The organism is Streptomyces sp. NPDC022910, from assembly GCF_055561075.1.
Window position 1 is genome coordinate 1 of the sequence record NZ_JBVHHL010000011.1, and the last position, 56,340, is coordinate 56,340.

The 56,340-nt window shown below is 70.5% G+C and carries 49 protein-coding genes and 2 tRNA genes (1 of these 51 only partly in view); 28 read left to right on the forward strand and 23 right to left on the reverse strand.

The annotated features are described in order from the left end of the window. Positions 1-42: 42 nt before the first annotated feature. Positions 43-855, reverse strand: a complete 813-nt coding sequence (locus ACZ3TS_RS13280; RefSeq protein WP_467616951.1) for a hypothetical protein — start codon at positions 853-855, stop codon at positions 43-45. Between the two features lie 366 nt (positions 856-1,221). On the opposite strand from ACZ3TS_RS13280, the gene ACZ3TS_RS13285 reads away from it, so the two are divergent. After that, on the forward strand, positions 1,222-1,440 hold the full coding sequence (locus ACZ3TS_RS13285) for a hypothetical protein (protein ID WP_467616953.1): 219 nt from the start codon (positions 1,222-1,224) through the stop codon (positions 1,438-1,440). Positions 1,441-1,544: 104 nt separating this feature from the next. On the opposite strand, the gene ACZ3TS_RS13290 is transcribed toward ACZ3TS_RS13285, so the two are convergent. The 3 genes from ACZ3TS_RS13290 to ACZ3TS_RS13300 form a co-directional block, all read right to left on the reverse strand. Further along, positions 1,545-3,197 (reverse strand): tyrosine-type recombinase/integrase, encoded by a 1,653-nt coding sequence (locus tag ACZ3TS_RS13290; RefSeq protein ID WP_467616955.1) that lies wholly within the window; start codon positions 3,195-3,197, stop codon positions 1,545-1,547. 87 nt (positions 3,198-3,284) lie between these two features. Beyond that, a tRNA-Arg gene (locus tag ACZ3TS_RS13295) sits at positions 3,285-3,357 on the reverse strand. A 367-nt stretch (positions 3,358-3,724) separates the two neighbouring features. Further along, positions 3,725-5,581 carry an acyl-CoA dehydrogenase family protein gene (locus ACZ3TS_RS13300; protein ID WP_467616958.1) on the reverse strand — a complete coding sequence of 619 codons (1,857 nt, stop codon included), beginning with the start codon at positions 5,579-5,581 and terminating at the stop codon, positions 3,725-3,727. A gap of 271 nt (positions 5,582-5,852) precedes the next feature. On the opposite strand from ACZ3TS_RS13300, the gene ACZ3TS_RS13305 reads away from it, so the two are divergent. From ACZ3TS_RS13305 to ACZ3TS_RS13315, 3 genes are all read left to right on the forward strand, one after another. After that, complete coding sequence (locus tag ACZ3TS_RS13305) at positions 5,853-6,644, forward strand: ScbR family autoregulator-binding transcription factor (RefSeq protein WP_467616959.1); 792 nt, start codon at positions 5,853-5,855, stop codon at positions 6,642-6,644. A gap of 146 nt (positions 6,645-6,790) precedes the next feature. Then, positions 6,791-8,053, forward strand: a complete 1,263-nt coding sequence (locus ACZ3TS_RS13310; RefSeq protein WP_467616962.1) for a cytochrome P450 family protein — start codon at positions 6,791-6,793, stop codon at positions 8,051-8,053. Positions 8,054-8,154: 101 nt separating this feature from the next. After that, positions 8,155-8,787: a ScbR family autoregulator-binding transcription factor gene (locus ACZ3TS_RS13315; protein ID WP_467616963.1), complete on the forward strand. Its 633-nt coding sequence runs from the start codon at positions 8,155-8,157 to the stop codon at positions 8,785-8,787. A gap of 159 nt (positions 8,788-8,946) precedes the next feature. Here the strand turns inward: ACZ3TS_RS13315 and ACZ3TS_RS13320 are convergent, their stop codons facing one another. Both ACZ3TS_RS13320 and ACZ3TS_RS13325 read right to left on the reverse strand, forming a co-directional pair. Continuing rightward, entirely contained in the window at positions 8,947-10,614 is a 1,668-nt protein-coding gene (locus ACZ3TS_RS13320; RefSeq protein WP_467616964.1) for an IclR family transcriptional regulator domain-containing protein, read from the reverse strand. A 185-nt stretch (positions 10,615-10,799) separates the two neighbouring features. Beyond that, positions 10,800-12,074: a M6 family metalloprotease domain-containing protein gene (locus tag ACZ3TS_RS13325; protein ID WP_467616966.1), complete on the reverse strand. Its 1,275-nt coding sequence runs from the start codon at positions 12,072-12,074 to the stop codon at positions 10,800-10,802. 344 nt (positions 12,075-12,418) lie between these two features. Between ACZ3TS_RS13325 and ACZ3TS_RS13330 the strand changes: the two genes are divergently transcribed. Next, positions 12,419-13,063: a TetR/AcrR family transcriptional regulator gene (locus ACZ3TS_RS13330; protein ID WP_467616967.1), complete on the forward strand. Its 645-nt coding sequence runs from the start codon at positions 12,419-12,421 to the stop codon at positions 13,061-13,063. Between the two features lie 143 nt (positions 13,064-13,206). Then, positions 13,207-14,754 carry an MFS transporter gene (locus ACZ3TS_RS13335; protein WP_467616969.1) on the forward strand — a complete coding sequence of 516 codons (1,548 nt, stop codon included), beginning with the start codon at positions 13,207-13,209 and terminating at the stop codon, positions 14,752-14,754. A 147-nt stretch (positions 14,755-14,901) separates the two neighbouring features. On the opposite strand, the gene ACZ3TS_RS13340 is transcribed toward ACZ3TS_RS13335, so the two are convergent. After that, the gene (locus ACZ3TS_RS13340) at positions 14,902-15,405 is read right to left on the reverse strand and encodes a MarR family winged helix-turn-helix transcriptional regulator (protein WP_467616971.1); all 504 of its coding nucleotides are present in this window, start codon (positions 15,403-15,405) and stop codon (positions 14,902-14,904) included. Positions 15,406-15,544: 139 nt separating this feature from the next. Here ACZ3TS_RS13340 and ACZ3TS_RS13345 point away from each other — a divergent pair, with 139 nt between their 5' ends. Beyond that, entirely contained in the window at positions 15,545-16,312 is a 768-nt protein-coding gene (locus ACZ3TS_RS13345) for a dioxygenase family protein (protein ID WP_467617280.1), read from the forward strand. A 12-nt stretch (positions 16,313-16,324) separates the two neighbouring features. On the opposite strand, the gene ACZ3TS_RS13350 is transcribed toward ACZ3TS_RS13345, so the two are convergent. Beyond that, positions 16,325-16,843, reverse strand: coding sequence for a GNAT family N-acetyltransferase (locus ACZ3TS_RS13350; protein ID WP_467616973.1), 519 nt, complete (start codon positions 16,841-16,843; stop codon positions 16,325-16,327). Between the two features lie 173 nt (positions 16,844-17,016). Between ACZ3TS_RS13350 and ACZ3TS_RS13355 the strand changes: the two genes are divergently transcribed. Together ACZ3TS_RS13355 and ACZ3TS_RS13360 are read left to right on the forward strand one after the other, a co-directional pair. Further along, positions 17,017-18,015 (forward strand): sigma-70 family RNA polymerase sigma factor, encoded by a 999-nt coding sequence (locus ACZ3TS_RS13355; protein WP_467616975.1) that lies wholly within the window; start codon positions 17,017-17,019, stop codon positions 18,013-18,015. Between the two features lie 452 nt (positions 18,016-18,467). After that, positions 18,468-19,058 carry a TetR family transcriptional regulator gene (locus ACZ3TS_RS13360; RefSeq protein ID WP_467617282.1) on the forward strand — a complete coding sequence of 197 codons (591 nt, stop codon included), beginning with the start codon at positions 18,468-18,470 and terminating at the stop codon, positions 19,056-19,058. Between the two features lie 493 nt (positions 19,059-19,551). Here the strand turns inward: ACZ3TS_RS13360 and ACZ3TS_RS13365 are convergent, their stop codons facing one another. Further along, positions 19,552-20,526: a helix-turn-helix transcriptional regulator gene (locus ACZ3TS_RS13365; RefSeq protein ID WP_467616977.1), complete on the reverse strand. Its 975-nt coding sequence runs from the start codon at positions 20,524-20,526 to the stop codon at positions 19,552-19,554. 62 nt (positions 20,527-20,588) lie between these two features. On the opposite strand from ACZ3TS_RS13365, the gene ACZ3TS_RS13370 reads away from it, so the two are divergent. The 5 genes from ACZ3TS_RS13370 (at position 20,589) to ACZ3TS_RS13390 (ending at position 26,830) form a co-directional block, all read left to right on the forward strand. Then, entirely contained in the window at positions 20,589-22,109 is a 1,521-nt protein-coding gene (locus ACZ3TS_RS13370; protein WP_467616978.1) for an MFS transporter, read from the forward strand. 253 nt (positions 22,110-22,362) lie between these two features. Further along, a complete protein-coding gene (locus ACZ3TS_RS13375) occupies positions 22,363-23,124 on the forward strand; it encodes a DeoR/GlpR family DNA-binding transcription regulator (RefSeq protein WP_467617284.1) in 762 nt (253 codons plus the stop codon). Then, complete coding sequence (pfkB, locus tag ACZ3TS_RS13380) at positions 23,121-24,074, forward strand: 1-phosphofructokinase (protein WP_467616981.1); 954 nt, start codon at positions 23,121-23,123, stop codon at positions 24,072-24,074. Before ACZ3TS_RS13375 ends, pfkB begins: the two co-directional genes overlap by 4 nt. Before the next feature lie 190 nt (positions 24,075-24,264). Next, positions 24,265-26,364, forward strand: a complete 2,100-nt coding sequence (locus ACZ3TS_RS13385) for a PTS fructose transporter subunit IIABC (protein ID WP_467616983.1) — start codon at positions 24,265-24,267, stop codon at positions 26,362-26,364. A 211-nt stretch (positions 26,365-26,575) separates the two neighbouring features. Continuing rightward, positions 26,576-26,830: a hypothetical protein gene (locus ACZ3TS_RS13390; protein WP_467616985.1), complete on the forward strand. Its 255-nt coding sequence runs from the start codon at positions 26,576-26,578 to the stop codon at positions 26,828-26,830. Between the two features lie 27 nt (positions 26,831-26,857). On the opposite strand, the gene ACZ3TS_RS13395 is transcribed toward ACZ3TS_RS13390, so the two are convergent. The 3 genes from ACZ3TS_RS13395 to ACZ3TS_RS13405 all read right to left on the reverse strand — a co-directional run bounded on the left by ACZ3TS_RS13395 (position 26,858) and on the right by ACZ3TS_RS13405 (position 30,156). Beyond that, complete coding sequence (locus ACZ3TS_RS13395; RefSeq protein WP_467616988.1) at positions 26,858-27,607, reverse strand: DUF6227 family protein; 750 nt, start codon at positions 27,605-27,607, stop codon at positions 26,858-26,860. A 157-nt stretch (positions 27,608-27,764) separates the two neighbouring features. Then, a complete protein-coding gene (locus tag ACZ3TS_RS13400; RefSeq protein ID WP_467616990.1) occupies positions 27,765-28,988 on the reverse strand; it encodes a L,D-transpeptidase in 1,224 nt (407 codons plus the stop codon). Between the two features lie 100 nt (positions 28,989-29,088). Continuing rightward, entirely contained in the window at positions 29,089-30,156 is a 1,068-nt protein-coding gene (locus ACZ3TS_RS13405; RefSeq protein WP_467616993.1) for a P1 family peptidase, read from the reverse strand. Positions 30,157-30,270: 114 nt separating this feature from the next. On the opposite strand from ACZ3TS_RS13405, the gene ACZ3TS_RS13410 reads away from it, so the two are divergent. Continuing rightward, positions 30,271-30,465 carry a hypothetical protein gene (locus ACZ3TS_RS13410; protein ID WP_467616994.1) on the forward strand — a complete coding sequence of 65 codons (195 nt, stop codon included), beginning with the start codon at positions 30,271-30,273 and terminating at the stop codon, positions 30,463-30,465. Positions 30,466-30,573: 108 nt separating this feature from the next. Here ACZ3TS_RS13410 and mscL read toward each other — a convergent pair whose 3' ends face one another. From mscL to ACZ3TS_RS13445, 7 genes are all read right to left on the reverse strand, one after another. Next, positions 30,574-31,044, reverse strand: a complete 471-nt coding sequence (gene mscL / locus ACZ3TS_RS13415) for a large conductance mechanosensitive channel protein MscL (protein ID WP_467616997.1) — start codon at positions 31,042-31,044, stop codon at positions 30,574-30,576. A gap of 135 nt (positions 31,045-31,179) precedes the next feature. After that, entirely contained in the window at positions 31,180-31,695 is a 516-nt protein-coding gene (locus ACZ3TS_RS13420; RefSeq protein ID WP_467616999.1) for a hypothetical protein, read from the reverse strand. Between the two features lie 384 nt (positions 31,696-32,079). Further along, a complete protein-coding gene (locus tag ACZ3TS_RS13425) occupies positions 32,080-32,220 on the reverse strand; it encodes a hypothetical protein (protein WP_467617001.1) in 141 nt (46 codons plus the stop codon). A 2-nt stretch (positions 32,221-32,222) separates the two neighbouring features. Next, on the reverse strand, positions 32,223-33,056 hold the full coding sequence (locus tag ACZ3TS_RS13430; protein ID WP_467617004.1) for an S-methyl-5'-thioadenosine phosphorylase: 834 nt from the start codon (positions 33,054-33,056) through the stop codon (positions 32,223-32,225). A gap of 76 nt (positions 33,057-33,132) precedes the next feature. Further along, entirely contained in the window at positions 33,133-33,444 is a 312-nt protein-coding gene (locus ACZ3TS_RS13435) for an FmdB family zinc ribbon protein (RefSeq protein WP_467617006.1), read from the reverse strand. A 68-nt stretch (positions 33,445-33,512) separates the two neighbouring features. Next, on the reverse strand, positions 33,513-34,784 hold the full coding sequence (locus ACZ3TS_RS13440; protein ID WP_467617008.1) for an MFS transporter: 1,272 nt from the start codon (positions 34,782-34,784) through the stop codon (positions 33,513-33,515). A gap of 258 nt (positions 34,785-35,042) precedes the next feature. After that, complete coding sequence (locus ACZ3TS_RS13445) at positions 35,043-36,578, reverse strand: potassium/proton antiporter (RefSeq protein ID WP_467617011.1); 1,536 nt, start codon at positions 36,576-36,578, stop codon at positions 35,043-35,045. Between the two features lie 257 nt (positions 36,579-36,835). Between ACZ3TS_RS13445 and ACZ3TS_RS13450 the strand changes: the two genes are divergently transcribed. Then, entirely contained in the window at positions 36,836-39,580 is a 2,745-nt protein-coding gene (locus ACZ3TS_RS13450) for a penicillin acylase family protein (protein WP_467617013.1), read from the forward strand. A gap of 66 nt (positions 39,581-39,646) precedes the next feature. Here ACZ3TS_RS13450 and ACZ3TS_RS13455 read toward each other — a convergent pair whose 3' ends face one another. Beyond that, positions 39,647-40,240, reverse strand: coding sequence for a 5-formyltetrahydrofolate cyclo-ligase (locus ACZ3TS_RS13455; protein ID WP_467617287.1), 594 nt, complete (start codon positions 40,238-40,240; stop codon positions 39,647-39,649). Between the two features lie 133 nt (positions 40,241-40,373). Between ACZ3TS_RS13455 and galU the strand changes: the two genes are divergently transcribed. The 7 genes from galU (at position 40,374) to ACZ3TS_RS13490 (ending at position 46,471) form a co-directional block, all read left to right on the forward strand. Further along, the gene (gene galU, locus ACZ3TS_RS13460; protein ID WP_467617015.1) at positions 40,374-41,276 is read left to right on the forward strand and encodes a UTP--glucose-1-phosphate uridylyltransferase GalU; all 903 of its coding nucleotides are present in this window, start codon (positions 40,374-40,376) and stop codon (positions 41,274-41,276) included. Between the two features lie 5 nt (positions 41,277-41,281). Then, complete coding sequence (glp, locus tag ACZ3TS_RS13465) at positions 41,282-42,604, forward strand: molybdotransferase-like divisome protein Glp (RefSeq protein ID WP_467617017.1); 1,323 nt, start codon at positions 41,282-41,284, stop codon at positions 42,602-42,604. Positions 42,605-43,030: 426 nt separating this feature from the next. Next, entirely contained in the window at positions 43,031-43,510 is a 480-nt protein-coding gene (gene moaC, locus ACZ3TS_RS13470) for a cyclic pyranopterin monophosphate synthase MoaC (protein ID WP_467617020.1), read from the forward strand. Then, the gene (locus ACZ3TS_RS13475) at positions 43,507-44,088 is read left to right on the forward strand and encodes a MogA/MoaB family molybdenum cofactor biosynthesis protein (protein WP_467617021.1); all 582 of its coding nucleotides are present in this window, start codon (positions 43,507-43,509) and stop codon (positions 44,086-44,088) included. Before moaC ends, ACZ3TS_RS13475 begins: the two co-directional genes overlap by 4 nt. 26 nt (positions 44,089-44,114) lie before the next feature. Then, entirely contained in the window at positions 44,115-44,777 is a 663-nt protein-coding gene (locus ACZ3TS_RS13480; protein ID WP_467617024.1) for a GNAT family N-acetyltransferase, read from the forward strand. A gap of 173 nt (positions 44,778-44,950) precedes the next feature. Further along, entirely contained in the window at positions 44,951-46,297 is a 1,347-nt protein-coding gene (gene sepX / locus ACZ3TS_RS13485; RefSeq protein ID WP_467617026.1) for a divisome protein SepX/GlpR, read from the forward strand. Positions 46,298-46,397: 100 nt separating this feature from the next. Continuing rightward, a tRNA-Ala gene (locus tag ACZ3TS_RS13490) sits at positions 46,398-46,471 on the forward strand. 751 nt (positions 46,472-47,222) lie between these two features. On the opposite strand, the gene ACZ3TS_RS13495 is transcribed toward ACZ3TS_RS13490, so the two are convergent. Next, positions 47,223-47,699, reverse strand: coding sequence for a GNAT family N-acetyltransferase (locus ACZ3TS_RS13495; RefSeq protein ID WP_467617029.1), 477 nt, complete (start codon positions 47,697-47,699; stop codon positions 47,223-47,225). Between the two features lie 68 nt (positions 47,700-47,767). On the opposite strand from ACZ3TS_RS13495, the gene ACZ3TS_RS13500 reads away from it, so the two are divergent. Next, the gene (locus tag ACZ3TS_RS13500; protein WP_467617031.1) at positions 47,768-48,571 is read left to right on the forward strand and encodes an exodeoxyribonuclease III; all 804 of its coding nucleotides are present in this window, start codon (positions 47,768-47,770) and stop codon (positions 48,569-48,571) included. Between the two features lie 5 nt (positions 48,572-48,576). Here ACZ3TS_RS13500 and ACZ3TS_RS13505 read toward each other — a convergent pair whose 3' ends face one another. Further along, positions 48,577-49,200 (reverse strand): MerR family transcriptional regulator, encoded by a 624-nt coding sequence (locus tag ACZ3TS_RS13505; protein WP_467617290.1) that lies wholly within the window; start codon positions 49,198-49,200, stop codon positions 48,577-48,579. Positions 49,201-49,364: 164 nt separating this feature from the next. On the opposite strand from ACZ3TS_RS13505, the gene ACZ3TS_RS13510 reads away from it, so the two are divergent. The 4 genes from ACZ3TS_RS13510 (at position 49,365) to ACZ3TS_RS13525 (ending at position 52,994) form a co-directional block, all read left to right on the forward strand. Next, complete coding sequence (locus tag ACZ3TS_RS13510; RefSeq protein WP_467617034.1) at positions 49,365-50,900, forward strand: flavin-containing monooxygenase; 1,536 nt, start codon at positions 49,365-49,367, stop codon at positions 50,898-50,900. Beyond that, positions 50,897-51,823: an alpha/beta fold hydrolase gene (locus ACZ3TS_RS13515; protein ID WP_467617036.1), complete on the forward strand. Its 927-nt coding sequence runs from the start codon at positions 50,897-50,899 to the stop codon at positions 51,821-51,823. Before ACZ3TS_RS13510 ends, ACZ3TS_RS13515 begins: the two co-directional genes overlap by 4 nt. Continuing rightward, positions 51,820-52,704, forward strand: coding sequence for an SDR family oxidoreductase (locus tag ACZ3TS_RS13520; protein WP_467617039.1), 885 nt, complete (start codon positions 51,820-51,822; stop codon positions 52,702-52,704). The genes ACZ3TS_RS13515 and ACZ3TS_RS13520 overlap by 4 nt, the downstream gene beginning before the upstream one ends. 77 nt (positions 52,705-52,781) lie before the next feature. Further along, a complete protein-coding gene (locus ACZ3TS_RS13525) occupies positions 52,782-52,994 on the forward strand; it encodes a hypothetical protein (RefSeq protein WP_467617041.1) in 213 nt (70 codons plus the stop codon). A 126-nt stretch (positions 52,995-53,120) separates the two neighbouring features. On the opposite strand, the gene ACZ3TS_RS13530 is transcribed toward ACZ3TS_RS13525, so the two are convergent. Beyond that, a protein-coding gene (locus tag ACZ3TS_RS13530; protein WP_467617043.1) for a S41 family peptidase crosses the window boundary here: on the reverse strand, positions 53,121-56,340 show its 3' portion. Its footprint extends 143 nt past the window's final position; only the last 3,220 of its 3,363 coding nucleotides appear in the window; the start codon falls outside the window, past its right edge; the stop codon is at positions 53,121-53,123.

Below are 56,340 nucleotides of genomic sequence, written 5' to 3' on the forward strand. Positions count from 1 at the left end.
TTCACTACTGCTCATGGGTGTGCAATCTCCTGTCGTGCCCTCTCAGGTTAAACGTTCACAGAAGGGCGTCTCACCACAGGCTGACAGAGAGGGGGCGTCTCCAGGGGCCGGGTGATAGCCGAAGGCGTTGTCGTACCCGCTGGCCAGCTCTAGCGGGTCCGTCCAGCCTCGGGGACAGAACAAACAATTGTTCGCGTCTCCATCGACGATCAAGGCCAACTGCTGGCAGTCGGGACAGCGAACTGTCCGAGCCTCGTGCCCTTTGAGGTCGTTCTCCTTGAGCCGCTCCATGCGGCTGGTGACGTAGCTCTCTATGCGCACCAGTCCGCTCCGAATCTCTTCCAGATCGTCCGCAACGGTCTCCTCGTCGTCTGCGTCGAGGAGAGGCAGGAGGTACTGGTCCAAGAAGCGGATCAGGAAGTCGAGCACGTCGGCAGCACGTGTGAGTACGGCGTTGGCCTCTTCGGTGATGCCCCAGTGCTGCAGTTGGTTCCGGGTCTTCGCTAGGTCGTCCAGAGTCTTCTTGTCGTCGGCACTGATGTCGAGACCGACGACGTCGACGAGACGGCGAACGGTCTCGGCGGTGGTGGCGCTTTCGAACTCGCCCTTCTCGAACTTCTTGAGGTTCGTCTTCTCGGCCTTGGAGATGACAAGAGTCCAGTGCTCTCGTCGTAGACGGGCCTTGAGGAGCACTTCGGCGGCCGCCTGGAGGTGGAGGACGGCGTACTTGAGGTCGCGCTCGCTCGGCTCACCGTTCTCACGGGCGAGTCGGTCGATGACATCGCGGAGGTAGTCGATCCCGTTGGGAACCGGGGGGTAGTGGATCTGCCGCTTCCGCGCTTCGCCTTCAGCCACAGTCGCCTCATTCTGCTTCTCGTTGGTGGAGTGCCGAGCCCAACGTACGCGGCATCCGTGAGCCATCAGCCAGGAGTGGTGCCCGGGCAAGGTTGTGGCATCACCCCAGGCGCATCGCTCGCCGTGACGTGCGGATCGGACTTACGGATGTTCGTGATTTTTCAGCCCATAGGTGGAGGAAGCGCCGAACAGGCTTCGGGAACTGCGCTTGCCCGGCAAAATATCGACCGCACCGCCGCCACGGTGTGCTCGACCTGTCCACACGCACCCGCAGGCCCGGGGGTGCAACCGCAAGACCAGTCGACTCAAGGCACGCAGTGAAGGAGTCGGCGCGCGGCCGGGCGTCTCGCGCGCGCCGGTCCGTCCGTGTACGAGTCCTTCCTACAGCTGCTGCACGATTCCCTGCCCGAGTTCGTCGGCAGCCTCATGACCACGACCGTGCTGGCCGTCGGTGGGTGGAGCCTGAAGAAGACCCGCGATCGGCTGCGGGCCCGGCGGACCGCGCCCGAGATGCAGAGCGCCCTCAGCGACGAGGACACCGACGTGGAGGAGGCAGGTGACACCGATCGCGCGCAGGCTGTCTGATGGCCCTGGCCCCACGGGTCAATCAGTCGCCCCAGGGCGTCGGTGTGGCGGGCTAAGCGCCCCAGGCGTTCGACTCCCTGGGCCATGCTCCGGACAGCACGGGTCTACGCGGCATCGGCGGTCTCCTCCTGGAGTCGGCGGACGACGGCTCGGCGGCCCCGGCTGACCTCAATCAAGCCGTTCTTCTTCAGCTGAGTGAAGGCCCGGTGTGCGGTACCGACCGAGACACCGTGGGCCTGCGCGATGTCGCCGACTGTGGGTACGTCCTCGCCGGGCAGCATCGTGCCGTCCTTGATGGCGTCCGCGAGTTCCTTTGCGATCACTTCCCAGGGAGCGAGCTCGCGGGGCGGGGCGGCTTCGGTCTTGATGGTCTTGCCGATGGGACCCACCGCCGCGTCCGGGCGGGCCTGGACGGCCGTCTCGCACTGGCCGCACAGAGCCTCAGCGCCTTCCACGGTGACCACGAGCATCGCCCACAGCGATTCGTTGCCACACTCGCAGAGCAGGCGGAGCCCGTTGATGACGGTGGTGACCGGCTGTTCGGCGAGTAGCCCTGCCGGCACCGGCAGCTGCTTGGCGAAGGCGGTGACGGCCTGGCGGTCGGAGGTGGCCAGGAAGGCTGCGTAGTACTTGAGCGTGGTCGCTCCTCCGCCGCCGTGCCCAACGCGGCCGGCGACCGTTCGTACGTCGGCACCGGCGCCCAGGAGCTCGGTCACGTTGTACGCGCGCAGGTCTTTCAGACGGTGGGTGTGGATCTTCAACTTCTGCGCGAGGCGGCGGTACCTCTGGCTGACGCTTGAGGGCACGAGTGGGGCGGAGCTGTCGGCTTCGCCGGAGAACACGAAGGCGTCGCGGGCGAGTTCACCGCCGAGCACCTTGCAGCGTTCCTCGGCTCGGGCTCGGTGGGCGGCCAGGACGGAACGCGTGATCACGTCGATTGCCTGCTTACGGCGCTGGTGGGTTTTGGTGTCCTTGATCCTGCGGCCGTTGTTGGAGTGCTTCACGAAGAGTTCGAGGCGGTCGAGGTTGATGTCCGACCAGCGCAGGGCGCACATCTCGCCGCGGCGTGAGCCGGTGACCATCGTCATGAACAGGAACGTTCCCCAGTCCAGGTCCCGCTGCCAGGCAGTGTTCAGAACCAGGGCCGCCTCTTCCGGAGTGGGCGGGTCGGGGTTCGGCTTGGGTTGGGATGGCGGCTCGGCGAGGGCCGCCACGTTCGTCGTCACGTAACCCCAGCGCAGGCCGCGGTTGAGGGCTGGGCGCAGGATGAAGTGAATCTTGCGGATGGAATTCGCGGCGAGTGGCTCGCAGACGTGCTTCTGCTTCGTCTTGGGGTCGGTCTTGCCGTTGCGTCGGCCCTCGCACTGTTCCTGGCACTGCCGGAGACGGGCGTAGAACAGCTCCAGCATCTCGGCGGTCAGCTTGCCCGCCTTGAGGTCGCCGAAGGTGGGCTTGAGGTAGTTGCGGATGATGCCCTCGGCCCGTTCGTACGACGTCTCGTCGAGTTCGGCGACGCCCAGCCACCGGTCGAGCAGAAACGACATGGTCACCTGCGTCTTGGGGTGGCGCTTCTCGTCGACCTGGTGCAGGAGCTTCGTGCGGGCCTTCTCGGCCTCAGTCTCCGTCTCAGCCTGCTCGTGGAGGTAGATGTCCTTCTTCGTGAGCGGGTCACGCCCGGCGTAGACCCGGACCTGGAAACCAGCCCCGTTGGGGCGGATGCTGCCGCGCTGACGTCGCTTGCTCTTGGTGTTCGCCATGGTTCTGGAACCTATTCATGGTTAATGCCATGGCTACGACGAACAGCGCGCCTACCTCAGAGAGGTAAACGCGCTGGTCAGACACTGTGCCCCCGGCAGGATTCGAACCTGCGACACCCGCTTTAGGAGAGCGGTGCTCTATCCCCTGAGCTACGAAGGCGGGGTTTTCACTCATTGGTCGGCCGGGTCGGTGGAGTCTGCAAGGCGTCCCTCCGACGGCAGCCAACCGATGACAGCCTAGCGGATGCTCTCCGTGGTGGTCGCCTCTGTTCTGCCGGAGCCGTGTCTCCCATCGGTCCGGCAACCGGTCCCACCCCCGCATCGCCCCATGGAACCCGTACATCCGTGTCAGACCCGCTCCAGAGCGTGTCGGCATCCCCTCATGCGTCCTGCTGGTGCGCACCGCCGTCGGCCGGGGACTTTTGGTGAGCGCTTACTGCATGCCGTTTTTCACTTACTCAGCGCTCTGTCAAGTCCCTCAGCCCCCGAGGCCCCCGGGCAGGCCCCCCGCCTCAGCGCCGCCCACCTCATTTCCCTGTCGTCCGCACAATCGACCCCCCGCTCGCGATCGGTATCGCCGACAGCATCTCCGCAGGGAAGTCGAACGCGTCCACCAAGGTCATCATGTGCGGTGCGAGGTCGGCTGTGAGAGTGTCCAGGGTTTTCGGGAGTGCCCGTACCTGGTCCGGTGTCAGATGGCCCTCGGCCAGCAGGTCGCCGGTGTGTTCCCGGAGGGTGCGGAGCAGGAACAGGCGGCACAGGGAGTGGAGGAGACGGCGGGTCCTCGGGTCCGTCGCCCGGTCGGCCGCCGCGGCGAACGCGTTCGCGGCCTGGAGGCGGGCGTGCGCGGAGACCATCTCCAGGGCGGCTTCCGAGGTGACGTTCCAGCGGCCGACGGGGTCGCCGGACGGGCCGTCGCGCAGGGCCGTGCGGGCCCTGGTCTGCCAGATCGCCTCGGCCCGGGCGAGCAGGGCCCGGAGGAAGGAGAGGTCCGTCAGGTCCCCGGCCCGCACGGCGTCCGGCGTCGCCGACTCGTAGCCGAAGACCATCTCGGAGGCGGCCTTCACCCAGATCACCAGGTTGTCGCCCTCCGCGGTGATGCCGCCCTCTATGTTCGCCGGCAGATCCGCGATGCCGTTGACGGGGAACAGGCCCTGCGCGCCGCAGCGTTCGCGGCACTCGATGGTGATGTCCCGCGCCTGCCAGGTGATCCAGCCCTTGGCGATCGCCGCGAGCCGCTCGACCGCCTCCCGGTCCTCCTCGGTGTGCGCGGCGAACCGGTCGACGACCGTGCGGTGCAGGAACGTCATCGCGTACGCCGTCGCCAGCGCGTCCAGCAAACGGCTGTGGTGGCTGCGGTGCGCGGCGACAGGAACGCGCTCGCCGGCCCTGGGCCCTGCGATGAGGCGGCTGTGGGCGTAGCGGACCGCTATGGCGAGTGCGGCGCGGGCCATGCCCAGGGTGCCGGCGCTCATGCAGAGCTTGCCCATGGTGACGCGGTTGATGGAGCGCAGGAGCCGCTTGCGCTTGTTGCCGAGGTTGCTGGTCAGCGTGCCGTCGTGGCCGAGGCGGCCGTGGTCGGCCTGGAGGAGCGCCTCGCGCGGCAGCCACATGTGGTCGAAGGAGGTGAGGGCGTGATCGACCGGAGTGCCCGTGCGGTCGGGCAGTCGGCGGACCGTCACTCCCGGCAGGTGGCCCGCGTGGTCGCTGAGCGGGGTCAGGAAGAGGAAGACGCCCTGGTCCTCGTCGTCCACGATGAGCCGGGCCGCGACGACCGCCGTCTTGGGGCCGCCGGTCAGGCTCGTGTTGGGCATGAACTTCTGCGCCCCGGGCGTCGGCGTGTGCAGGTGGAAGCCGCCGTTCGCCCGGTCGAGGACCGCGACGGTCTCCATCGCGGCGACATCGTTGCCGTGCTCGAGTTCCGTGCACAGAAACGTTCCTGTGTGCTGGAGCGAGGTGAAGGCGGACAGGTCGCGGCCTTCGTTGTCGTGGTCGACGAGGCTGCCGAGGAACAGGTTGTAGTGGATGCTCGCAAGAGTGGTGAGCCCGCCGTCCACCGGTCCGATCCACTCGTGCAGTGCGGCCAGTCGGTGCGGGTCCGCGGTGAACCGGGCCGGATCGTCGAGGGCGTCGTTCAGGAGGTGCAGGCGGTCGTACGAGAGGGTGGCCCGCTCGGCCGGGGTGAGGCCGGGTCGGTATGAGAACGTGCGGGCGGAGATCATCCTGCGCCATGTGCCGTGCCTTCGGTCGCGGTCGGCGCCCTCAAAGAGGAGGTGCGCCAGTTCGCCGGCGACCGGGTGTCCTGTGGCACACGGGCGCCGGTCCGACGAATCGCTCCGGCCCTCTGCTTCCGTCGCCAACGCCTCGGACGTGATGACAGTCATCGAGCTTCCCCCTGGTGTGGGTTAGGTCAGGCGTGAAGCACGGGACTGAAGATACGTACCATCCGGTTTTGTTTTCAAGACCTTCCGGCTCGGGTGGGATGGATGGGCGTTCCATATATTCCCTTTGGGGAGGAAGGCGGGCTGCTCTGAGTACTTTCCGAGCACCGTCCGGGCGTCTTTCGGGCGGTCTTCGTGGTCGATGTCTGAGGGTTGAAAAACCGTTCGGCTGGTTTTATTGTCCGAGGCATCGACGGTGGTACGGAGGATGCGGGTGGCACGGCAAGAGCGGGCCATTCGGACGCGGCAGGCGATCCTGGTCGCCGCGGCCGAGGTGTTCGACGAGGTCGGATACGAGGCGGCGACCATCTCCGACGTGCTGCAGAGGTCGGGTGTCACCAAAGGCGCCCTCTACTTCCACTTCGCCTCGAAGGAGGAGTTGGCCCAGGCGGTCCTGGCCGCGCAGGTCAGCTCTCTACCGCGCGTCCCCGAACAGGAGCTGAAGCTGCAGGAATCGCTGGACGAGGCGCTGCTGCTCGCCCATCTGCTCAGGAGGGGCACCGGTGACCCGATCGTCCAGGGCAGTGTGCGCCTGACCGTGGACCAGGGCTCGCCCAAGGACCACCTCAACCGACGGGTGCCGATGCAGGCGTGGACCGAGCACACCCACGCCGTCTTCGAGGAGGCCAAGCGGAGAGGGGAAATCCTTCCGCACGCCGATGTCGACGCCCTCGCCAAGCTGTTCGTCGGCGGGTTCACCGGAGTCCAGGTGCTGTCGAGGATCATGACCGAGCGGGAGGATCTGGCCGAGCGGGTGGCCGACCTCTACCGGCACCTGATGCCGTCCGTCGCCGTGCCGGGGGTCCTGGTCCGTCTGGACTTCTCTCCGGAACGGGCGCTGAAGGTGTACGAGGCCGCCGTGCGACAGCGCGAGTCCGCCTCGGGGCAGGGTGAAAGGGACCCAGGGGAGGGCGAATCGGGCTCGGGGCAGAGCGAATCGGGCTCGGGGCAGCGCGCTTCCGATTCGGAGCAGCGCGATCCGGAAGGGGCGATCGCGGCGGAGTGATTCGCCTGGGCGGGGTTCCGGCGAGGGGAATGGGGCCCATCGGTGCCTCCGACTCCCCGTATGTGCACATGAGTTCCACCGTGGCGCGCCGAACGGCGTGCCACGCCGAATGCCGAACGGGCCGACCGACCGAACGGAGTGCACGGATGGACATCAGCGCGATGGACATGACCGCGACGGACATGAACGCATGCCCTTACGCCCTCGACGTGACCGGGCGTGACCTGCCGGGCGAGACCGCGATGTTGCGGGCACAGGGCCCGGCCGTGGAGGTGGAGCTGCCGGGAGGGGTGCGCGCCTGGGCCGTCGTACGGCAGAAGTACGTCAAGCAACTCCTCATGGATCCCCGGGTGTCGAAGGACGCTCGGCAGCACTGGCCCGACTTCGTGGCGGGCCGCATCGGCGAGGACTGGCCGCTGTACCCGTGGGTGGCGAACGAGAACATGCTCTTCGCCTACGGGGAGGGCCACGCGCGGCTGCGCCGGCTGGTCGCCGCCGCCTTCACCGCCCGGCGCACGGAGGCGCTGCGGCCGCGCGTCGAGGAGATCACCGCGGCGCTGCTCGACGAGCTGGCCGCGCTGCCTGACGGCGAACCGGTCGATCTGCGGGCGCGGTTCGCCAAGGTGCTGCCCATGCGGGTGATCTGCGAACTGTTCGGGGTCGCCGAGGAGGCACGCGAACCCTTGTGTGCCGACCTGGAGTTGGTGTTCGGCACGGCGATCCCCGGGGACGAGATGGCCGCGGCGCAGGTGCGGGTCTTCGGCATGCTGGCGCAGCTGGCCGCCGAGAAGCGGGCAAGGCCCGGCGACGATCTGACGACGGCGCTGATCGAGGCGCGTGACAGCGACGAGGGCCGGCTGACCGAGCAGGAACTCCTCGGCACCCTCTACCTGATGATCGCCGCCGGTCAGGAGACCACCTGCACGCTCATCACCAACGCGGTCGGTGCCCTGTGCGCCCATCCGCAGCAGCGCGCGCATGTGCTCGAGGGCCGGGCCGACTGGGCCGACGTGGTGGCCGAGACGCTGCGCACGCACAGCCCCGCCGCGTACTCGCCGATGCGGTTCGCCGTCGAGGACATCGAACTGGACGGTGTACGCATCAACAAGGGCGACCCGATCCTGGTCTCTTTCGCCGGTGCCGCTGCGGACCCCGCGGCGTACGGAGAGGACGTGGGCGTCTTCGACGTGCTGCGGTCCGGCCGACGCGACGACCTGGGGTTCGGATACGGCGTCCACCGGTGCTTGGGGGCGCCGCTGGCGCGGCTCGAGGCGACCTCCGCACTGGGGGCACTCTTCGGTCGGTTCCCCGACCTCGAGCCCGCGCTTCCTGTGGATGCGCTGGAGCCGGTGCCGTCCTTCATCGTCAACGGTTACGCGGCACTGCCCGTCGTGCTCCGGCCCAACTGATCCCGATTTTCCACACGTTGAGGGGAGTCGTTGCTCGTCCACTAGAAAACCGCACGTACGGTTTGTTAAGCTCCTGGGTCCCAGTAGCGATGGAGCGACCGATGGCCAAGCAGGAACGTGCGGTGCGGACGCGCAATGCCCTGATCGGGTCCGCCGCCGAGCTCTTCAGCCGGGACGGCTTCGAGGTGGTCTCGCTGTCGGCGATCAGTGCAAGGGCCGGGGTCAGCAACGGAGCCCTGCATTTCCACTTCCCCAGCAAGGCGGCCCTGGCCACGGGTGTGCGCGAGGCGGCGGCCCAGCGCTTACGGCGGATCATCTCCGCCGAGCGCCCGCCGCCGCAGCTCGGCGGTTCGCTGCAGGCGCTCGTCGACACGAGCCATGCCCTTCTGCAGGGGCTGGGGCACGACGTCATCCTGCGCGCCGGATTCGACCTCGGGGACAGCGTGGAGGCGACCGGCCGCGGCGAGGACCTGTACGAGCACTGGCACGCCTGGGTGGAGGGGGCCGTGATCCGTTCCTCGCGCGAGGGACTGCTTTCCGACGTCGCTCCCCGGGACCTGGTGGCCACGGTGGTCGGCGCGACGGTCGGCTTCGCCGCGCTCGGCGGGCACGATGTGCGCTGGCTGTCCCGCATCACGCTCACGCGCTTCTGGTCGCTGCTCCTGCCGCGCATCGCCTCGGCGCCGGCGCTGCGGGTGGTGGCGGCCGCGGGGAGGAGGGCGGAGGCGAGCTGATCAGTGTTCGGTGCCCGGCAGCGGAAGTTCAGTGGCTGGAAGCGTGCCAAAAGAACCGCGTATCCGGTTTGCATCCGGCCTTGTATTTCGTCCGCGGGCCACGTCTGTCAGGCAGTCGCTCGGACCCTGGTCAGACGCTCGGCACCTCCCAGGACCGCCTCAGATACCCGGCACCCGCCTGAACCGCCCCGCCACATGCAGATCCGCCTCGATCCGTGTCGCCGTCGCGTGCAGTTCCGGCAGCACCTCGGTCACGCACTGCTCGACCGTGCGGCGGCTGCTGTGCATGGCGACGTTCACCGCCGCGACCACCCGGCCGCCGCGATCCCGCACCGGGACCGCGATCGACCGCAGCCCCTCCTCCAACTCCTCGTCGACCAAGGCGTATCCCTCGCTCCGTACCCGGTCCAGCACGGCCCTCAGCTCGCCCGGATCCGTGACCGTCCGCGGCGTCAGCGAGGCCGGTTGGGGCAGCTTCGGCTCCACCAGATCCGCCAGCATCACCCGGCCCGGCGATGTCGCGTACGCCGGCTGCCGGCTCCCGACCGTGACATTGACGCTCATGATGCGGCTCGGGGACACCCGGGCCGTGTACTGGATGTCGTCACCCGTCAGCACCGACAACGCCGTCGACTCGTGCAGGAGTTGGGAGAGGGCGGTGAGGTGCGGGGTGGCGATGTCCGGCAGCGTCGTCCGGGACAGCGGGGGGAAGCCGAGGCCCAGGACACGCGGGGTGAGCCGGAAGACACGGCCGTGCGCGGTGACGTACCCGAGGTGCTCCAGCGTGATCAGCGCCCGCCGCGCCGTGGCCCGTGCCAGCCCCGTCGCCTCGGCCACCTCGGTCAGCGTCAGTTCGCTGCGCCCCTCCCCGAAGGACGTGATCACCGTCAGTCCGCGGGCCAGCGACTCCACGAACTCCCGCCCCAGCTCCTGCTTCGAGGCCCCGGTCCAGGACGCGAGCCCGGACGGAGGGGCGGGGACGGCGGGCGGTGCCTCGCGCAGCTCCCGCTCCATCGCCCCCACCGCCGTGCGCAGCCGCGGCAGCTGGGTCAGGCGCAGATCGTCCGCCGAGTGCCGGCTGGTGTGACTGACCACGCTGACCACGCACGCGATCCGGCCGCCGTCGCCCCGTACGGGCAGGGAGAGCGCCACCAGACCCGGCTCGATCAGCTGGTCGTCCAGCGACCATCCCTGCAACCGTGCCTGTGCGGTGCGCTCCTCGAAGTCGTCGCCTAGGGCGGCGCCGTCGGGTCCGCCGAGCGGGCGGCTGCGGGCCGGTACCGCCGGGAAGCCGCGGTCCTCGGGGTCGGCGGCCCGCCGCTCGCGCCACCGCTTCCAGTCGGCGTCGTCCCACTCCGTCGCGAACAGAGGCCCTGGAGCGGTCCGTTCGGCGGGCAGCAGATCGCCGATGCGGAAGCTCAGTGACATCGCACGGCGGCGGGTCGCCTGATGGATGAAGCGGATGCCGTCCCGGTCGGCGACCGCGAGCGACACCGACTCGTCCAGCTCGTCGGCGAGCGCGTCCGCGTGGGGATCCAGCAGCTTCGGCAGCCGCAGCGCCGCGAGGTAGGCGTTGCCCAGTTCCGTCAGCCGCGGCGCGAGCAGAGCGTCCCGGCCGTCGAGCCGTACGTACCCCATGCGGGCGAGTGTCGCCGTGATCCGGTCGACCGTGGACCGGGCCAGCCCGCTGGCCCGCTCCAGCGCGCTGAGGCTGCAGCTGCCGTCGGCGTCGGTGAGCCGCCGCAGCACGGTGAGGCCCCGCATGAGCGGGGTGACGGCTTCGGCGGGGGCGGCCGTGTCCTGGGTCGGGGTGACGTTCGGGACCATGGGGTCACGGTAATGCCGGGCCGGTCGCATCCGCCGCGTTCGCCCGCGTCGTGCGTCGCCCAGGCCCCGTATGCCCCGGTGGGCGCCTCAGTCCGGTGTGCCTCGGCGGGCGCCTCAGCCCGGTGGGGGTCTCGGTCCGGTGTGCCTCGGCGGGCGCCTCAGCCGCGTATGCCTCGGCGGGCGCCTCACCGTCGCGTCACGCGCACGCGGAAGTGCCCGGCGTGATCGGTGTTCACGACGGTGATGGCGACCCCCGCCTTCGGATCCTTGAAGGTCTCTCCGGGGAGGAAGGTGGCGTCGGACAGCTCGGCGTGGACGTTCGGGCTGCGGGTGCAGCCGCCGCTGTTGCGCTGCGAGTCGTAGACCGTGACGGGGCCGCTGCCGGTGTCGACGTCCGCGTCGACCCGGTAGATGAGGATGCCGGGCCGGCACACCGCCGCGTCGTTGCCCTCGCGGGTGCGTAGTTCGACGGCGTAGCCGGCCTTGGAGCTGATCGGTACGAAGACCAGTTTGCGGCCGCCGGTGCGGGCGAGCGGGGTCAGTGTGTAGTCGGTGGTGCCACGCGTGACCGCACAGCTGACCTGGGAGTCGTAGAGCCAGCCGAGCTTCCACTTGTGCCAGGCGAGCAGGTCGTTGTCCGCGCCCCAGTCCTCGCTCATGATGTCCCAGTGCCCGACGGCGGCCCCGCCCTCCTGGGTGTAGAGGTCGGGCAGGCCGAAGGTATGGCTGTTCTCGTGCGGCAGGACCCGGTAGCCGGTCAGGGCGTAGGAGCCGGAGCCGTCGTCCTGGCGGCTGTAGATGAAGGACGCGTTGGCGATCGGCACGCCGTCGGCGACCGGAGCCTCGGCGTTGCCCGCGAAGGTCACCGACAGGACGGTGTCCAGAGCGGCGGGGCCCGCGTTGGGGGTGACCAGCACGTTCACCAGGTCGTAGCGGCGGAAGTCCACCTCGGGGTCGGCGGCGGCCACCATGTCCTGGACCAGTTGGCGGTAGCCGGGGTCGAAGGGCGCGCCGCGCTCTATCCCGTATGCCGTGAACGGCTTGGGCATCCGCAGCCAGTGGCGTATCGGGGCCTCGGCGCGATAGTCGAGACGGCCGTAGGAGCTGGTGGTGAACCACTTCCGGGTCTGTGGGAAGAACTCCGCGAGCCGGTCGAGCGCGCTGCCCGGGCCGGGTGCGTCGGAGAAGTCGATCATCAGGTTGAGGGCGTGGACGGTGCCGGTGGAGCGGGCGTACCCGGCGGGGGTCGGGATCGTCTCCGGCATCTGGATGCCTACGCGGCCGTGGATCATGCAGGGGCGGAGCGCCGAGGCACGAGCCGGTGCGACGGGGCCCGCCGTCGCGGAGCCCGACATCAGGTGTCCGGTCCCGGCGGAGGTGGAGACCGCCAGCGTCAGCACGGTGACCGAGGCGAGCGAGGCTGCGCGGCGCGAGCGTATCCGGCGGCGGGAAGGCAGCATGCGATGGCCCCTTCGCTCCACGGCAGCCGCAGGTCACCGGCTGCACCCTTGCGCTCACCCTGTGGCGCCGAAGGTGCGAACGCGCGCTGGAGCGGACCGAACGAGGGTTCTGGTGTGCGGAAGGGTGATGGGCAGGTGAGGGCAGGTGTGAGCGGTGGTGCCGGCGGCTGATGGGAGACGGGGCGGGTGTGGTCGGCCGTTCAGGCGACGAGTGTGACCCAGGTCACGGAGAATTGGTTCGAGGCCGGGAAATAACCGGGGACCGATTCCCCGTTTAACCCTCTGTCCGAGCGAAACGGGGATTGAATCCCCGCATCGCACTCCACCAGCCCGAGGAGTACGCCGTGCAGACCGCGACCCCCGTGCAGCGCCGAGCGGCACGCACGCGTGCCGATGCCCTGCGCAACCGGGAGCGGATCACCGCCGCCGCCCGGGAGATGTTCGTCGAGTTCGGCCCCGAGGTGCCGTTCGACGAGATCGCCCGTCGGGCCGGCGTCGGCAACGCCACGGTGTACCGCAACTTCCCCGACCGCGACGCGCTCGTCCGCGAGGTCGTCTGCTCGGTCATGGACCGCACGTCCGAGGAGGCCGAACGGGCGCTCGCCGAGACCGGTGACGCCTTCGAGGCCCTGTCCCGTTTCGTGCACGCCGCCGCCGACGAGCGGGTCAGCGCTCTGTGCCCGATGGTCTCCAGCACGTTCGACAAGAACCACCCCGACCTGGAGGCGGCGCGCGAACGGATCGAGCAGCTCGTCGGGGAGCTCATGGAGCGCGCCCGCGCGGCCGGGCAGCTCCGTCCCGACGTCGGCGTCGGGGACCTGATGATCGCAGTCGCCCAGCTCAGCAGGCCGCCGGCCGGTACCGGCTGCCTGAGCCTCGACCGCTTCGTCCACCGTCATCTGCAGCTGTTCCTGGACGGTCTGCGGGCCCCGGCCCGCTCCGAACTGCCCGGCACGGCCACGACCGTAGAGGATCTCCGCCAGTCCTGAGCGATTAGTTCTGCGGGCTCCGCCCGTCTCTGTACCGACGACAGTCCTCCGGCCGTCACCGTCGACGAGCCGTGTCTTCCGACGTCCTTTTTCGCTTCCGAGTCTCGAAGCTTCCGTCACGAAGTCCCGAAGTGGGTACCTCCATGTCTGAAACAGCCCGAAGCGCCCCCGGCGCTTCCGCTCCCGACGCCAATCGCTGGCGGGCGCTGCTCTTCATCGCGCTCGCCCAGCTGATGGTCGTCCTCGACGCCACCATCGTGAACATCGCACTTCCGTCCGCCCAGCAGGATCTGGGGATATCGGACGGCAACCGCCAGTGGGTGGTGACCGCCTACGCCCTGGCCTTCGGTGGTCTTCTGCTCTTCGGCGGCCGGGTCGCCGACCTGTGGGGCCGCAAGCGCGCCTTCGTCATCGGTCTGGCCGGTTTCGCCGCCGCCTCCGCGATCGGCGGCGCGGCGCAGAGCGGGGCGATGATGTTCGGCGCCCGCGCCCTCCAGGGCGTCTTCGGTGCCCTCCTGGCCCCTGCCGCCCTCTCGCTGCTCGCCGTGATGTTCACGGACGCCAAGGAGCGCGCCAAGGCCTTCGGTATCTACGGTGCGATCGCCGGTGGCGGCGGCGCCGTCGGGTTCATCCTCGGCGGCTTCCTCACCGAGTACCTGGACTGGCGCTGGACCTTCTTCGTCAACATCCCGTTCGCGCTCGTCGCGGCGGCCGGCGCCTACTTCGTCATCCGTGAGCCGGAGGGCGGTCGCAACCGCTCGCCGCTCGACATCCCCGGCGTCATCCTGTCCACCCTCGGCCTGGTCTCGCTCGTCTACGGCTTCACGCGCGCCGAGTCCGACGGCTGGGGCGACTCCCTGACGGTCGGCCTGTTCATCGCGTCGGCGGTCCTGCTCGTGGCCTTCGTGCTGACCGAGACCAAGGTCAAGGCCCCGCTGCTGCCGCTGCGCGTGGTCACCGACCGCAACCGCGGCGGCGTCTACCTCTCCCTCGGCCTCGCGATCATCGCGATGTTCGGCACGTTCCTCTTCCTGACCTACTACCTGCAGATCGTGAAGGGCTACTCGCCGGTCAAGACCGGCTTCGCCTTCCTGCCGATGATCGCGGGCATGATCACGGGCTCCACCCAGATCGGCACCCGGCTGATGACCCGCGTCCCGGCGCGACTGCTGATGGGCCCCGGCTTCCTGGTCGCCGCCGCCGGCATGTTCCTGCTGGCCCAGCTGGAGATCGGGTCCTCGTACGCTGCCCTGGTGCTGCCGGCCATGCTGCTGCTGGGCCTCGGCATGGGTACGGCGTTCATGCCGGCCATGTCCCTGGCCACGCACGGTGTGCAGCCGCGGGACGCCGGTGTCGCCTCCGCGATGGTCAACACCTCGCAGCAGGTGGGCGGTGCGATCGGTACGGCCCTGCTGAACACGATCGCGGCCTCGGCGACGACGTCGTACATCAGGGACCACATCGCGGCCGCCGCCTCCAAGCCTCAGCAGCAGCTGGTCCAGCTGCAGGGGCAGGTGCACGGCTACGCCAACGCGATCTGGTTCGCCGTCGGCATCCTGGTGGTGGCCGCGGTGGCCGCCCTGACCCTCATCAACGCCGGCCGGCCGGGTGCCGCGTCGGTCTCCGGCGAGGGCGAGGGCGAGGGCGCGGGCGTCGAGGACGAGGTGCAGGTTCCGGTGGTCGCCCACTGACCGGGCCTCACAGGTACCTCCTTCGGCGGCACATCGCGTACGGCGAGAGGTAGGGACGCCTCGCCCGTACGCCTCCGGGGTCCGCCCCGGCTCCGCGACCCCGCGGGGCCGGGGCGGACCCGTGTCCGGGGCGTTCCGCCCGGCGGCTCAGCGCAGCCAGGGCAGGTCCGCCCCCGCCTCCTTGGGCTGCAGTCCCTCCGCGATGATCGACATGATCTCGCCGAGGGACTGCTGCTGTTCGGGGGTGAGCCGGTCGAAGAGGGCCTGGCGCACGGCCGCCACGTGTCCGGGCGCGGTGCGCGAGAGCACCTCGTACCCGTCGTCGGTGAGGACGGCGAGCTGCCCGCGCTTGTCGGAGGGACAGTCCTCGCGTCGGACCCAGCCGTTCTTCTCCAGGCGGGCGACGGCGTGCGAGAGCCGGGAACGCGTGATCTTCGCCTGCATGGCCAGCTCGGTCATCCGCAGCTGCCGGCCCGGCGCCTCGGCGAGCTGGACCAGCAGTCCGTAGTACACGTGCGGCATGCCCGCGTCGCGCTGCAGCTGGCGGTCGAGGTGGTCCTCGAGAAGAGTGATGGCGTGCATGTACGCACGCCAGGTGCGCTGCTCCTCGTCGGTGAGCCAGCGAGTGTCATCAGCGGGTGCCGTCTTCATGTACTCCACTGTACGAGGCGCCTTCTTGAAAGTTAAACAAGTGGGCGGTACGGTCTATTGGAACTTGAGTTTTCAAGTAGGTCGGAAGGGAGCCGCGACCGTGTCCACCGTCGCCGAGGAGCGCACTACGCCCGAGCGCATGCCCGCCCTCTACCTGAGCCATGGTGCGCCGCCGCTGGCCGACGACCCGGTCTGGCCCGGCCAGCTCGCCGCGTGGTCCGCCGGTCTGCCGCGCCCCAGGGCCGTCCTGATGGTCTCCGCCCATTGGGAGGAGGCTCCGCTTGCCCTCGGTGCGCTCGAGACGGTCCCGCTGGTCTACGACTTCTGGGGCTTCCCCGAGCGCTACTACCGGGTGACGTACGCGGCTCCGGGCGCCCCGGCGCTCGCCGACTCCGTGCGCAAGCTGCTGCGCGCCCCCGGCACCTCCGTGCAGGACTTCCCGGACCGCGGCCTCGATCACGGTGCCTACGTTCCGCTGGTCGAGATGTTCCCCCGGGCCGACATCCCGGTCCTGCAGATCTCCCTGCCGACCCTCGACCCGGTCGGGCTCATGGAGATCGGCCGCAAGCTGGCACCGCTGCGCGACGAGGGCGTCCTGATCATCGGCTCCGGCTTCTTCACCCACAACCTGGCCGCCCTGCGCCACGCGGGCGGGGGAGTGCCGGGCTGGTCGGCGGAGTTCGACGACTGGGGTCACCGGGCGCTGGAGACCGGCGACGTCGACGCCCTCCTCGACTTCACCCGTAAGTCCCCGGCGGGCCGCCTCGCCCACCCCCGCACGGAACACTTCGCCCCGCTCTTCGTGACGATGGGCGCCGCGGACGCGACGGGGGAACTGGACGCGAAGAAGTCGGTGATCGACGGGTTCTGGATGGGGCTGGCGAAGAGGTCGGTGCAGTTCGGCTGACCCCCGCCGGGGCTACAGCTCCTTCTCGTACCAGGCCACGTCCCAGTACCGCCCGAACTTGCGCCCCACCTCCCGGTACGTGCCGATATGCCGGAAGCCGAAGCGTTCGTGCAGCCGCACGGACGCTTCGTTGGGCTGAGCGATGCCCGCGTAGGCGCGGTGGAGGTCCTCGTCGGCGAGGGCTTCGAAGAGGGCCTTGTAGAGATGCGGGCCGACACCCCGGCCCGTCGCATGCGGGGCGAGGTAGATCGTGACCTCCACCGAGGTCGCGTACGCCGGCTTCGGGCGGAAAGCGCTGGATGTGGCGTATCCCAGAATCTCCTGTGAGTCCCCGGCCACGGCAACCATCAGCCGGTACGGGCCGTCTTCAGGGTGGGAGAGCAGCCAGGGACGTCGCTCCTCCGGCGTGAAGACCGCGGTGTCGAATGTGATGGGTGTCTCACGTACATAGTGGTTGTAGATGTCGGTGAGGGCTTCGAGGTCACTCTCGACTCCCGGTCTGACCTGCACCTCTGTACGTTCCGACAGCATCCGACCTCCCTGCGTAGCGGGAGACAGGGTACTGCATGATCAGAAAAATCGAGGGGCGTGTTGGGAATTCTGTCCTGATTCCAGTCGTTGTTTCCTTCGGATGCCGGGCACCCGGAAGGGTGTCCGAAGCGTCCCTGGACCATCCGCTAGCCCACCATCGCAAGGGAGCACGCATGGCAACCCGTGCCGTCGCCCGTCGCAAGTCCGCCGAAGGCGAGACCGCCGACGCGGCAAACAGTGTTCGCGCCCATGGCGGCGAGATCGCCGATCGCGACCTGGTCGGCATGTACCTCGATGAGATCGCGCGTACGCCGCTGCTCGACGCCGCCAAGGAGGTCGAGCTGTCCCAGGTCATCGAGGCGGGTGTGTTCGCACAGCAGATCCTCGACGGGGAGGAGGAGGCCAAGGCCGATGCCACCCGTGAGGAGCTGGAGGCCCTGGTCGCCCAGGGCGAGCGGGCCAAGGACATCTTCATCCGCTCGAACCTCCGGCTCGTCGTCGCCGTGGCGCGCCGCTATCCGCGCAGTGGTCTCCCGCTGCTCGACCTGATCCAGGAAGGCAACGCCGGTCTGGTGCGCGCGGTCGAGAAGTTCGACTACCGCAAGGGCTTCAAGTTCTCGACCTACGCGACCTGGTGGATCCGTCAGGCGATCACCCGGTCGATCGCGGACCAGTCCCGGACCATCCGGCTGCCCGTGCATCTGGTCGAGGAGCTGGGTCGGATCCGCCGCGTCCAGCGGGAGTTCAACCGTGAGCACGGACGGGACCCCGAGCCCGCCGAGATCGCGGCCGAGCTGGACTCCACGGCGGAGCGCATCAGCGACGTGCTCGACTGGGCCCGCGACCCGGTTTCGCTCAACATGTCGGTGGACGACGAGGGCGAGACCCAGTTCGGTGACCTGCTGGAGGACACGTCCGCGGTGTCGCCGGAGCAGTCCGTCCTCACGCTGCTGCGCAGCGAGGAGCTGGACGACCTGATCGGACGGCTTGACGACCGAACTGCCTCGATCATCAAGATGCGGTACGGCATCGAGGACGGCCGGGAGCGGACGCTGACGGAGGTCGGCAAGGAGCACGGGCTGACCCGCGAGCGCATCCGGCAGATCGAGAAGCACGCGCTGCTGGAGCTGAAGAAGCTGGCGCGGCAGACGGGCTTCGACGCGGCGGCGTGACGGTCTCCGCGCGGCCGGTGTGCGACACCGGCCGCGCGGAGCTGCCCTTGCCGCACGACTTGGCGTGTTCCGTCGCTTCAACCCGCCGGGTCCGGGGCACAAGACCTCCGGGCCCCTCCACAGCATGGGCCGGACCGCAGGGTCCGCGCCCTCCAGAGCCGAGTCCCGACGCACTCCCCCCCCTGGCGCCGGGACTCTTCCGGAGCCGGGCTTCGGCGCCACTCCCCCCTTGGCGCCGGGGCCCGGCTCTTCTCCTGCCTCTTCCAGGCAGGGCAGGTCGACGGGCCGCCCCGTACCTGAACCCCGGGGCGGCCCGGATGGCAGATTGTGCCATAGCGACATAACCTGCCGACGTGACCGGTACCAAACGTACGACCCGGGCATCGTCCGGCCGTACGACGCAAGAACCCGACGGCATGTCCCTCAACGAGCGGCGCAAGGCGGCGACCCGGATGGAGATCGCCCGGGCCGCCGCCGGACTCTTCATGGCGAACGGCCTGCGCGCCACCCGGGCCGAGGACATCGCCCGCGCCGCGGGGGTCGCGCCGCGCACGTTCTACCGCTACTTCGCGACCAAGGAAGAGGCACTGGTCCCGCTCTTCTCGGCGGGCGCCCACAGGTGGTCGGAAGCCGTCCGCGACGCCACCGCCGACCTGCCTGTCGCCGAGGCCCTGCACCACGCGGCCGTCCACACCCTGACCCCCGGCGTCGGCGTGTCGGCGAGGTCCCTGGAGTGGGTCCGTGCGCTGCTGCGCCTCACCGACACCAACCCCGCACTCACGAAGGTCTGGGCCGAGATCTGTCAGGCCGCGGAGCGGGAGCTGGCGACGGTACTGGCGGTGCGGACGCAGGGTGGTGACGAAGTGTCAGCGGCCGTCACCCCGTCCCTCCGCTTCGCCGCCGCCGTCGCCGGGGCCGCCGTGCGCGTGGCGGTGGAGAGCTGGGCCGCGGGCGACGAACCGGCCGGCGGTCCGAACGGGCCCGCGGATCTCGCCGTGCGCAACCTGGAGGCGCTGCGGGACTTCGTGTGGGAGATCGGCTGAGCCGGGCCTTCGGGTGTCGGCGGTGGTGGGCCTTGGGGGGTCTGTCGTGGGGGCTTTCGGCTGTCGGTTGAGCCGGGCCTTCGGATGCCGGCGGTGGCGGGCCTTCGGGTGCCTGTCGTGCCGGGCCTTCGGTGTCGGTTGAGGCCGACCCTCGGGTGGCGATCGGGTCCGGCTTTCGGGTCCGGCTTTTCGGGTGCCTGTCGTGCCGGGCCCACGGGCGGCGGCGGTGCCCGACCCACGGGTGGCGGTCGAGTCCGGCTTTCGCGTCGGGCTTTCGGCTGTCGGTTGAGCCGGGCCATCGGATGCCGGCGGTGGCGGGCCTTCGGGTGTCGGCGGTGCCCGGCCTTTGCGTGTCGGTCGCGACTGGGCTTCCGGTGTCGGTCGCGACGGGCCCTCGGGTGCCGGCGGTACCCGACCTTCGGGTGTCCGTTGAACCCCGCCCTCGGATGTCGGTCGAGCCGGGAGCGCTTGAAAGTCGGATCAGCCGGGCCCCTCAGCCCGCCGCGGGTTCCGCCGCCCGGTTCAGGCGCTCCCCCAACTCCCGTACGCGCGTGACCAGTTCTGCGGGCCGGTGCACGGTGAACTCACAGCCGAGCAGCGCGAGCCGTACGGCGAGCCACTCCACGGAATCGCTCGCCGTGCCGCGCAGCCGGCAGTGGTGCTCGTCGAGCGGCTCGGGTGCGGCGAACCAGTGGGGCAGACGCGCCGCGACGACGTCCGCGGGCGCGGCCAAGGTCGCCTCGAACTCGTAGTTCTCCTGCCGGCGGTACATCGACTGCCGCAGATACTCCGCCGCGTTTCCCGTCGGCAGCTCCCGCGGCGCGAACCGCGCGCCCGTCGCGAACGGTTCGGAGACCCGGTCGACCCGGAACGTACGCCAGTCGTCGCGCTCCAGGTCGTAGGCGACCAGGTACCAGCGGCGTCCCGTCGACACCAGCCGGTACGGCTCGGTCAGGCGCCGTGACGGTGTTCCGTCCCCGGAGCGGTAGGCGAACCGCAGCCGCTCACGGCCCGCGATCGTCGAGGCCATGACGGTAAGCGTCTCGGGAGCGATGCTCGCGCCGTCGCCGCTGGTCAGCGGAGTGGTGGCGGCCTGGAGCGTGGCGACTCGGTGGCGCAGTCGGCCCGGCAGCACCTGTTCCAGCTTGGCCAGGGCCCGCACCGACGCCTCGTCCACGCCCTCGACCGCGTGACCGGCGCCGGCCCGCAGCCCGACCGCGATCGCCACGGCCTCCTCGTCGTCGAGTACCAGCGGTGGCATGGCCTTGCCGGCGACCAGCCGGTATCCGCCGTCCGCTCCTTTGGTGGCCTGGACCGGGTAGCCCAGCTCGCGCAGCCGGTCGATGTCCCGGCGGACCGTGCGCCGGGAGACCCCGAGCCGTTCGGCGAGCTCGCCGCCGGGCCACTCACGCGGGGTCTGCAGCAGGGAGAGCAGCTGGAGGAGCCGGGCCGGAGTGTCGGTCGTCATGCATACGAGGATGCCGGAGAACTAGGACGTGATCTGACCTAATGGGACCCTAGTTTCGGAACATGACCTCCACCGAGACCACACTCAGCAGCAGCACAGCCGGCACGGGCGACCGTCGTCGCTGGTTCGCGCTCGCCATCGTGATGACCGCGGCCTTCATGGACCTGGTCGACGTCACGATCGTCAACATCGCCATCCCGTCGATCCAGCGGGACGCCGGCGCGTCGTTCAGCCAGATCCAGTGGATCACCGCGGGCTACGCGCTTGCCTTCGCCGCCGGGCTCATCACCGGCGGCAGGCTCGGCGACATCCACGGCCGCAAGCGCCTCTTCCTGATCGGTATAGGGGGCTTCACGCTCGCTTCTGCGCTGTGCGGCTTCGCCGCCGATCCGGAGATGCTCGTCGCCTCGCGGATCCTGCAGGGCGCGATGGCCGCGCTGATGGTGCCGCAGGTGCTGTCGATCGTGCACGCCACCTTCCCGGCGCACGAGCGCGGCAAGGTCTTCGGGCTCTTCGGCGCGGTCGTCGGGCTGGGCGCCGTCTCCGGACCGCTCCTCGGCGCTCTGCTGACCGAGTGGAACCTCTTCGGCCTCGAGTGGCGGCCCATCTTCCTGATCAACCTGCCGGTCGGCATCGGGGCGTTCCTGCTGGGCCGGCGTTTCATCACGGAGTCCAGGGCTCCGCGGGCTCTGCGTCTGGACCTCGTCGGCGTCGCTCTGGTCACGCTCGGCCTGCTGATGCTGCTCTACCCGCTCACGCGCGGCCGGGAACTGGGCTGGCCGCTGTGGGGGTACGCGTCGATGGCCGGCGCGCTCGTCGTCTTCGCGGCGCTGGTGGCGTACGAGAAGCGGAAGACCGCGCGGGACGGGTCCCCGCTCGTCGAACTGTCCCTCTTCCGCGTGAAGAGCTTCGCTGCGGGCATCGCGGTGCAGACGGTCTTCGGGGTCGGCCTCGGCATCTTCTTCCTGGTCTGGACCCTGTACATGCAGGTCGGGCTGGGCTGGAGCGCGCTGCGGGCCGGGCTGACCGGCGTGCCGTTCTCGATCGCCGTCTCCACGGCGGCCGGGATGTCCGTGCAGAAGCTGGTCCCGCGCTTCGGCCGCAAGGTGCTGCAGGCCGGCGCGCTGGTGATGGCAGCGGGTGTGCTCCTCTACATCTGGGAGTCCGATCGGTACGGCCTCGCCATCGCCTCCTGGCAGATGGCGCTGCCGCTGGTGGTGATGGGTGTGGGCATGGGCCTGATCGTCGCCCCGTTGACGGACGCGGTCCTGTCCGAGGTGCCACGGGAGCACTCCGGCTCGGCGTCGGGCCTGATCAACACGGTGCAGCAGATGGGCAACGCGCTGGGTCTCGGACTGGTGTCGGTGGTCTTCTTCGGCGAGATCGGCGACCGGCTGACCCCCGTGCAGGTGGGTCCGGCCTTCGTGCACGCCTTCCAGCACGCGCTTGTCTGGGTCGCGGCGGTGATGGCGGCGATCTTCCTGCTGATGTTCGCCCTGCCGAAGCGGCCGGCGCAGCACATGGAGGGCGCGGAGGCCGAGACGGGGCGGGAGGCGGTCGAGGAGCCCGTACTCGTCTCCTGAGCTCGGTTCTCCGTCTGAGGGGTAGGTCGGTGGCGCCCGGCGGGTCGCGTTCTGCGAGCCTGCCGGGCGCCACCGCGTGGGGGGCCGCCCGGCAGGCGAGGCGTCCGCGCGGGGCCGGCGGTGCGGTCCTCTCACAGGATCAACGCCCGTTTGTGTCCGTTCCGATGCCCGGACCCGTTTACTTTTCGGAAATCCCGCCGTAGCCTCCCCGAGTGAAACCACACGTTCGGGCATGAGTCGGAGGCGAACGGACATGTACGCACCGGAGCGGCAGCAGGAGATTCTCCGGCTCGCCCGTGACGGCGGGCGGGTGGACGTGGTGTCGCTGGCCGAGGAGTTCCAGGTCACGGCCGAAACGATCCGCCGGGACCTGAAGGCCCTTGACCGAGCGGGCCTCGTGCGCCGGGTGCACGGCGGTGCCATACCCGCCGGACGCCTGGACTTCGAGCCGGACCTCGCGGAGCGGGAGTCCACCGCGGCCGACGAGAAGGACCGGATCGCCAAGGCGGCCGTCGCGGAACTGCCGGGCGAGGGCACGATGATCCTCGACGCCGGCTCGACGGTTGCCCGGCTGGCCGGGGCCATTCCCCTGGACACCACGCTCACCGTCGTCACGCACAGCCTGCCCACCGCGGCCCGCCTCGCGGACCACCCCGGCATCCAGCTCCATCTGGTCGGGGGACGCGTACGGCACCGTACGCGCGCCGCCGTGGACGCTTGGGCGCTGCGCGCGTACGGCGAGATCCGCGCCGACGTCGTGTTCATCGCCGCCAACGGCTTCTCCGCCGACCACGGACTGACCACGCCCGACCTCGCCGAGGCCGCCGTCAAGCGCGCCGCGATCCGCGCCGCGCGCCGCGTGGTGCTGCTCGCCGACTCCTCCAAGCACGGCCAGGAGCACTTCGCCCGCTTCGGGGGCCTCGGCGACGTGGACCTGCTGATCACCGACGGCGGGCTGAGCCCCGAGGACGCCACCGCGATCGAGCGCGGCGGCACGGAAGTAGTGCGCGCATGATTCTCACCGTCACCCCGAACCCCTCCCTCGACCGCACCTACGAGGTCCCGTCCCTCGACCGCGGCGAGGTCATCCGGGCCACCGGCGAACGCATGGACCCGGGCGGCAAGGGCGTGAACGTCTCGCGCGCGGTCGCGGCCGCCGGGCAGCGCACGGTGGCCGTCCTGCCCCTGGGCGGTGCGCCGGGTGCGCTCGTCGCCGATCTGCTGCACGCGCAGGGCATCGAGGCCGCGCCGGTCCCGGTCGCCGGAGCCACCCGCTCCAACATCTCGGTCGCCGAGCCCGACGGCACCCTGACGAAGATCAACGCACCTGGCCCCGAACTCTCCCCCGCCGAGGCCGAACTCCTCCTGGAGACGGTCCGCGAGCAGTACCGCGCGGCCGAGACCACCTGGATCACCTGCTGCGGCAGCCTCCCGCGCGGCCTCGCCCCGTCGTGGTACGCGGACCTGGTCGCCCGCGCCCACGCCGCAGGCGCCCGTATCGCGCTCGACACCTCCGGGCCCGCACTGCTGGAGGCGCTGCGCGAGCGTCCGGACGTGGTGAAGCCGAACGCCGAGGAGCTTGCCGAGGCGGTCGGACGCCCCCTCGCCACGGTGGGCGATGCGGTCAAGGCGGCGGAGGAGCTGCGCGAGATGGGCGCGGGCGCCGTGCTCGCGAGCCTCGGCGCGGACGGCCAGCTGCTGGTGTCCGGTGAGGGCGTGTGGTTCGGCAGCGCACGCGTCGACGTGGTACGCAGCAACGTCGGCGCCGGCGACTCCTCCCTCGCCGGTTTCCTGATCGCGGGCGGCGGCGGCCCGGAGGCCCTCGCCTCCGCCGTCGCGCACGGAGCCGCGGCGGTGCAGCTGCCCGGCAGCGTGATGCCGACCCCGGCCGACCTGGACCCCTCCGCCGTGACGGTGACGCCGGAGGTACCCGTGGACCGGGTCCTGACGGAGCCCGTGTCATGAACGCACGCGCCACCCCCCTCGTACCGGCCCCGACGCGGTGGGGTCTCCCCGCCCCCGCCCCCGCCGCCACGGGGAGGCGAGGTCTCCCCGGCCCCGCCGCCCCTTTCGTCCCCGCACCACCTCACTGCCCCCCCGTCCCCACCCCCGCCCACGAAAGCCCCCGGGCGATACGCGTGCGAAGGAGCCCGCGATGAGCGAGATGATCACCGCGGACCTGGTCGATCTCGACCTGTCCGCCGACACCAAGGAAGCGGCGGCACGTGCCCTCGCCGAGCGGATGGTGGCCCAAGGCCGGGTGACCGACCTGGACGGCTTCCTCGCCGACGTCGCGGCACGCGAGGCGCAGATGCCCACCGGCCTCGACGGCGGCATCGGCATCCCGCACTGCCGCAGCGAGCATGTCACCGAGCCCACGCTGGCCTTCGGGCGCAGCGCGCGTGGCATCGACTTCGGCGCCCCGGACGGCCCGGCCGACCTGATCTTCCTGATCGCCGCCCCGGCGGGCGCGGACGACGCGCACCTCACGATCCTGTCGTCCCTCGCCCGCCATCTGATGAACGCCGAGTTCACGTCCGCGCTGCGGGCCGTGGACGACGCGGCGGCCGCGGCGGCGCTCATCCGTGGGGACGAGTCCCCGGCGGCCGCGGCCGCCCCCGAGGGCTCCGCGGCGGAGTCGAACGCGGCGGCCTCCGCCGACTCCACCGCGGACGGCACGGCCCCGGCGTCGGGCGCGCGCGTCGGGGACGCGGCCGCCCCGGCGCCGGGCGCCACCGGCACTCCGGCCGCGCGCCCGTTCCGTATCGTCGCCGTCACCTCCTGCCCCACCGGCATCGCGCACACCTACATGGCCGCCGAGTCGCTGGAGAACGCGGGCCGCGAGGCGGGCGTCGAGGTCGTCGTCGAGACACAGGGCTCGGCCGGCTTCACCCGGCTCGACCCGGCCCTCATCGAGGCGGCGGACGGCGTGATCTTCGCCCACGACGTGCCGGTGCGGGACAAGGACCGCTTCGCCGGCAAGCCGACCGTGGACGTCGGCGTGAAGGCGGGCATCAACCGCCCCGCCGAGCTGATCGCCGAGGTGCGCGGCAAGGCGGAGCGCGGCGAGGTGACCCAGGCCGCCGCTCCCGGTACGCCGGTCGAGCGGGCCGGTGACTCCACCGAGGGGTACGGCACCAAGCTGCGCAAGTGGCTCATGTCCGGCGTGAGCTACATGGTTCCGTTCGTCGCCGCGGGCGGTCTGCTCATCGCCCTCGGGTTCGCGATCGGCGGCTACAAGATCAACAAAGCGCCGTCGGTCATGGACCACTTCGTGTGGACCCAGGCGGACAGCTGGGCCGCGCTGCTCTTCCAGATCGGCGTGGTGTCGTTCGGCTTCCTCGTCCCGGTCCTGGCCGGCTACATCGCCTACGGCATGGCCGACCGTCCCGGCCTCGTGCCCGGCTTCGTCGGCGGCTCGATCGCCCTCACCATCAACGCCGGCTTCCTCGGCGGTCTGGTGGCCGGTCTGCTCGCCGGTGGTGTGGTGATGGCGATCCAGAAGATCAACATCCCGCAGACGCTGCGCGGCATCATGCCGGTGGTGGTGATCCCGCTGATCTCCTCGGCGGTGGTCGGATTCCTGATGTTCGTGGTCGTCGGCAAGCCCATCGCCTCCGCGCAGAAGGGCATGACCGACTGGCTGAACGGCCTCTCCGGCACCAACGCCATCCTGCTCGGCGCGCTGCTCGGCCTGATGATGTGCTTCGACCTCGGCGGCCCGGTCAACAAGGTCGCGTACACCTTCGCCACGGCCGGTATCGCGGTCTCCAGCCCGAGTGAGTCGGCGATGAAGATCATGGCCGCGGTGATGGCGGCCGGCATGGTCCCGCCGCTGGCGATGGCGCTGGCCACCACCGTGCGCGGCAAGCTCTTCACGCACACCGAGCGCGAGAACGGCAAGGCGGCCTGGGTGCTGGGCGCCTCCTTCATCTCCGAGGGCGCGATCCCGTTCGCTGCGGCCGACCCGCTGCGCGTGATCCCCTCGTCGATGATCGGCGGTGCGGTCACCGGCGCCCTGTCGATGGCCTTCGGCGCCACCCTGCGCGCCCCGCACGGCGGCATCTTCGTGGTCCCGTTGATCGGCAACCCGTTCCTCTACGTGATCGCGATCGCCGCCGGCGTGTGCGTGACCACGGCTTTGGTGGTGGTCCTGAAGGGCATGCGCAAGCAGAGCCCCGAGGGCACCGCCAAGGAGGCCGCGGGAGCGGCGATATCGGCCCGCAGCGACTCCAAGCAGCCGGTCGCCGCCTGACGCGGCAGCCGCCACCACAGACGTCGGCCGCAACCCCTCCCGACGGGGTTGCGGGCGACGCGCGTTGGGGCAGTGGTTCGTCGACCGCGGGCCGAGGCCGGTCTCCGGGGCCTGTTGCGACCCCTCTGAACCCCTTCGCCGTACTCGTCGCATCTGCGATATGCGTCACGGTACGGGGCCAAAAGCCCGGATCGTGGTGTCTACTTGGGGCATGCCTGCGCATGTGTCGACCTTCCAGCTGTTGGGTGTGCCCCTCCTCGCCTTGGCGACCGCCGTCTGGATCGTCTGCGTGGGCCGCATTGTGCGCCGCCGCCGCTTCGAGGAGGCGGTCCTGCGCCACCGCAACACGCTCGGAACCCTCCCGCAGCAGCAGGCGAGCCCCGCCCTGGAATCCGTCGAACTCACCCCGGCCGAACGTGACGCCTTCGCCGGCCTGATGCGGCAGTTCGACGAGGGCCGCTCCTAGGCCGGGTGCTGGAGGAGCCGCGCGGACTCAGCCGCGCGTCGCCGCGCGCCGTTCCATCGCCTCCCGCGCCGCGTCCTCGGACGCGTACACCTCGCACATGTGGCGGCCGTCAGGCGTCGCAGTGTGCTCGACCTCCCACAGGGACAGCTCCCGGCCGTCACGCAGCAGGAACGCGTGCTCGTAGAGCGAGAAGCACAGCCCCACCTGCCCGGCCCGGCAGGGGCGTCCGAAGGCCTGGGTGATGTCGTGCGCGAACGCAGACCCCAGCAGTAACGCCGCCAGGTCCGCGCCCGGGCGGTCGGGGTTCTCCGCGCGGCGCAGCAGCCTGCGTGCGTGGTCCGCCGAGTCGTCGGGAACGTACGCGTGGCGGGGCTCGGGGACGGGGGACAGCTGCACCAGCACGGGCAGCTCGAAGTCGGGCGCGTCCGGCGGCAGCGGAAGCCGGGCCGTCGCGGCGCGCAGTTCCTCCTCGTCCACGTACACCTCGTGCTCCAGTTGGCCGCTCGGACCGGTGTTGTGGACCAGCTCCCACAAGGTGACCGCCGAGCCGTCCGCGAGCAGCCAGGTGTGTCGGTACGTCTCCCGGTGCAACCCCGCGCTGTGGTGCGCGGAGTGCAGCGAACTGTCGTGCGCCAGCGCGCAGTCGAGCGGTCCGATCGTGTCGTCGGGCAGCTCGAAGGAGTTCAGGGCACGGCCGAGGAGCCGCTCGAGGTGCTCCTCCGGAGACTCGGGCGACTGGGTCGGCTCGTACGCTGCCGTCTCGTGCGGAACGCTCAAGGTCTCTCCCGGCGTCGCTGCATGTCACCTTGTGGGTGCATACCGTAGCCCCTCGGCCGGACATCATGTCCGGGAACCGAGAAAACGTACGGTGGGAAAACGGACGGGCCGCGCGGCGTGTTCCCGCACGGCCCGATCGTTCGTCATATGACCAAGGTCAGGCGGCACTTCCCGCGGTCCACGCGCTCCATGACATGTTCCAGCCGTTGAGGCCGTTGTCCGGCGCGACCGTCTTGTCGGGGGAGTTCTTGACGATCACGACGTCCCCGATCATCGAGTTGTCGTAGAACCACTTGGCAATCGTGTTCCCCTGCGCGCCCTGCACATCGGCGAGTCCGACGCAGCCATGGCTGGTGCCCGCACGACCGAAGGGCGGGTTGCCCTTGTTGTACCAGTAGTTGCCGTGGATGAACGTCCCCGAGGCGGTCAGTCGCATCGCGTGCGGCACGTCCGGTATGTCGTACTCGCCGCCCAGGCCGACCGTCTGACTGTTCATACGCGTCTGCGTGAACTTCTCGGAGATCACCATCTGCCCGTTGTAGGTGGTGTGCTGCGCGCTGCCCGACGAGATCGGGATCGTCCTGAGCGTCGTGCCGTCCCGCACGACCGTCATGGTCTGGGTGTTGACGTCGACCGTGGAGACCTGCGCACGCCCGATGGTGAAGGACACGGTCTTCTTCTGCACGCCGTAGACGCCGTTCGCGCCCTCGACTCCGTCCAGGTCGAGCTTCATCGTGACCTTGGAGCCGGCCTTCCAGTACTCCTCGGGCCGGAAGTCCAGCCGCTGTGCCCCGAACCAGTGCCCGACGACCTGCTGCCCGCTGCTGGAGGTCACCGTGATGTGGGACTGCACGGCCTTCTTGTCGGTGATCGCCTTGTCGAAGGTGAAGGACACCGGCATCCCGACGCCGACCGTCGTTCCGTCGTCAGGCGTGTACGTCCCTATGAAGCTGTTGGCCGATGTGACCGTGGTGAAGATGGAGTTGGTGGCCGCCACCCGGTTGTCCGTGTCCTTGGCGGTGACCGAGATCTCGTACTTCGTCCCGCGCTCCAGCTGCTGCTTCGGCTTCCAGGACGTCCCGTCCGCGGACACCTCACCGGGAACGGCCGTGCCCGTCCCCGCCACCGTCATCTTCACCTCGGTCAGCTTCCCGTCGCTGACCTTCACCCCGGTCGCGTTGATCGACGCGTCGGTCGAGCCGTCCTTCGCGGAGATGTCGATCTTGGCGGCGGAGGTCCTGGTGGAGCTCTTTCCGTTCTTTGCGTCCTTGTTGTTGTCGGCGTTGGCGCTGCCGCCGCAGGCGGTGAGGGTGAGCGCGCCGACCATCAGTGCGGCACAGGCCGCCAGTGCGCGCCGCGCTCGCATGTCCGGCGTTGTCACGGGCTTCTCCAGGTCGTTGTCGTGTGGGTGATCCGCTCGAGTACGTGGAGAAAGAGCGAAGGCCACGGCAAAGGGTTCCCCTACGCCGCGTCGAACACCATCACGTGACAGAACCGGGACAATCGTCCGCCTCCGTCGTCCAACGGACGCCGTACAACTCCTCGTACGAAGGCCACGTCCCACCCGGCCCGGCCACCGACGCGGCGGCGCGCACCGCCCGTACGATCGCGCGCATCACGAGGTCCGCGCCCGCCGCGAGCACCTCGTTGAGCGCGAGGGGGCTTGTGGAGGCGAGTGGACGCGCGCCGGTCGCCAGCGCGAAGACCGTGTCCCCGTCGTTGAGCAGGTGCACCGGCCGCACGGCGCGCGCGATGCCGTCCTGCGCCACACCCGCGAGCTTCTGCGCCTGCGCCTTGGTGAGGTCGGCGTCGGTCGCCACGACCGCGATGGTCGTGTTCAGCGGGGGGTGCGGGACGTGCGCGGTGAGCTCGGCGAGCCGCCTCTGCGCGGCCTTGTGCACGTCCCGCGCCGGGTGATCGATCCGGCCCTGGAACAACTCCCCGTACAGAGCGCCCGTTTCCGGGTCCACCGCCGAGCCCACCGCGTTGCACACGACCAGAGCGCCCACCCTGATCCCCGAGTCCAGCACGGCACTCGCGGTGCCGACCCCGCCTTTGACCGGTCCGATCGTCGCTCCCGTGCCCGCACCCACGCAGCCCTCCGCCACGGGCGCGCCCGGCTCGCTCGCTGCTGCCGCCTCCACGGCAGCCCGGCCGACGGCCGCGTCCGGCCGGGCCTTGAAGTCGCCGCCGCGCCCCAGGTCGAAGATGCAGGCGGCGGGCACGACCGGCACGACGTGCGTCGGTTGGGGGCCGACCCGCACGCCGCGTCCGCGCTCCTCCAGCCAGGTCATCACCCCCGACGCCGAGTCCAGGCCGTATGCGCTGCCCCCTGTCAGGACGACCGCCTCGACCTTCTGCACCAGGTTGCGCGGATCGAGAGCGTCGGTCTCCTTCGTACCGGGCCCGCCGCCGCGCACGTCCACCGCCGCGACCGCGCCGCCCTCCGGGGCGAGGACGACCGTTGTGCCGGTGAGCCAGCCGTCGCCGATCCGGGTGGCGTGCCCCACGCGCAGACCCATCACATCTGTCAGAGCGTCAACTGTCATGCGCCCATGATCCTTCCCCACCCGTCGGTCACGACCTCTCGTGCACGATCCCTGCGGCCGGTGTCACATCCGTGGTCACCGTGGCCGTGGACACCGTGGACGTACGCTGGTGGCATGAGCACCACCCCCGCACGCGAGCCACGGGACCCGAAGCCCGACCCCAAGGACGCCCTCGTCTTCGACGACCCACTGAACCGGCAGTCCTCGGACGACACGGACCGCGGGTGGGGCGAGCGACCTCCGTCGAGCGGCGACAGCGCCGCCGACCTGGCACGCTTCCTCGACGAGAAGCCGCCCCACCACCTCTGAGCGGCTCCCCTGCGGGAGCCCACCAGCTGTGAGCGGCGCCACTGTGCGGGTGCCGCTCCACCGTTTGTGAGCGCCGTCTCTCTTCGGGCGCCGCCCCGCCGACGTGGGCTACGACTCGCTGCGGCTCGAGCCGCGCTGTGCGACCAGGGCGTCGCGGATCTCCTTGAGCACCTCCAACTCGGTCACCTCCATCACCTCGTGCGTGCCCTCCCTGGCCCTGCGGCGGGCCTCCACGCGGGCCAGGTACTTGGCCATGGGCAGGACCATCAGGAAGTAGACGACGGCGGCCGTGATCACGAAGTTGAGCGCGGAGCCGAGGACCGAGCCCCAGAGGACGCGCACGCCCGTCGCCGTGTCGCCGGTGCCCGTGCAGGGCGCTTTGAGGCACGAGCTGTAGCTGTCCAGGCTCTTGGTGCCGAGTGCACCCACCACCGGGTTGATGACCCCCTTCACCACGGAGTTGACGATGTTGGTGAAGGCGGCGCCGATGACCACCGCGACCGCCAGATCGACGACGTTTCCCCGCATCAGGAAGGCCTTGAAGCCCTGCCAGACCCCCGGCACCTTCTTCTCGCCCACCAGTGGACCCCTCCTTGACTGCACAAGCTGCGGAACGAACAGCTCCGCAACCTACGTCAGCACTTCCCATGGCTGTCCAGCCCATGCCATGGAGAAGGCGGCCACGCGCCGGGGCCACGGGCTCAGCCGACCCGCTCAGCACAGTGTCACCGCCAGCCGTGAGGTCGCCCCGGCACCGGCCAGACGCGCGGCGGTGGGGCGCGGCACGGAGAGCACGACCAGCGCGCCGTTCTCCGTGGGGTCGACGTCCGGTACCCGGGTGACAAGCGCCCGGGCCGCCACGACCTTCGCGGCGCCGTCCCCGTCCGCCGCGATCACGTCGACCCGGGTGCCCGGCCGCAGCAGCCGCACCGTCGCCCCGTCCGCGATCCGCACCGGTGCCGTCACCATCTCGATCGCGCGCCGTTCCCGCGCGGGCTCGGCCGACGCCGGCGGATGCGCGGCGGCGTCCGGATGTCCGCGTGCGCCCTCGGAGCCGCCGGGAGCCGCCGCCACGAGTGCGGCCGCAGTGACCGCCAGGCCCATGGCCACGGCTCGCCTCCGGTGCCGCACGAGACGCCGCAGCTGATGCCTGCCCCCGCGCACCCGCACGGGAGCGAAGTGCGGCACCGAGCACGTCGGAGGGGTGTCCGCACGAGCCAGGGCGTCCATGTCCGGCGAGCTTGCGAACACCGTCGCGTCCGGCGGGAGTAAGAGGGCTTCCCCGTGCGCCGGGGGTACAGGAGCCGCTCCGTGCGGTGGGGATGCGAAGGCGTTCCCGTGTGGTGGGGCCGCCGGCGCGTCCCCGTACGGTGGAAGCGCCAGGGCGTCTCCGTACGGCGGGGGCGCGAAGGCTTTCCCACGGGGTGGGTGCACGGACACGTCCGTGTGCGTGCGCGTCACGGAACCGGCCGGGTGAGCCGGGTGTACGGGGGGAGAGAACCGGGCCATGCTGATCACCACCTGCATCGCGAGATCGGGACGCGATCCACGATGAGGCCTCGCGGCGAAGTCCGCCGACGCCCGTGGACTACCGGCCGGTTGTGGACAACTCGCTCACTCGAACGGAACGTTCCGCACGCCCGCGTCCGCGACCACCTCCGCGTCCGCGACCACCTCCGCGTCCGCGACCACCTCCGCGTCCGCGACCACCTCCGCGTCCGCGACCACCTCCGCGTCCCCGACCGCGTCCGCCACGGTCAGGGCAACTCGAACCCCGGATCCATCCCGCCCAGCGCCGTCCTGCACAGGCAGTCCCGCTCCTCGTTCGCCGGCAGGCCGGCCACCGCGTCGAACAGCACGCCCCGCAGCCGGTCCACGTTCGCAGCGAACACCTTCAGCACCTCGTCGTGCGAGACGCCCTCACCTGTCTCGGCGCCCGCGTCCAGATCCGTGACGAGGGTCAACGACGTGTAGCAGAGCTCCAGTTCACGGGCGAGCGCGGCCTCGGGATGGCCGGTCATGCCCACCACGGACCAGCCTTGCGCCCGGTGCCACAACGATTCGGCGCGGGTGGAGAAGCGCGGGCCCTCGATCACGACCAGCGTGCCGCCGTCCACCGGCTCCCAGTTCCGCCCGCGCGCCGCCCGCAGCGCGGCCGTGCGGCCTGCGGAGCAGTAGGGGTCGGCGAGGGACACGTGCACCACGTTCGGCACGGTGCCCTCGGGCAGCGGCAGTCCGTCGAAGTAGGTCTGCGTTCGGGCCTTCGTACGGTCCACCAGCTGATCCGGGACGAGCAGTGTCCCGGGACCGTACTCGGGGCGCAGCCCGCCCACCGCGCAGGGCCCGAGGACCTGCCGCACGCCGACGGAGCGCAGCGCCCACAGGTTGGCGCGGTAGTTGATGCGGTGCGGGGGCAGATGGTGGCCGCGGCCATGGCGGGGGAGGAAGGCGACGCGTCGGCCTGCGATCTCACCGAGGAAGAGGGAGTCGCTGGGTGCCCCGTACGGGGTGTCGACCTGGACCTCTGTCACGTCGTCGAGGAAGGAGTAGAAGCCCGAACCGCCGATGACACCTATGTCTGCGTTCTCCATGGCGATCACAGTAGCTGGCCCCGCGGACCCCGAAGACCCTGCCGTCGTACGACGGCAGGGTCCGGTCGGCGGAGCCTTATGCGGCTGAGCTGGAGGACGTGCTCGTCGATGACGAGCCGGAGTCCGACGAGGAGGAGCCGGTCGCGGAGGAGCCGGTCGATGAGGCGGGGCTCGACGGCTTCGAGGAGGCCGGGCTGCTGCTGGAGGAGGAGCCGCGGCTGTCGTTGCGGTAGAAGCCGGAGCCCTTGAAGACGATGCCGACCGCTGAGAACACTTTCTTCAGGCGGCCACCGCAGTTGGGGCACTCGGTCAGGGCGTCGTCGGTGAACTTCTGCACCGCCTCGAGGCCCTCGCCGCACTCGGTGCACTGGTACTGGTAGGTCGGCACTTGTCTTCCTCCTGGCACTCTGACTCAGTGAGTGCTAACGACCATCCATAGTGTCGTATTCCTCGGGATCAGTCCACCGTGAGTGGCACGCGGTGACCGACGCCACGTGCCACGGTGCGGCCGAGTGGACGTGTCGCCAGCCGTGACCGCAGTGACACCAGGGTCGCCAGCGCCAGCACCGTCCCGGCCATCGGGACCAGGAATCCGGCGCCGCCCCACAGGCGGTCCTCCAGTTGTCCGGCCACCGTGACCGCCGCCGCCTGGCCGAGTGCGACGGCACCGGTCAGCCAGGTGAACGCCTCGGTGCGGGTACCGGCCGGGACCAGTGCTTCCACCAGCGTGTAGCCGGTGATGAGGGCCGGGGCGATGCACATGCCCACCAGGAGGCCGAGGCCGGCCAGGACGACCACGGAGTGGGCGGTCCACAGGCCGGAGGCGACCAGCGCGAGGGACGTGTAGCCGACGACCAGGCGGCGCTGCGGGGCGGCCTCCCAGGCGACGGCGCCGCACACGATGCCGGAGAGCATGTTGCCGGCGGCGAAGATTCCGTACAGGACCCCGTTCAGGCCGGGCTCGCCGAGCGACTGGCTGAACGCGGCGAGCGAGACCTGCATGCCGCCGAAGACGGTGCCGATGCCGAGGAAGGCCACGATCAGTACCCGCACCCCGGGGACGCGCAGGGCGGAAGCGTGCTCCACGCGCGCGTGCGGCAGGGCGGCGACGGGCGGCTGCGTGCCCCTCTGCGCCGCGAACAGCACGCCGCCGACCAGCGTCAGCGTCGCCTCGGTGAGCAGGCCCGCGGCCGGGGCCACGGTGGTGCACAGGGCCGTCGCCAGCAGCGGGCCGAGCACGAAGGTCAGCTCGTCGGTGACGGACTCGAAGGCCGCCGCCGTCGTCATCAGGGGCGAGTCCTGGAGCTTCGCGCCCCAGCGGGCGCGGACCATGGGACCGACCTGTGGCACGGAGGCGCCGGTCGGAACGGCCGCCGCGAACAGGGCCCACAAGGGTGCGTGGGTCAGGGCGAGAGCCGTCAGGGACACACCCGCCAGGGCATGGACGAGGACACCGGGGAGCAGCACCGCTCGCTGGCCGTACCGGTCGGCGAGCCGGCCGCTGCAGGGCGCGAACAGGGCCATGGAGACGCCGGTGACCGCCGCGACGGCACCCGCGGCGCCGTACGAGCCGGTCGTGTGCTGCACCAGCAGCACGATGGAGATGGTGAGCATCGCGAACGGCTGGCGCGCCGCGAAGCCGGGGAACAGGAACGTCCAGGCGCCTCGGGTGCGCAGCAGCTGCCCGTAGCCCGGACGGGACGACGTCGAGGTGACCGTGGATGCCACGGCCCGTGCCTTTCTGCCGCCTGGTAGCGCGGGGGCGCCGAGAGCTGTCCTCTTGCGCGGACTGCGGTAGATACCGGCGCCCGCTGCGGGGGCGTCCCGGCCGCCATACGGTCGCGCCAGCTCTGCGTCAGGCAGAGTTGGTTCGATCAGGTGCGCCTTGATTGTACAGAGGTGAAGGGCGGAGTCACCTGTGAAAAGGGGCACCATGCCGCCCTTCACCTGGGATAGCCAGAGGTGTGAAATGTCGGAAGCGTGCCCTTAATGCCCGTGGTCCGGCGCGCCGTTCCCGGTCGTGCCCAGCCATCCGGCGAGCTTTCCGCCCTGGCCGACGGCCCGCAGGCGTCTCTCGGCCGCATCGCGGACCTGGTCCGTGGCGACCACGAGGAGTTCGTCGCTGCGCCGCAGCACCGTCGTCGGCAGCGGCACGAACGACTTGCCGTCGCGGACGACGAGGGTGACCGCGGAGCCGGCCGGCAGCCGCAGTTCGTTGACCTCGACACCGTGCATCCGTGAGCCCTCGGGGATCGTGACGGACAGCAGATGTCCGCGCAGCCGCTCCAGGGGCGCCGATTCGATGCCGAGGTCGGAGGCTGCGGGGACCTCGCCCAAGCGCAGCTTCCGGGCCAGCCAGGGCAGTGTCGGGCCCTGGACCAGGGTGTAGACGGCGACGAGGACGAAGACGATGTTGAAGATGCGGCGGCTTGCGTCGACGCCGTTCACCATGGGGATCGTCGCCAGGATGATGGGCACCGCACCGCGCAGCCCGGCCCACGACATCAGCGTCTGCTCCTGCCACGGCAGCCGGAACGGCGCCAGGCTCACCACCACGCTCAGCGGCCGCGCCACCATGGTCAGCACCAGGCCGATGACGAGGGCGGGCAGGAAGTCGTCGCCCAGTTCGTGCGGGGTCACCAGCAGACCGAGCAGGACGAACATGCCGATCTGGGCGATCCAGCCGAGCCCCTCGGCGAAGCCGCGCGTCGCGGGCCAGTGCGGCAGTTTGGCGTTGCCGAGCATCATCGACGCGAGGTACACCGCGAGGAAGCCGCTGCCGTGGGCCAGCGCGCCGGCCGCGTACGCCGTGACCGCGATGGCCATGACGGCGATCGGGTAGAGGCCGGAGGCGGGCAGCGCCACGTGCCGCAGGCCCCAGGAGCCGAGCCAGCCCACCGCGAGGCCGATGGCGGCTCCGATGGCCAGCTCCAGGAGTATCTCGCCCAGCAGCAGGTACCAGTGCTGCACCGGGCCGGCCGTGGAGAAGGCGACGACGAGGATGACCACGGGGGCGTCGTTGAAGCCGGACTCGGCTTCCAGGACACCCGTCACGCGCGGCGGGAGGGGCACTCTCCGCAGCACCGAGAAGACCGCCGCCGCGTCGGTCGACGACACCACCGCTCCGATGATGAGCGCCTGCCGCCACTCGAGCCCGGTCAGGTAGTGCGCGCCGGCCGCCGTGACGCCGACGCTCACTGAGACGCCGACGAGCGCCAGGGCGGTGGCGGCAGGGAGGACGGGCTTGATCTCCTTCCACTTCGTGCCGAGACCGCCCTCCGCCAGGATCACGACCAGGGCCGCGTATCCGATGACCTGGGTCAGTTCGGCGTTGTTGAAGTGGATGTCGCCGACCCCGTCCTGGCCCATGGTGATGCCGATGCCCAGGTAGACGAGCAGGCTGGGAAGCCCGCTGCGCGACGAGATGCGAACCGCTGCCACCGCGATGAGCAGAACGAGCGAGCAGACGAGCAGGAGCTGGTTGAGGTGGTGGACAGTCAGCGGCCGTTCCCTTCTCGTCAAACCGGGCGCCGCGATGCGAACGCCACAATCCGAGCATGTGAAGCCCGGTGCCGACGCGGACTTCAGTACAGGTACTTCATTACCTTACCTAACTCTTGACGCTTTCTTGACGTTGCGAGGCTCATGATCGAACTCCAGTCCGGTCCGGTTCCCGACTCCGCGTCAAGGTGGGTCGGGCCCTGCGCCTATGGTTGCTCCAGCGCTCAGTAGAAAGCACAGCCCGCCCTGCCGCTCGTGTTAGGACAGCAAGGACAGCGATGCCCCCCAACACCACCGCCTCTTCCGGCCAGAAGCCCGGCAAGTCCGGCAGGAAGAAGGGGCGCAGAGCCCGTCTGCTACTGATCGTCCTGGTTCTGATCCTTGTGGGAGGTTTCGGTTACGGCGGCTACTGGTCCGTCAGCACCGTGCGCGCCTCCTTCCCGCAGACCAAGGGTTCGATCACCCTGGACGGCCTGTCGGGCCCGGTCGACGTCAAGCGTGACGGCTACGGGATCCCGCAGATCTATGCCTCGTCCGACGAGGACCTCTTCATGGCGCAGGGCTACGTCCAGGCGCAGGACCGGTTCTACGAGATGGACGTGCGCCGCCACATGACGTCCGGGCGCCTGTCCGAGATGTTCGGAAAAGGCCAGGTCAAGAACGACGAGTTCCTGCGGACCCTCGGCTGGGACGGGGTGGCGCAGAAGGAGTACGACACCAAGCTGTCGGCCTCCACGAAGAAGTACCTCCAGGCGTACGCCGAGGGGGTCAACGCCTATCTGAAGGGCAAGAACGGCAAGGACATCTCCCTGGAGTACGCGGCCCTGGGCTTGGCCAACGACTACAAGCCCGAGCCGTGGACCCCGGTCGACTCGGTCTCCTGGCTCAAGGCGATGGCCTGGGATCTGCGCGGAAACATGCAGGACGAGATCGACCGCTCCCTGATGACCAGCCGTCTGGGCCCGAAGCAGATCGCGGACCTGTACCCGGAGTACCCCTACAGCCGCAACAAGCCGATCGTCCAGCAGGGCCAGTACGACGCCCTCACCAAGACGTTCGAGCAGAGCGGCTCGACGGGCACGCAGTCGACGACCGGGACCTCCACGTCGACCTCGGCCTCCTCGGCCCTGCAGAGCCAGCTGGCGGGCCTCTACAACGTCCTGGACGACGTTCCGACCGCGGTGGGCGTGAACGGCAACGGCATCGGCTCCAACTCCTGGGTCGTGGCCGGCAACCACACCATCACCGGCAAGCCGCTGCTGGCCAACGACCCGCACCTGTCGGCCTCGCTGCCGTCGGTCTGGTACCAGATGGGGCTGCACTGCACCACGGTCTCCAGCAAGTGCCAGTACGACGTCACGGGGTACACCTTCGCGGGCATGCCCGGCGTGATAATCGGCCACAATCAGAACATCGCCTGGGGCATGACCAACTCCGGCGTCGACGTCACCGACCTGTACCTGGAGAAGCTGTCCGGTGACGGCTACCTCTACGACGGCAAGGTGCGCCCGTTCACCACCCGCACCGAGACGATCAAGGTCGCCGGCAGCGACTCCAAGAAGATCGTCGTCCGTGAGACGAACAACGGCCCGCTGCTGTCCGACCGCGACGACGAGCTCGTCAAGGTCGGCAAGAAGGCCACCGTCGATACTGCGGCGCCCGACCGCGGCGACGGCTACGGCATCGCGCTGCGCTGGACCGCCCTGGACGCCGGTAACTCCATGGACGCCGTGTTCGAAATGGACAAGGCGTCCGACTGGGACGAGTTCCGTGCGGCGTCCAGGTCCTTCGACGTGCCCTCGCAGAACCTCGTCTACGCCGACACCAAGGGAAACATCGGCTACCAGCTGCCGGGCAGGATCCCCACGCGCTCGAAGAACCACGACGGCTCGATCCCGGCGCCCGGCTGGGACTCCAGCTACGCCTGGGGCCCCTACATTCCGCAGGCGGAGCTGCCGTACGAGTTCAACCCGAAGCGCGGCTACATCGTCACCGCCAACCAGGCCGTGATCGACAAGGACAAGTACCCCTACACGCTCACGACGGACTGGGGCTACGGCACACGCAGCCAGCGGATCACCGACCTGATCGAGTCGAAGATCAAGGGCGGCGGGAAGATCTCGACGGACGACATGCGGCAGATGCAGCTCGACAGCAGCAGCGAGATCGCCAAGCTGCTGGTGCCCAAGCTGCTCAAGATCGACGTCGCCGACAAGAACGTCCGTGAGACGCAGAAGCTGCTGGAGGGCTGGGACTACACCCAGGACGCCGACTCGGCGGCCGCCGCGTACTTCAACGCCGTCTGGCGCAACATCCTCAAGCTCGCCTTCGGCAACAAGCTGCCCAAGGAGCTGCGGGTCAAGGGTCAGTGTCTGTGGGTCGAGCCGACCGGTACCACCGGGCCCGCGGACGAGGACCAGAAGGTGCGCGAGTGCGGCGAGCGCGACGCGGACCAGGCACAGCCGGACGGTGGCGACCGCTGGTTCGAGGTGGTGCGCACCATCATCGACGACCCGAAGAACGACTGGTGGCAGACACCCAAGACGCGCACCCAGGCGGCCACCACGACGCGCGACGAGCTGTTCGCTCGCGCCATGACGGACGCGCGCTGGGAGCTGACCGCCAAGCTCGGCAAGGACGTCGACACGTGGAGCTGGGGCCGGCTGCACCGTCTGTTCCTGAAGAACCAGACGCTGGGCACGGACGGCCCCGGGGTGCTGCAGTACATGCTCAACCGCGGTCCCTGGAAGCTCGACGGCGGTGAGGCGACCGTGAACGCCACCGGCTGGAACGCGGCGGGCGGCTACGGCGTCGTCTGGGTGCCGTCGATGCGGATGGTGGTCAACCTGGACGACCTCGACAAGTCGAAGTGGATCAACCTCTCCGGCGCCTCCGGTCACGCCTACAGCGCCCACTACACCGACCAGACGGACAAGTGGGCCGCGGGCGAACTGCTGCCGTGGGAGTTCTCGAAGTACGCGGTCGACAAGAACACGGCCGACACCCTGGTGCTCAAGCCCTGACGGACGCCGTGTCGTGAAAGCGGCCCTCCATGCGCGCGTGGAGGGCCGCTTGGCGCTCCGGATCCCTCAGTGCCTGCCGGAGGGCTTGCGAAAGCGGCGCACGCCCGACGGGGTCACCACCGCGTGCACGGGACGGTCGTGCGGCTCCTCGGGGACGTGCTCGACGACCTCCGCGTCGTACAGGAGGACCACCAGCGCGGGATCGGCACCCTCGCGCTCCAGACGGGCCAGTACGCGGTCGTACGAGCCCCCGCCGCGCCCGAGGCGCATGCCCCGGGCGTCGACCGCCAGCCCGGGCAGCAGCACGGCGTCGGCCTGTCCTACGGCCTCCGGGCCCAGGCGTTCGCCCGCGGGCTCCAGGAGGGCCATCCTCCCGCCGTGCCGGACGCGTTCGAGGGAGTCCGGCCCGGCGTAGGCACCCCAGTCGAGGTCGTTGTCCGGGAGGAGTACGGGGAGCAGCACGCGCACGCCCCGCGCGCGCAGTGCGTCCAGGAGCGCCAGGGTGCCGGGTTCGCTCCCCACGGAGACGTACGCGGCCACCGTGCGCGCCTGTGCCAGCTCCGGCAGCTCCAGCGCCCGCTCGGCGAGTGCGGCTGCCGCCTCCCCGACGTCATCCGACGTCAACCTGTCCCTCACCTCGAGGAATCCTCGCCGCAACATACGCTTGCCAGGCTCGGCCTCGTGTTCCATGGGAACCACAGCTCACTGCCCTACCTTCCTTAATGCGCTCATATGAGAGCGAATTGACCGAGGCCACAGATTCCGCACATAGGCACCGGATATGGTGGCGGGCATGACTGAGTCGCACCCCAGGATCACCAAGGCTGTCATTCCCGCAGCAGGCCTCGGCACCCGGTTCCTGCCGGCCACCAAGGCCACCCCCAAGGAGATGCTGCCGGTCGTTGACAAGCCCGCAATCCAGTACGTGGTCGAGGAGGCCGTGTCCGCGGGGCTCGACGACGTCCTGATGATCACCGGCCGCAACAAGCGCCCCCTCGAGGACCACTTCGACCGCAACTACGAGCTCGAGTCGGCCCTCCAGAAGAAGGGTGACGCCGGACGGCTCGCGAAGGTCCAGGAGTCCAGCGACCTCGCCACCATGCACTACGTCCGCCAGGGCGACCCCAGGGGCCTCGGGCACGCCGTCCTGTGCGCCGCCCCGCACGTCGGCCACGAGCCCTTCGCCGTCCTCCTCGGCGACGACCTGATCGACCCGCGCGACCCCCTGCTGGCCCGCATGGTCCAGGTACAGGAACAGCGCGGCGGCAGCGTCATCGCGCTCATGGAGGTCGCGCCGGAGCAGATCCACCTCTACGGGTGTGCGGCCGTGGAGCCCACCGAGGACGGCGACGTCGTCAAGGTGACCGGCCTGGTCGAGAAGCCGGATCCCGCGGACGCCCCGTCGAACTACGCGGTCATCGGCCGCTACGTCCTCGACCCGCACGTCTTCGACATACTGCGCAAGACCGAGCCGGGCCGCGGCGGCGAGATCCAGCTCACCGACGCCCTCCAGCAGCTCGCCGAGGACGAGAAGGTCGGCGGCCCCGTGCACGGCGTCGTCTTCAAGGGCCGCCGCTATGACACCGGGGACCGTGGCGACTACCTGCGTGCCATTGTCAGACTCGCGTGCGAACGTGAAGACCTGGGCCCGGACTTCCGGACCTGGCTTCGCAGTTACGTAGCCGAGGAGATGTAGCGATCTTGAGCCCCGCCGCGACCCGCCCCGCCGGCCAGGACCACCTCTGGTCGGTGGACGAACACCTGGAGGACATCCTCGCTGCCGTCCGCCCCCTGGAACCCATCGAGCTGCAGCTGCTCGACGCCCAGGGCTGTCTCCTGGTCGACGACGTCACGGTGCCGGTCTCCCTGCCGCCGTTCGACAACAGCTCGATGGACGGGTACGCGGTGCGCGTCGCGGATGTCGCGGGTGCGAGCGAGGAGTTCCCGGCCGTCCTCACGGTGGTCGGGGACGTCGCGGCGGGCGCTGCCGACCTGCTCCACGTGGGGCCCGGCGAGGCCGCGCGCATCATGACCGGCGCCCCGCTGCCACCCGGTGCCGAGACCGTCGTCCCCGTCGAGTGGACCGACGGCGGGATGGGCGGCGGCCCCGTCTCCGGGATGCGGGCCCGCAGCCTGTCGCCCGAGGGCGCCACCGGGCAGGTGCGCGTGCACCGCCCGGCCGAGGCACGCGCGCACGTGCGAGAGAAGGGCAGCGACGTGAAGGCCGGCGACCTCGCCCTCGCGGCAGGCACCGTGCTCGGGTCGTCGCAGATCGCACTGCTCGCCGCGATCGGGCGCGGCACGGTACGCGTGCGCCCGCGCCCGCGCGTGGTCGTGCTGTCCACCGGCAGCGAACTCGTCCAGCCCGACGAGGAACTGGCGGTCGGCCAGATCTACGACTCCAACAGCTTCGCCCTCACCGCGGCCGCGCGGGACGCCGGAGCCATCGCCTACCGGGTCGGAGCGGTCGCCGACGACGCCGACACGCTCCGCTCCACCATCGAGGACCAACTCGTCCGCGCCGACCTCGTGGTCACCACCGGAGGGGTGAGCGTGGGGGCGTACGACGTCGTCAAGGAGGCTCTCTCCTCCGTAGGGGACGAGGACGAGCCCGGCAGCGGCGTCGAGTTCCGCAAGCTCGCCATGCAGCCCGGCAAGCCCCAGGGTTTCGGCTCCATCGGCCCCGATCACACCCCACTGCTCGCGCTGCCGGGCAACCCGGTGTCGTCGTATGTCTCCTTCGAACTGTTCGTACGCCCCGCGATCCGCACCCTGATGGGTCTCAAGGACGTGCACCGGCCCCGGGTCAGGGCCGTCCTCCGGACGGACAAGGCGCTGACCTCGCCCGCGGGCCGAAGGCAGTTCCTGCGCGGGAAGTACGCCGACGGCACGGTGACCCCGGTCGGCGGCGCCGGCTCCCATCTGATCGCGGCCCTCGCGCAGGCCGACGCGCTGATCGTCGTCCCCGAGGACGACACGTCCGTCGAGCCGGGTACCGAGGTCGAGGTGGTCCTCCTCGGCTGACCGCCCGAGCCTGTGGCGCCTGGACCCCGCTGGTTCGGTGTCCGGGCCGTGGGGGCCGCCGGGCTGGGCGGCCGTGTCTCCGGGCCTCGCGCGGCGGGGCGTCCCGTGCGGGGACGTCGCCCGGCGCGCGGCCGTTTCCGGGAGATCGCCCTGCGATCTGCCGTCTCCGGGGTGTGGCTCCGGCGGAGTGCCGCGGCCGGGAGCCCTGCCCCGAAGCATGGGGTGCGGGGGATTCCCTCCGTCCGAGTGTCCCGGTTCGGGGGCTTCGCCCGGCCCGGAGCCCATGGGCTGGGGCGTCGGGCCTGGGTCGGCCGTCCGGTCATCGGACCTTGCCAGGCTGATCGCGCCGAGTTGGCGGTACCGTGTCGCGCACAACAGGCCCGCGCGCCGCACCGCGCCGGGCCCGGACCGGGAGCGCCGCAGCACATGAGCACGCAGGACAGACTGACCCACATCGACGACGCGGGGGCCGCCCGCATGGTAGACGTCTCCGGGAAGGACGTGACCGCGCGCACCGCGCGCGCCAGCGGTCGCGTGCTGGTCTCGCCGCGCGTGATCGAGCTCTTGCGTGGCCAGGGCGTTCCCAAGGGCGACGCTCTCGCCACCGCGCGTATCGCGGGCATCATGGGCGCCAAGCGCACACCGGACCTGATCCCCCTGTGCCACCCGTTGTCGGTGTCGGGTGTGAAGCTTGATCTGTCGGTCGCGGACGACGCCGTGGAGATCACGGCCACCGTGAAGACGACCGACCGCACGGGTGTCGAGATGGAGGCGCTCACCGCGGTCAGTGTCGCGGCACTGACCGTGATCGACATGGTCAAGGCGGTCGACAAGGGTGCGGTGATCACGGACGTGCGTGTGGAGGAGAAGACGGGCGGCAAGTCGGGCGACTGGAGCCGGGAATGACGGCACCGGACGGGCCGCCGACCGGCGGCGCCCTGTCGGCACCGTACGCGGCCCTGGTGGTGACCGCCTCCAACCGCGCGGCCGCGGGTGTGTACGAGGACAAGGGCGGGCCTCTGATCGCGGAGGCGCTCATACGGTTCGGCTTCGCGGTCGACGGGCCGTGGGTGGTCCCGGACGGGGAGCCGGTGGAGAGCGCACTGCGGACGGGCTCCCGCGCCGGCTACGACGTGATCGTGACGACCGGAGGCACCGGCGTCTCGCCCACCGACCGCACCCCCGAGGCGACCCGGGCGATGATCGACTACGAGGTGCCGGGCATTCCCGAGGCCATCAGAGCGTTCGGAAGAGAGAAGGTGCCCACGGCGGCGCTCTCCCGGGGGCTCGCCGGGGTCGCCGACGGGACGTTGATCGTGAACCTGCCGGGATCCACCGGCGGGGTGAAGGACGGACTGGCCGTCCTGGAACCCCTGTTGGTCCATGCCGTCGACCAGATCCGCGGCGGTGACCACCCTAGGTCCGACACGGGCGGGCCCCCGGTGGGCGAGGACCGCTCCAGACCGAGTGGGGGTGCGAGCTGAACAGCCCATCCTGGCCCGTCGAGCTGGTGGACGGCGATGTCGTCCTCCGGCCGATAAGGCTGCGCGACCAGCGGGTGTGGCGCGAGGTCAACCGACGCAACCGGGATTGGCTGCGCCCGTGGGAGGCCACTATTCCGCCGCCCACGCCCAGTGGTCCGATCACCCACCGGCCGACCTATCGCCAGATGGTCCGGCATCTGCGCAGCGAGGCCAACGCGGGCCGGATGCTGCCCTTCGTCATCGAGTACCAGGGACGGCTCGTCGGGCAGTTGACGGTGGCCGGGATCACCTGGGGATCGATGTGCTCGGGGCACGTCGGCTACTGGGTGGACGAGGCGGTCGCGGGCCGCGGGGTGATGCCGACAGCCGTGGCGCTCGTGGTCGACCACTGCTTCAGGACCGTCGGGCTGCACCGCATCGAAGTCTGTATTCGCCCGGAGAACGGGCCGAGCCGCCGGGTCGTGGAGAAACTCGGATTCCGCGAGGAGGGGCTGCGGCCGCGTTATCTGCACATCGACGGAGCCTGGCGCGACCATCTCGTCTTCGCGCTCACCGCGGAAGAGGTGCCCGAGGGGTTGCTGGCGCGCTGGCGCCGGGCACGCTCGCAGCAGGCACGCGCGCAGAGTCGGAGTTCCCCCGCGCGGGGCACGAGCACGGATCCCGGCAAGTCGGCGCACCCCGGCAAATAAAAAATGTGTTCGAAATTGATCGGGTGCCGATCGTCCGGGCCCAATGCATTAGCGGTCCCGTTGGCCCGCTGATCGCATCGGTCCCAAAAAAGTTTCGAAATATCAGCCAGATCGTGCGACACACCGGCGCAATTGGCAGATGGCCTCACGCAAACCCCTCTACCGTGTGAGGCGTGAGCAGCAGCGGCCTCATCTACGCAGTCATCGTCGGGGCCTGGGCCGCCTACTTGGTGCCGATGTGGCTCCGTAGGCAGGACGAGCTGAACGAGTCTCGTCCGACGGAACGCTTCAGCACCGCCATCCGGCTGCTGTCCGGACGGGCGGGCATGGAGCGCCGATACGCCAAGGACCTGCGGGCGCGCTCCACCGAACAGGGCGAGCCCAGTGCCCGGCCGGGCGCCGTCACCGATTCGGTGGACGTCCGGGCCTTTGCCATGCCCCCGGGCCAGCAGGCGCGGGCGCGGGTGGAGCCGGCGGGGCCACCGGCCCGGCAGGAGCCGACAGGCCCGGGGGCGTCCAAGTCCGGCACGTCGGCCCGGCAGGAGCCGGGAGGCCCCGGGGCGTCCAAGTCCGGCACGCCGGCCCGGCAGGAGCCGGGAGGCCCCGGGGCGTCCAAGTCCGGCACGCCGGCCCCGTCCCAGGCCGCCGGGGCGCAGCGCACGGCGAAGGGCGCCCCGCCCGCCTCCGAGCCGAAGAGCGCCCGCCCTGCGGCGGGCAAGGGTGTGCCCGCCGCACGGAAGGCTTCCTCGGCGGAGGCCATGGCACGCGCCCGGCGCTTGAAAGTGCTCGCGCGCCGACGGCGCACGACCGTCGTGCTCTTTCTCGCGTTCACGCTCGGCGCGATCGTCGCCGCGGTCGGCGGGCTCGCCTTCCTGTGGGCGCCCGGGGTGCCGGCCGTGCTGCTGAGTGCGTACATCGCGTATCTGCGGGCGCAGGAGCGCAAGCGTTTCACCTACACGATGGACCGGCGGCAGGCCGAGGCGGCTGCGCAGCGGCTGCGGGAGCGGCAGCCTAGGCGGCGGCCGCCGGTCGGCTCCGACGCGGACGAGACGGAGGAGGCACCCGAGCCGGAGAGCGACGCCGGGCTGTCCGCGCTCGCGGCCGACCGCCGGGCGCTCGTCGAGCAGACCGATCACGCGGAGTGGGTGGACCAGCAGCGCGAGAGGGAGCGCAGACCGGCGCACGGCGAGAGCTGGGACCCGGTCCCGGTACCGCTGCCGACGTATGTGACCGCCCCGGTCGCTCCGCGGGCGACGCCGAGCATGGACCTCGGGGCACCGGACGCGTGGAGCTCCGCCCGGTCCAGTGCTGCGGAGGCGGCGGCGCCCGTGTCCGCGGCCGACGCCGAGCCGGATTCCGGGGAAGCAGCGGCGGGGGCCGAGGAGCCGACGGAGTCCGCGGACAGTGACCGCAGCGACGCCCGGCGGGCGGCGTCCGCGCGTCGGTCCCGGGAGCGGGGGCGTACGCCGCTGTTCGACCAGTACGAGGACGGAGAACGGCCCCGGGCCGCCAACGAGTAGCCGCCGGTGAGTCGGCGGCGTCCCACGCTCCTGTCGTTGACCAGGGCGGAACGGATTTCCGGGCAGGCCGATGGGGATGCTAGAGTTTCAGTCGTTGCAAGGGCCTGTGGCGCAGTCCGGTAGCGCACCTCGTTCGCATCGAGGGGGCCAGGGGTTCAAATCCCCTCAGGTCCACGCAGCTCAGAGCCCCGGTCGGTGAACACCGACCGGGGCTCTGACGTGTTGTACAGCAGCGAAGTACAGCAACGACTTTCGATCTTGCTCCCCAAGGTGCTTGCCGAGCTTGCGCAACGCCCGGCGTAGCGGTGGTGAACACGAAGCCGGAGTCCATCCACAGCCCAGCGGCAGCTTGCTTGGCCAACTCCCGTCCCCTGCGGAGCTGGAGATCTGGGGCAGCGGGGGAGTGGCATCTGCAGCGTGATCTCTCCGGCGATCACGTTCGCGTTCTATCAGCTCGTCCGGGTACGGAGCCCCAGCGTCCTTGCGAACCGGGCGAGCGTCTCCTGGGGCCGACCAGCCTTCGATCAGGCATGGGAGATCCGCGGTGGGCTCCGGTGCGGCACCTGCCGATGTCCGGCAGCGAAGCCATCCGCGGTGCTCCCCGCACGTGATGCTGCACGAACCGTCCGACCCCGCACCTTGCCGGCCGCGGACGCCGGCCACGGCCTGCGGGCCCTCGTCGCGCGCACCTGGCCGCGGCCCGTGCCGCATGGCCCGACACACCCGGTTCCGCCGACAGCACGCTGGCCGCGTTGCAACACCTGGATCTTCAGACGCAGCTCGTCGGTCCAGCCCTGCTCACTCCTCACAAAGCAGTGGCCCGAAGGTCATTCGCCCCGGAACCGCTGAATCAGTCGCCTACCGCGAAGAGTTCACGGACGCGGGGCGGCGCACAGGGCCCGGGCGAGGTCCGGCCGGCGGCGTGTTACAGCGTCTTCGCGAAGCACAGGCTGAGTTCGTCGAAGCGGTAGTAGCCGAACTTGGCGCACGGTTCGTAGCCGCTGGAGGTGTAGAGGGCCACGGCCTCCGGCTGCTTGGTGCCCGTCTCCAGGACCATGCGGGTGCGGCCGGCCGCGCGGGCGTCCTCCTCCAGAGCGGCCAGGATGCGGCGCGCCAGGCCGCGGCCGCGCAGCTCCTCTATGACGTACATCCGCTTGAGTTCGGCGTCCCCGTCAAGGTACCCCTCGTGGTTCTTCTCCTGGGTGCGCCAGCCGCCCGTGGCGACGGGACGGTCCTGTGCGTCGTACGCGATCAGGTAGAGCCCGGCGGGCGGCTCGAACATCGCCGGGTTCAAGTGGGTGGCATCGCCCCCGTCGCCGTAGCGCACGTGGTACTCGGCCTGGACCTGGTCGTTGAGCTTGACGGCGTCGGGGTGGTCGAAGGAGACCCGGCGGATATTCATGCTAACCATCGTACATCTATGCAACTTCGGGGACTGGTGCTTTACCAGTGTGCCGGTATGGTTCCCGGGTGCTCACTGTGACCTCCGTGAATGTGAACGGGCTGCGCGCCGCCGCGAAGAAGGGTTTTGTGGAGTGGCTCGCCGGAACCTCCGCCGATGTGCTGTGCCTTCAGGAGGTGCGGGCCGAGCCCGGGCAACTGCCGGAGAGCGTCCGAGCGCCCGAGGGGTGGCATGTCGTCCATGCCCCCGCCGTCGCGAAGGGGCGCGCCGGGGTGTCGCTCTACACGCGGCGCGAGCCTGATCATGTGCGGGTCGGGTTCGGGTCCGCCGAGTTCGACGGCAGCGGGCGATACGTCGAGGCCGATCTGCCCGGGGTCACCGTGGCCAGTCTGTATCTGCCCTCCGGAGAGGTCGGGACCGCGCGGCAGGACGAGAAGGTGCGGTTCATGGCCGAGTTCCTCGGCTACCTGAAGGACCTTCGGGAGCGGGCCGCCGCCGACGGAAGGCAGGTGGTGGTCTGCGGCGACTGGAACATCGCCCACCGCGAGGTCGACCTGAAGAACTGGCGCGGCAACCAGAAGAACTCCGGCTTCCTGCCGGAGGAACGGGAGTGGCTGGGCGGCGTCTTCGACCAGAACCAGGGCGGGTACGTCGATGTCGTCCGTGCTCTGCACCCCGATGCCGAGGGGCCGTACTCGTGGTGGTCGTACCGCGGGCGCGCTTTCGACAACGACACGGGATGGCGTATCGACTACCACGTGGCGACGCCGGGGCTGGCGGCCAAGGCCGTCAAGGGATTCGTGGAGCGGGCGGCCACGCATGCCGAGCGGTGGTCGGACCACGCGCCGGTGACCGTGGTGTACGACCCGTAAAACCGCTACGGCTGCTTCCGCAACCGCCGGTCAAGGGCCAGGGACAGTTCCGCCTCCACGACGCTCTGCGCCAGGGGGCGCAGGCGTTGGGCGTCCTCCGCGGAGCGGTTGTGGGCGGTCATCAGGTCCGCGAAGACGTCCGCCAGGGCCTCCGCGTGTTCGCGGACGCGGCGGGCGGCGGCCAGGACGTCCGCGAGCGGGATGCCCTCGCGGACCAGGGCCGCCGAGACGTCCAGCAGGCGGCGGCTGATGTGGACGATCTCGCCGCGGTCCGTGCCGAGGTAGCCGAGGTCGAGGGCCGCGGCGAGGTTCTCGGGGGTCGCCTCGGCGCCGAACACGTCGGCCAGGGCCTCGGGCGTGAGGCGGACCGGGGTCTCCTCGGTGGGCGCGCCGAGGCCGAGCAGGTCGCCCACGTCCCGCCCGTGGTCGAACGCCTCGGCCAGCTCCGCGATGCCGTTCAGGGTGTGCCCGCGTTCCAGGAGCGCCGAGATCGTGCGCAGTCGGGCCAGGTGTGTGTCGTCGTACCAGGCGATGCGGCCCTCGCGGCGTGGTGGCTGGATCAGTTTGCGCTCGCGGTAGAAACGCAGGGTGCGGACCGTGATGCCGACCTCCTTGGCCAGCTCCTCCATGCGGTACTCGCGCCGCTCCCCGTCGTCTGCCACCCCCGCACCCTACGTCGTACCCCGGGTAACTTTCCTCGTCCGCCCCCTACCCATCGGTACGCACCTGCCCTACTCTCCCATTGCGCCAGTGTTCACTGGCAGGGTCACATCAGGCATGGAGGGGCGTCGGGATGGCCGAGCACGAGCATGTGCCTCATGTACGGGTGGCGGTGGTCGGGTCCGGGTTCGGCGGTCTCGGGGCCGCCGTGCGGTTGCGCCGCGAGGGAGTCACCGACTTCGTCGTCCTGGAGCGGGCCGGCGGCGTCGGCGGCACCTGGCGCGACAACAGTTACCCGGGGTGTGCCTGTGACGTGCCGTCCCATCTCTACTCCTTCTCCTTCGCGCCCAACCCCGACTGGCCGCGCACCTTTTCCGGGCAGGAGCACATCCGCGCCTACCTGGAGCACGTGACGGACGTCTTCCGGCTGCGCCCGCACATCCGCTTCAACTCCGAGGTGAAGCTGATGACTTGGGACACGGAGCAGCTGCACTGGGCGATCGAGACCAGCAGTGGGGCACTCACTGCCGACGTCGTCGTCTCCGCCACCGGGCCGCTGTCCGATCCCAGGATCCCGGACATACCCGGTCTTGACTCCTTTCCCGGCCAGGTCTTCCACTCCGCCCGCTGGGACCATGACTACGACCTGCGCGGAAAGCGGGTCGCAATGGTCGGCACGGGAGCGTCCGCCATCCAGATCGTGCCGTCCATCCAGCCCGACGTCGCGAAGCTCACGCTCTTCCAGCGCACCCCGCCGTGGGTGATGCCGCGCGTCGACCGGGCCATCAGCGGCCTGGAACGCGGGCTGCACCGTGCACTGCCCTTCACCACGCAGCTGCGGCGCGGACTGCTCTGGGGCATCCGGGAGTTGCAGGTCCAGGCGTTCACCAAGCATCCGGAGGAGCTCGGTTTCGTCGAGCAGCTGGCCAAGCGCAATATGGCGCGCGCCATCAAGGACCCGGCCCTGCGCGCCAAGCTCACGCCCGACTACCGCATCGGCTGCAAGCGGATCCTGCTGTCCAGCACCTACTACCCGGCGTTGGCGCAGCCCAATGTGGACGTGGTCGCCAGTGGCCTGAGCGAGGTCCGCGGCTCCACCGTCGTCGCCGCCGACGGCACCGAGGCCGAGGTCGACGCGATCGTCTTCGGTACGGGTTTCCACGTCACCGACATGCCGATCGCCGAGCGGGTCGTCGGTGCCGACGGCCGGACGCTCGCGGAAGTGTGGAGCGAGGGCATGAAATCGCTGCGCGGCGCGACGGCCTCCGGGTTCCCCAACTGGATGACGATCATCGGGCCCAACACGGGGCTCGGCAACTCCTCGATGATCCTGATGATCGAGTCGCAGCTGAACTACATGGCCGACTATCTACGGCAGTTGGAGGTCCTCGGCGGCCGGGTCGCGCTCGACGCCCGGTCGGGTGCCGTCGACGCCTGGAACCACAAGGTGCAGGAACGCATGAAGCGCACGGTGTGGAACACCGGCGGCTGCACCAGCTGGTATCTGGACGCGAGCGGCCGCAACACCACCATCTGGCCCGGTACGACCACGGAGTTCCGGGGCGCGACGCGACGCGTGGACCTGGCGGAGTACGAGGTGGTCCGCGGCCCGGAGGCACCGGTGACGCGCGAGCGTTGCGACGAGACGAAGGTGGAGGCGCGCGCATGAGCCGGCCTGCGCATGTCGTGAGCGGGCCGTACGCACCGCCGGTCCCCGTCCGCGAGCTGACCGTCCGCTCCGCCGACGGCGCCCGGTTGCACGTGGAGGTACACGGACCCGAGGACGCGCCCCCGGTCGTCCTCGCACACGGCTGGACCTGCTCGACCGCCTTCTGGGCCGCGCAGATCCGGGACCTCGCCGCCGACCACCGGGTGATCGCGTACGACCAGCGGGGACACGGGCGCAGCCCCGCGAGCCCCCTGTGCAGCACGGAGGCACTCGCCGACGACCTGGAGGCGGTACTCGCGGCCACGCTCGCACCGGGGGAGAGGGCCGTGGTCGCGGGGCACTCCATGGGCGGGATGACGGTGCTGGCCGCGGCCGCACGCCCCCGCTTCCGGGCGCACACGGCGGCCGTCCTGTTGTGCAGCACCGGAAGTGCACGTCTCGTCGCCGAGGCGCTTGTGGTGCCGCTGCCCGCCGGGCGCGTACGCACCTGGTTCACGGCGCGCGTCCTGGGCTCCCGTGCCCCGCTCGGGCCCGTCACGCCGGCGGCCCGGCGCATCCTCAAGTACGCGACCATGGGCGCCGGTTCGACGCCGGCCATGGTGGAGGCGTGTGCGCGCGTGGTGCACGCCTGCCCCCGTCAGGTGCGCCACGCCTGGTCGCGCGTGCTCGAAGGACTGGATCTGGAAGCGGGCGTAGGGGAGTTGACGGTGCCGACGGAGGTCGTGGTCGGCACGGCGGACCGGCTCACCCCGCCGGTGCACGCACGGGCGCTGGTCGCCGCGCTGCCGCACTGCGTGGGCAGCACGGAGCTGCCGGGCCTGGGCCATATGACACCGGTGGAGGCACCGGAGCTGGTGACCGGGAAGATCCGGGAACTCGTGACCGCCTACGCGGCGGACGCACGGATCGAGGAGGGGGCATGAGCAAGGTGAGCCTGGAGGGACAGGTCGCGGTCGTCACCGGCGCCGCGCGGGGTGTCGGCGAGTTGCTGGCCCGCAAGCTGTCGGCGCGCGGGGCGAAGGTCGCGCTCGTCGGCCTGGAGGCGGACGAGCTCAAACAGGTCTCGGAGCAGCTGTACGGGGACAGCGGCCACTGGTACGCCGACGTCACCGACCACGAGGCGATGACGCGGGTCGCTCGGGGGGTGAAGGAGCGGTTCGGAAAGGTCGACATCGTGGTCGCCAACGCGGGTGTGGCGAACGGCGGTCCGTTCGCCGGCTCCGACCCCGAGGCGTGGCGGCGGGTCATCGAGGTCAATCTGATCGGCTCGGCGGTGACGGCCCGAGCCTTCCTGCCGGTGCTGACGGAGAGCCGGGGTTATCTGCTCCAGATCGCCTCGCTCGCGGCGATCACGCCCGCGCCGATGATGACGGCGTACTGCGCGTCCAAGTCGGGTGTGGAGGCGTACGCGCACAGTCTGCGTGCCGAAGTCGCACACAAGGGCGTACGGGTCGGGGTCGGGTATCTGTCGTGGACCGACACGGACATGGTGCGCGGCGCCGACCGGGACGAGGTGATGCGGGAACTGCGGCAGCGGCTGCCGTGGCCGTCCAACAAGACGTATCCGCTGGGACCGGCGGTGGACCGGATCGTGGCCGGGATCGAGCGGCGGTCGAGCCATGTGTACGGCCAGGCGTGGCTGCGCGGGATGCAGGCCGTGCGCGGGTATCTGCCCGGGATCATCGCGACGGTGGGGCAGCGGGAGATGCGGAGGTTCGAGCCGCGGCTCAAGGGGGTGCGGACGGGGCTGGTGGGGGCCGGCGGAGAGGCCGATGAGCAGCAGCGCGGTACGCTGCGTAACTGATCGAAATGCGTGCTTTGTCCGTGCGTGTCAGTCTGGTCGAGGCCCAATCCCCTCACCCACTACGGGAGTGAACACACATGGGCATGAAGGACCAGTTCCAGGAGAAGTCCGGGCAGGCGAAGCAGCAGGCCAAGCAGAAGGCGGACCAGGCCAAGCAGCAGGCCCAGCAGCGTGGACGGCAGTCCCAGCAGTCCCAGCAGAACCCGCAACGCGGTCGTCAGTCGCAGGACGAGGCGCGGCGGCTGCGGGATGAGGCGGAGGACCGCTTCAACCAGGACTACGACGCCTAGTCACTGCGCTCGGCTTCGGCCGTGAGTGGGGTGCCCTCTTTGAGGGTGCCCCACTTTTCGTGCCACTTTTGGGGGTCCCCACTCTTTGCGTGCTTCCGCTCTGCAGAACGCATGCCCGCAGCGCGATCAACCCGTCGTCCTCGGGGGCAGTTTCGGGCGGATTCGGTCGGGGACTTCCCTGTAGTCCGGGGGAGTCGCCGGTGGGTGGGTGTGGAGGAGGTCCAGGGCCAGTCCCACCGCGTCGTCCAGCTGCCTGTGGCGGCCCTCGGCCCAGTCCAGGGGGGTGCGCAGGATCTCCAGGTCCGGTTCCACGCCCCGGTTCTCGACCGACCAGCCGTACTCCTCGAACCACGCCGCGTTCATCGGGACCGTGATCACCGTGCCGTCGCCCAGGCGGTGGCGGCCCGTCATGCCGACCACGCCGCCCCAGGTGCGCGAGCCCACCACCGGGCCGAGTTCCAGCAGTTTGATGGCCGCCGTGATCATGTCGCCGTCGGAGGACGTCGCCTCGTCGGCCAGCGCCACGATCGGTCCCCTGGGGGCGTTGGAGGTGTACGACACCGGCTGGGCGTTGCGCGTCAGGTCCCAGCCCAGGATCTTGCGCGTCAGCTTCTCGATGACCAGCTCGCTGATGTGGCCGCCCGCGTTGCCGCGCACGTCCACGATGAGCGCGGGCCGGGAGACCTCCATCCGCAGGTCCCGGTTGAACTGCGCCCAGCCCGAACCTCCCATGTCCGGGATGTGCAGGTATCCGCAGCGGCCGCCGCTCAACTCCCGTACGACCTCTCGGCGTTTGGCCACCCAGTCCTGGTAGCGCAACGGCCGCTCGTCGATGAGGGGGATCACGGCCACACGACGGGGGCCGCCCTCCCCTTCCGCCGGGACGAACGTCAGCTCCACCGTCGTGCCGCCCGCCCCCGCCAGCAACGGATACGGCCCTGTCACCGGGTCCACCGGCCGCCCGTCCACATGGGTCAGGACGGCTCCCTCCCGGATCCCCGCGCCCGCCAGCGGCGAGCGCGCCTTCGAGTCCGACGACTCGCCCGGCAGGATCCGTTTGACCACCCAGCTTCCGTCACGGCGGACGAAGTTGGCGCCCAGCAGGCCCTGGTAGCGCTGGTAGTGCGCCGGACCCTCGTTGCGCCGGGCCGGCGACACATAGGCGTGCGACGTGCCCAGCTCGCCCAGTACCTCGCGCAGCAGGTCCGCGAACTCGTCCGGCGACGCGACCCGTTCGACCAGCGGGCGGTACTGCGCCAGGATCGCGTCCCAGTCGATCCCGCACATGTCCGGCTCCCAGAAGTACGCCCGGATCAGCCGCCCCGCCTCCGCGTAGGCCTGCCGCCACTCGGCCCCGGGGTCCACCTCGTGCATGATGCGGCGCGCATCGATCCAGACCGTCGTGTCGGTGTCGCCGGACTCCGTCGACGGGACCGCCCGCAGATCGCCCTCGTCGACGACGACGAGCCGTGTGCCGTCCCCGCTCACCGCGAACCAGTCCAGATGGCCGACCAGTTCGGACTTCTTCGCCTTGCTGATGGTGAAGTGTTCCAGGGTCGGGCGGCCGGAGGTGTCGTCCGGGTTCACGAACGTCTCGCCGAGCGCACCCGAGATCGGCCAGCGCAGCCACACCAGCCCGCCGCCCGCGACCGGGCGCAGCTCCGAGTACTTCGATGCCGCGACCGGGAACGGCGTCACCCGGTTCTCCAGTCCCTCGATCTCGACCGTCACCACGCCGTCGCCCTCTTCTTCCTCCAGCGGGTCGAGCCCGCCGGCCGCGGGCCGTCCCTCCGGGTTCAGCGCGAAGGGGGAGGGGGTCGCCGAGGAGAGGGGGGCCAGATACGGGCGGCAGCCGAGCGGGAAGGACAGGTCGCCGGTGTGCACGTCGTACACCGGGTCGAAGCCGCGCCAGGACAGGAACGCCAGGTAGCGCCCGTCCCGGGTGAACACCGGGTTCTCGTCCTCGAAGCGGCCGTTCGTGACGTCGACGATCAGCCGGTCCTTGATCCGGGCCATCTTGATCCGCCGCAGCGACCGGCCTATCCCCGGATGCGACCACGTCAGCCACGCCCCGTCCGGGGAGAAGGCCAGGTCCCGCACCGGCCCGTTGATCGAGCGGATCAGCTCGGTGACCGCACCGTCCGACTCCTCTGGCTTCTCCGACTCCTCTGGCTTCTCCGGCTCCTCTGGCTTCTCCGGCTCCTCCTGCTCGTCCGGCCGCTCCGTCCCCGCGGCGGCGACCGCCTCCTCGGAGACGGTGACCAGCAGCAGCCGCCCGTCGTTCGAGGCGATCGCGAGCCGCTCACCCTGCGGGTCCGCCACCATCTCCAGTACGCGGCCCAGTTCGCCGGAGGCCAGTCGGCGTGGCACGCGGTCGCCCGAGGCACGGGGCAGATACGCGATCTCGATCGCGTCGTCGCCCTCCGCGTCCGTGATGTAGGCGACCTGTGCGCCCACGCCGAGCATGTCCGGAAGCCGGACCCGTACGCCGGGGGTGTCCGTGATCGTCCGGGCGGGGCCGTCCCGGTGCGTGAGCCAGTACAGGCTGCCGCGGACGACGACGGCACTGGCCCGCCCTGTCTCGTCGACCGAGATCCCGTCCACGTGCTGCGCGGCCGGTACCTGGTACGGGCGGCGCCCCGCGCGCGGTCCGCCCAGGCGTATGTCGAGGCGGCGCGGGATCGAGTCGGGGGAGAGGTCGTCGACGATCCACAGGTCGCCCGCGCACTGGTACACCACCCGCATGCCGTCGCTGGAGGCGTGGCGGGCGTAGAAGGCGTCGTGGTCGGTGTGGCGGCGCAGGTCGGTGCCGTCGTACGCGCACGAGTACAGGTTGCCGATGCCCTCATGGTCGGAGAGGAAAGCGATCCGCCCGTCCACGAACATCGGCGAGTCGAGATGGCCTTCGAGGTCGGCTAGCAGCCGCTGCCCGTGCAGCCACAACCGGCCCATGGCGCCACCGCGGTAGCGCTTCCAGGAGGCCGGTTCGTGCGGCGGGGTGCCGGTCAGCAGCAGGGTCTTGTGCTCGCCCTCGATGTCGGCCACGGCGATGTCCGAGACCGGACCCCAGGGCAGCTTGCCGCCGGGGTCGCCGTCGGTGGTGACCTTGTAGGCCCAGGTGAAGTACGAGAAGGGCTCGCCGTGCGAGGCGACGGCGAGGATGTGGCCGTCCGGGGTCCAGCCGCACACGCGCGTGTCGCTGCTGCCCCAGTAGGTGAGCCGTCGGCCGGGGCCGCCGTCCACCGGGGTCAGATGGATCTCCGGGACCAGGCTGCGCCAGCTCGTGTACGCGATGAGCCGTCCGCCGGGCGAGAAGCGCGGATGGCCGATCTTCGTACGGTCGACG

What these genes read in the sequence shown, in the direction of transcription:
- ACZ3TS_RS13290 (WP_467616955.1), bottom strand. Translation starts at nt 3,197, where the DNA reads ATGGCGAACACCAAGAGCAAGCGACGTCAGCGCGGCAGCATCCGCCCC.
- ACZ3TS_RS13300 (WP_467616958.1), bottom strand. Translation starts at nt 5,581, where the DNA reads ATGACTGTCATCACGTCCGAGGCGTTGGCGACGGAAGCAGAGGGCCGG.
- ACZ3TS_RS13310 (WP_467616962.1), top strand. Translation starts at nt 6,791, where the DNA reads ATGGACATCAGCGCGATGGACATGACCGCGACGGACATGAACGCATGC.
- ACZ3TS_RS13315 (WP_467616963.1), top strand. Translation starts at nt 8,155, where the DNA reads ATGGCCAAGCAGGAACGTGCGGTGCGGACGCGCAATGCCCTGATCGGG.
- ACZ3TS_RS13320 (WP_467616964.1), bottom strand. Translation starts at nt 10,614, where the DNA reads ATGGTCCCGAACGTCACCCCGACCCAGGACACGGCCGCCCCCGCCGAA.
- ACZ3TS_RS13325 (WP_467616966.1), bottom strand. Translation starts at nt 12,074, where the DNA reads ATGCTGCCTTCCCGCCGCCGGATACGCTCGCGCCGCGCAGCCTCGCTC.
- ACZ3TS_RS13335 (WP_467616969.1), top strand. Translation starts at nt 13,207, where the DNA reads ATGTCTGAAACAGCCCGAAGCGCCCCCGGCGCTTCCGCTCCCGACGCC.
- ACZ3TS_RS13340 (WP_467616971.1), bottom strand. Translation starts at nt 15,405, where the DNA reads ATGAAGACGGCACCCGCTGATGACACTCGCTGGCTCACCGACGAGGAG.
- ACZ3TS_RS13345 (WP_467617280.1), top strand. Translation starts at nt 15,545, where the DNA reads ATGCCCGCCCTCTACCTGAGCCATGGTGCGCCGCCGCTGGCCGACGAC.
- ACZ3TS_RS13350 (WP_467616973.1), bottom strand. Translation starts at nt 16,843, where the DNA reads ATGCTGTCGGAACGTACAGAGGTGCAGGTCAGACCGGGAGTCGAGAGT.
- ACZ3TS_RS13355 (WP_467616975.1), top strand. Translation starts at nt 17,017, where the DNA reads ATGGCAACCCGTGCCGTCGCCCGTCGCAAGTCCGCCGAAGGCGAGACC.
- ACZ3TS_RS13360 (WP_467617282.1), top strand. Translation starts at nt 18,468, where the DNA reads ATGGAGATCGCCCGGGCCGCCGCCGGACTCTTCATGGCGAACGGCCTG.
- ACZ3TS_RS13365 (WP_467616977.1), bottom strand. Translation starts at nt 20,526, where the DNA reads ATGACGACCGACACTCCGGCCCGGCTCCTCCAGCTGCTCTCCCTGCTG.
- ACZ3TS_RS13370 (WP_467616978.1), top strand. Translation starts at nt 20,589, where the DNA reads ATGACCTCCACCGAGACCACACTCAGCAGCAGCACAGCCGGCACGGGC.
- ACZ3TS_RS13375 (WP_467617284.1), top strand. Translation starts at nt 22,363, where the DNA reads ATGTACGCACCGGAGCGGCAGCAGGAGATTCTCCGGCTCGCCCGTGAC.
- pfkB (WP_467616981.1), top strand. Translation starts at nt 23,121, where the DNA reads ATGATTCTCACCGTCACCCCGAACCCCTCCCTCGACCGCACCTACGAG.
- ACZ3TS_RS13385 (WP_467616983.1), top strand. Translation starts at nt 24,265, where the DNA reads ATGAGCGAGATGATCACCGCGGACCTGGTCGATCTCGACCTGTCCGCC.
- ACZ3TS_RS13390 (WP_467616985.1), top strand. Translation starts at nt 26,576, where the DNA reads ATGCCTGCGCATGTGTCGACCTTCCAGCTGTTGGGTGTGCCCCTCCTC.
- ACZ3TS_RS13405 (WP_467616993.1), bottom strand. Translation starts at nt 30,156, where the DNA reads ATGACAGTTGACGCTCTGACAGATGTGATGGGTCTGCGCGTGGGGCAC.
- ACZ3TS_RS13410 (WP_467616994.1), top strand. Translation starts at nt 30,271, where the DNA reads ATGAGCACCACCCCCGCACGCGAGCCACGGGACCCGAAGCCCGACCCC.
- ACZ3TS_RS13420 (WP_467616999.1), bottom strand. Translation starts at nt 31,695, where the DNA reads ATGGACGCCCTGGCTCGTGCGGACACCCCTCCGACGTGCTCGGTGCCG.
- ACZ3TS_RS13430 (WP_467617004.1), bottom strand. Translation starts at nt 33,056, where the DNA reads ATGGAGAACGCAGACATAGGTGTCATCGGCGGTTCGGGCTTCTACTCC.
- ACZ3TS_RS13450 (WP_467617013.1), top strand. Translation starts at nt 36,836, where the DNA reads ATGCCCCCCAACACCACCGCCTCTTCCGGCCAGAAGCCCGGCAAGTCC.
- ACZ3TS_RS13455 (WP_467617287.1), bottom strand. Translation starts at nt 40,240, where the DNA reads ATGTTGCGGCGAGGATTCCTCGAGGTGAGGGACAGGTTGACGTCGGAT.
- galU (WP_467617015.1), top strand. Translation starts at nt 40,374, where the DNA reads ATGACTGAGTCGCACCCCAGGATCACCAAGGCTGTCATTCCCGCAGCA.
- moaC (WP_467617020.1), top strand. Translation starts at nt 43,031, where the DNA reads ATGAGCACGCAGGACAGACTGACCCACATCGACGACGCGGGGGCCGCC.
- ACZ3TS_RS13475 (WP_467617021.1), top strand. Translation starts at nt 43,507, where the DNA reads ATGACGGCACCGGACGGGCCGCCGACCGGCGGCGCCCTGTCGGCACCG.
- ACZ3TS_RS13495 (WP_467617029.1), bottom strand. Translation starts at nt 47,699, where the DNA reads ATGAATATCCGCCGGGTCTCCTTCGACCACCCCGACGCCGTCAAGCTC.
- ACZ3TS_RS13505 (WP_467617290.1), bottom strand. Translation starts at nt 49,200, where the DNA reads ATGGAGGAGCTGGCCAAGGAGGTCGGCATCACGGTCCGCACCCTGCGT.
- ACZ3TS_RS13510 (WP_467617034.1), top strand. Translation starts at nt 49,365, where the DNA reads ATGGCCGAGCACGAGCATGTGCCTCATGTACGGGTGGCGGTGGTCGGG.
- ACZ3TS_RS13515 (WP_467617036.1), top strand. Translation starts at nt 50,897, where the DNA reads ATGAGCCGGCCTGCGCATGTCGTGAGCGGGCCGTACGCACCGCCGGTC.
- ACZ3TS_RS13520 (WP_467617039.1), top strand. Translation starts at nt 51,820, where the DNA reads ATGAGCAAGGTGAGCCTGGAGGGACAGGTCGCGGTCGTCACCGGCGCC.
- ACZ3TS_RS13525 (WP_467617041.1), top strand. Translation starts at nt 52,782, where the DNA reads ATGGGCATGAAGGACCAGTTCCAGGAGAAGTCCGGGCAGGCGAAGCAG.